At 39.9% G+C, this 57,671-nt stretch carries 28 protein-coding genes (1 of these 28 running past the window's edge); 12 read left to right on the forward strand and 16 right to left on the reverse strand.

Going from position 1 to position 57,671, the window contains the following annotated elements; translation table 11 throughout:
* The 5 genes from ACN1CN_RS20850 to ACN1CN_RS20870 form a co-directional block, all read right to left on the reverse strand.
* Positions 1 to 6,382, reverse strand: a 6,382-nt coding sequence (locus ACN1CN_RS20850; RefSeq protein ID WP_419137358.1) for an HYR domain-containing protein, incomplete at its 3' end; no start/stop codon positions are given.
* Between the two features lie 45 nt (positions 6,383 to 6,427).
* Positions 6,428 to 6,745, reverse strand: a complete 318-nt coding sequence (locus tag ACN1CN_RS20855) for a hypothetical protein (RefSeq protein WP_419137360.1) — start codon at positions 6,743 to 6,745, stop codon at positions 6,428 to 6,430.
* A 900-nt stretch (positions 6,746 to 7,645) separates the two neighbouring features.
* Positions 7,646 to 12,607, reverse strand: coding sequence for an HYR domain-containing protein (locus ACN1CN_RS20860; RefSeq protein ID WP_419137362.1), 4,962 nt, complete (start codon positions 12,605 to 12,607; stop codon positions 7,646 to 7,648).
* A 148-nt stretch (positions 12,608 to 12,755) separates the two neighbouring features.
* A complete protein-coding gene (locus tag ACN1CN_RS20865; protein WP_419137364.1) occupies positions 12,756 to 12,983 on the reverse strand; it encodes a hypothetical protein in 228 nt (75 codons plus the stop codon).
* 11 nt (positions 12,984 to 12,994) lie between these two features.
* Positions 12,995 to 15,361 carry an HYR domain-containing protein gene (locus ACN1CN_RS20870; RefSeq protein WP_419137366.1) on the reverse strand — a complete coding sequence of 789 codons (2,367 nt, stop codon included), beginning with the start codon at positions 15,359 to 15,361 and terminating at the stop codon, positions 12,995 to 12,997.
* 646 nt (positions 15,362 to 16,007) lie between these two features.
* Between ACN1CN_RS20870 and ACN1CN_RS20875 the strand changes: the two genes are divergently transcribed.
* Complete coding sequence (locus ACN1CN_RS20875) at positions 16,008 to 18,029, forward strand: DUF3857 domain-containing protein (RefSeq protein ID WP_419137368.1); 2,022 nt, start codon at positions 16,008 to 16,010, stop codon at positions 18,027 to 18,029.
* Positions 18,030 to 18,568: 539 nt separating this feature from the next.
* Here the strand turns inward: ACN1CN_RS20875 and ACN1CN_RS20880 are convergent.
* From ACN1CN_RS20880 to ACN1CN_RS20915, 8 genes are all read right to left on the reverse strand, one after another.
* Positions 18,569 to 20,794 carry a glycoside hydrolase family 3 N-terminal domain-containing protein gene (locus ACN1CN_RS20880; protein WP_419137369.1) on the reverse strand — a complete coding sequence of 742 codons (2,226 nt, stop codon included), beginning with the start codon at positions 20,792 to 20,794 and terminating at the stop codon, positions 18,569 to 18,571.
* Positions 20,795 to 20,807: 13 nt separating this feature from the next.
* Positions 20,808 to 22,232, reverse strand: a complete 1,425-nt coding sequence (locus ACN1CN_RS20885) for a glycoside hydrolase family 30 protein (protein WP_419137371.1) — start codon at positions 22,230 to 22,232, stop codon at positions 20,808 to 20,810.
* A 1-nt stretch (position 22,233) separates the two neighbouring features.
* A complete protein-coding gene (locus ACN1CN_RS20890; protein WP_419137373.1) occupies positions 22,234 to 23,073 on the reverse strand; it encodes an endonuclease/exonuclease/phosphatase family protein in 840 nt (279 codons plus the stop codon).
* A gap of 243 nt (positions 23,074 to 23,316) precedes the next feature.
* Positions 23,317 to 25,059: a cellulase family glycosylhydrolase gene (locus ACN1CN_RS20895; protein WP_419137375.1), complete on the reverse strand. Its 1,743-nt coding sequence runs from the start codon at positions 25,057 to 25,059 to the stop codon at positions 23,317 to 23,319.
* A gap of 35 nt (positions 25,060 to 25,094) precedes the next feature.
* Positions 25,095 to 26,549 carry a glycoside hydrolase family 30 protein gene (locus tag ACN1CN_RS20900; RefSeq protein ID WP_419137377.1) on the reverse strand — a complete coding sequence of 485 codons (1,455 nt, stop codon included), beginning with the start codon at positions 26,547 to 26,549 and terminating at the stop codon, positions 25,095 to 25,097.
* 78 nt (positions 26,550 to 26,627) lie between these two features.
* Positions 26,628 to 28,082, reverse strand: a complete 1,455-nt coding sequence (locus ACN1CN_RS20905; protein WP_419137379.1) for a glycoside hydrolase family 30 protein — start codon at positions 28,080 to 28,082, stop codon at positions 26,628 to 26,630.
* Between the two features lie 312 nt (positions 28,083 to 28,394).
* Positions 28,395 to 29,903, reverse strand: coding sequence for a RagB/SusD family nutrient uptake outer membrane protein (locus ACN1CN_RS20910; RefSeq protein WP_291286841.1), 1,509 nt, complete (start codon positions 29,901 to 29,903; stop codon positions 28,395 to 28,397).
* Positions 29,904 to 29,918: 15 nt separating this feature from the next.
* Positions 29,919 to 33,029: a SusC/RagA family TonB-linked outer membrane protein gene (locus ACN1CN_RS20915; protein WP_264526246.1), complete on the reverse strand. Its 3,111-nt coding sequence runs from the start codon at positions 33,027 to 33,029 to the stop codon at positions 29,919 to 29,921.
* Positions 33,030 to 33,374: 345 nt separating this feature from the next.
* Between ACN1CN_RS20915 and ACN1CN_RS20920 the strand changes: the two genes are divergently transcribed.
* A complete protein-coding gene (locus tag ACN1CN_RS20920; protein ID WP_419137381.1) occupies positions 33,375 to 36,245 on the forward strand; it encodes a triple tyrosine motif-containing protein in 2,871 nt (956 codons plus the stop codon).
* A gap of 601 nt (positions 36,246 to 36,846) precedes the next feature.
* Here the strand turns inward: ACN1CN_RS20920 and ACN1CN_RS20925 are convergent.
* Together ACN1CN_RS20925 and gldJ are read right to left on the reverse strand one after the other, a co-directional pair.
* A complete protein-coding gene (locus tag ACN1CN_RS20925; RefSeq protein ID WP_419137382.1) occupies positions 36,847 to 38,133 on the reverse strand; it encodes a UDP-N-acetylmuramoyl-tripeptide--D-alanyl-D-alanine ligase in 1,287 nt (428 codons plus the stop codon).
* Positions 38,134 to 38,240: 107 nt separating this feature from the next.
* Positions 38,241 to 39,926 (reverse strand): gliding motility lipoprotein GldJ, encoded by a 1,686-nt coding sequence (gene gldJ, locus ACN1CN_RS20930; protein WP_291286845.1) that lies wholly within the window; start codon positions 39,924 to 39,926, stop codon positions 38,241 to 38,243.
* Between the two features lie 214 nt (positions 39,927 to 40,140).
* On the opposite strand from gldJ, the gene porU reads away from it, so the two are divergent.
* The 6 genes from porU (at position 40,141) to ACN1CN_RS20960 (ending at position 50,607) form a co-directional block, all read left to right on the forward strand.
* The gene (gene porU, locus ACN1CN_RS20935) at positions 40,141 to 43,980 is read left to right on the forward strand and encodes a type IX secretion system sortase PorU (protein WP_419137383.1); all 3,840 of its coding nucleotides are present in this window, start codon (positions 40,141 to 40,143) and stop codon (positions 43,978 to 43,980) included.
* Between the two features lie 40 nt (positions 43,981 to 44,020).
* On the forward strand, positions 44,021 to 45,229 hold the full coding sequence (porV, locus tag ACN1CN_RS20940) for a type IX secretion system outer membrane channel protein PorV (RefSeq protein ID WP_264526241.1): 1,209 nt from the start codon (positions 44,021 to 44,023) through the stop codon (positions 45,227 to 45,229).
* A gap of 79 nt (positions 45,230 to 45,308) precedes the next feature.
* Positions 45,309 to 45,791, forward strand: a complete 483-nt coding sequence (cdd, locus tag ACN1CN_RS20945) for a cytidine deaminase (protein WP_291286848.1) — start codon at positions 45,309 to 45,311, stop codon at positions 45,789 to 45,791.
* A gap of 158 nt (positions 45,792 to 45,949) precedes the next feature.
* Positions 45,950 to 46,948 carry a pyruvate dehydrogenase (acetyl-transferring) E1 component subunit alpha gene (gene pdhA / locus ACN1CN_RS20950; RefSeq protein ID WP_017497233.1) on the forward strand — a complete coding sequence of 333 codons (999 nt, stop codon included), beginning with the start codon at positions 45,950 to 45,952 and terminating at the stop codon, positions 46,946 to 46,948.
* Between the two features lie 4 nt (positions 46,949 to 46,952).
* Positions 46,953 to 48,602, forward strand: a complete 1,650-nt coding sequence (locus ACN1CN_RS20955) for a 2-oxo acid dehydrogenase subunit E2 (RefSeq protein ID WP_419137386.1) — start codon at positions 46,953 to 46,955, stop codon at positions 48,600 to 48,602.
* Between the two features lie 157 nt (positions 48,603 to 48,759).
* Entirely contained in the window at positions 48,760 to 50,607 is a 1,848-nt protein-coding gene (locus tag ACN1CN_RS20960; protein ID WP_419137388.1) for a leukotriene A4 hydrolase C-terminal domain-containing protein, read from the forward strand.
* 161 nt (positions 50,608 to 50,768) lie between these two features.
* Here the strand turns inward: ACN1CN_RS20960 and ACN1CN_RS20965 are convergent, their stop codons facing one another.
* A complete protein-coding gene (locus ACN1CN_RS20965) occupies positions 50,769 to 52,013 on the reverse strand; it encodes a glycosyltransferase family 4 protein (protein ID WP_419137389.1) in 1,245 nt (414 codons plus the stop codon).
* A gap of 113 nt (positions 52,014 to 52,126) precedes the next feature.
* Here ACN1CN_RS20965 and ACN1CN_RS20970 point away from each other — a divergent pair, with 113 nt between their 5' ends.
* From ACN1CN_RS20970 to ACN1CN_RS20985, 4 genes are all read left to right on the forward strand, one after another.
* The gene (locus ACN1CN_RS20970) at positions 52,127 to 52,708 is read left to right on the forward strand and encodes a tRNA-(ms[2]io[6]A)-hydroxylase (protein WP_419137390.1); all 582 of its coding nucleotides are present in this window, start codon (positions 52,127 to 52,129) and stop codon (positions 52,706 to 52,708) included.
* A 51-nt stretch (positions 52,709 to 52,759) separates the two neighbouring features.
* Positions 52,760 to 55,516 (forward strand): AsmA-like C-terminal region-containing protein, encoded by a 2,757-nt coding sequence (locus tag ACN1CN_RS20975; protein ID WP_419137392.1) that lies wholly within the window; start codon positions 52,760 to 52,762, stop codon positions 55,514 to 55,516.
* A gap of 85 nt (positions 55,517 to 55,601) precedes the next feature.
* Complete coding sequence (locus ACN1CN_RS20980) at positions 55,602 to 56,414, forward strand: helix-turn-helix domain-containing protein (protein ID WP_419137393.1); 813 nt, start codon at positions 55,602 to 55,604, stop codon at positions 56,412 to 56,414.
* A 76-nt stretch (positions 56,415 to 56,490) separates the two neighbouring features.
* Positions 56,491 to 57,671: the 5' portion of a serine hydrolase domain-containing protein gene (locus ACN1CN_RS20985; protein WP_419137395.1), read on the forward strand. The gene runs 481 nt beyond the window's last position; 1,181 of the gene's 1,662 nt are visible here — the first part of the coding sequence; it begins with the start codon at positions 56,491 to 56,493; its stop codon lies off the right edge, out of view.

Consider the following 57,671-nt stretch of genomic DNA (forward strand, 5'->3'; position numbering starts at 1 on the left):
CCGGGGTTTCTATTTTTGGTGCATCCACGGTTACTTTAACCGAACCTGTAACACAATTGGCAGGGTTGCTCACTTGGCATACCTTATAGTCTATCGTATACGTTCCTCCCGGTGTGTTTGGCGGAACTGTAACGGTACCGTCCGGGTTCAAAATAAACCCTGGAGGCGCTTTTATAATGGTAACGGTTACATCGCCCGGTTTTGTTCCGATGGTTACGGGTTGATCGTTTATTTTAATATCGGATGTTATCGGAGGAGTGGTACCCGTTTTAGGGTCCACCACAAGGGTTGGCGTTTGAGCCGGAGTTTCTATTTTTGGTGCTACCACGTCTATTTTAACGGTAGCTGTACCACAAATTGAACTGTTCAAAAGGTTGCAAATCGTATAATCAAAGGTATAGGTTCCTGCTGGTGTATTTGGTTTTACACTTACTGCACCGGTAGCGGTGTCAAAATCTATTCCTGATGGCAACGCTTTACCTGCCAAAGCAATTTTTAACTCATTGGCTTTTGCCACACCACAATTTAGTACATCATTGTCTAAAACATTTACAACCATACCTCCTACTGCACCATTTACGGAAGCTACTGCATCATCGGTCGCTTTTATCAAACTATATACAGTAACTTTCTGCTCGCAAGTAGCCTTATTACCGCTATTATCCGTAGCGGTCCAGACTACTGTCGTAACCCCCACCGGAAATGCAGCCGGTGCATTATTGGTTACTAATGTAGTTCCGGAATTATCGCTAACAGTTGGTGCAATTAGGGCAATTGTTGCCGTACACAAACCGTCGTCTGCCTTCGTTGCAACATCTGCCGGACAAGTGATAACCGGTTTTTCGGTATCGGTAATGGTAATGGTCTGATCACAAGAGGCTGAAACATTTCCAGCATCGTCCTTCGCGGTCCAACTAATGGTGGTTTTCCCCAAAGGATAAGCAACCGTTAGAGCCAAAGCATCCGAACGTACTCCCGTGAAAGTAACCGCAGTTGAACAGTTGTCAGTCGCAGTTGGGTTGGTGATCGTAACGTTTGCATTGTTTTTGCCTGCATCAGCCGTTTGTGTAATATTGGCCGCACAAGTGATAACCGGTTTTTCGCTATCGCTAATAGTAATAGTCTGATCGCAAGAGGCTGAAACATTTCCAGCATCGTCTTTAGCAGTCCAACTAATCGTGGTTTTTCCCACAGGATAAGCAGCCGTTAGAGCCAAAGCATCCGAACGAACTCCCGTGAAAGTAACCGCAGTCGAACAATTGTCAGTCGCAGTTGGATTGGTGATCGTAACGTTTGCAGTACATTTTCCTGCATCGGCCGTTTGACTAATGTTGGCCGCACAAGTGATAACCGGTTTTTCGGTATCGGTAATCGTAATGGTCTGATCGCAAGATGTCGAAACATTTCCAGAATCGTCTTTAGCAGTCCAACTAATCGTGGTTTTCCCCAAAGGATAAGCAGCCGTTAAAGCCAAAGCATCCGAACGAACTCCCGTGAAAGTAACCGCAGTTGAACAGTTGTCAGTCGCAGTTGGATTGGTGATCGTAACGTTTGCCGTGCATTTTCCGGCATCGGCCGTTTGGCTAATGTTGGCCGCACAAGTTATCACCGGTTTTTCTGTATCGGTAATAGTAATAGTCTGATCGCAAGAGTCTGAAACATTTCCAGAATCGTCTTTAGCAGTCCAACTAATCGTGGTTTTTCCCACAGGATAAGCAGCCGTTAGAGCCAAAGCATCCGAACGAACTCCCGTGAAAGTAACCGCAGTTGAACAGTTGTCAGTCGCAGTTGGGTTGGTGATCGTAACGTTTACAGTACATTTTCCTGCATCGGCCGTTTGGCTAATGTTGGCCGCACAAGTGATGACCGGTTTTTCGGTATCGCTAATAGTAATAGTCTGATCGCAAGATGTCGAAACATTTCCAGCATCGTCTTTAGCAGTCCAACTAATCGTGGTTTTTCCCACAGGATAAGCAGCCGTTAAAGCCAAAGCATCCGAACGAACTCCTGTGAAAGTAACCGCAGTTGAACAGTTGTCAGTTGCAGTTGGGTTGGTGATCGTAACGTTTGCATTGTTTTTGCCTGTATCAGCCGTTTGTATAATATTGGCTGCACAAGTGATAACCGGTTTTTCGGTATCGCTAATCGTAATAGTCTGATCGCAAGATGTCGAAACATTTCCAGAATCGTCTTTAGCAGTCCAACTAATGGTGGTTTTCCCCAAAGGATAAGCATCCGTTAAAGCCAAAGCATCCGAACGAACTCCCGTGAAAGTAACCGCAGTCAAACAGTTGTCTGTCGCAGTTGGGTTGGTGATCGTAACGTTTGCCGTGCATTTTCCTGCATCGGTCGTTTGTGTAATGTTGGCCGGACAAGTAATAACCGGTTTTTTGATATCGGTAATCGTAATGGTCTGATCGCAAGGTGCCGAAACATTTCCGGCATCGTCCTTCGCCGTCCAACTAATGGTGGTTGTGCCCAAAGGATAAGCATCCGTTACAGCCAAAGCATCTGAACGGATTCCCGTGAAAGTAAAGACTGTCGAACAGTTGTCAGTCGCAGTTGGTTTTGTGGGGATAACATTTGAAGTGCATTTTCCGTAATCGGCCCCCTGGTTCATGTTGTCTGCACAAGTAATGACCGGTTTTTCGGTATCACCAATTACCACCTCTATAGGATCAGAAGTCTGATCGCAACCCGTTAAACTACTTGTAGCTTTTACTTTATATTTTCCACTGGCTGTTACCACAAGTGTTTCTTTAGTTTCCCCATTGATAACAGCATCGTCTTTATACCAAACAAAACTAGGATCATTTACAGTAACACTATTATTAGTAACACTAGCTTTAATATTGGTAGTTGCTGTTAAGGTGGTGGTTGAACAAGCTTTTGAAGCTCCCGACAGACTAACCGTGATTTTATCGAATACGGCAACCTTTATATCAGATTTGGCGCTTTTGCAGCCCGAACTTGTAACCTGTTCTACTTTATAAGTGGTTTCACTCGATAAAGCCGGAGTGGTGTAGTTGGGTCCTGTATACAGTAAAGTGGTCCCGGCTGCATCATACCAATTAACGGTTGCGCCAGACACAGCAGAGGCATTAAGCGTTGCCGAACTCCCTTCACAAACCGTTTTATCGGCGCCTGTAACAGGCGGCACAGTTAATTTAGCCGTAAAATGTACCGCATCTAAAAGATTTCCTTTCGCTGGATCACCTCCTACGGATGAAACAGACTCGAAAATAAACCTTGTACTTTTTTGGGAAGCCGGTATAGTATACGTTCCGGTATAGACCTTCCAGGCCGTATTATCTGTTGAAGCTCTGGTTACTTCGGTATAAGGGCCTCCCGGAGGACCGGCTTTTAACACCATAGTATCGGTACCATCTCTTCCCCTATGGGAAAGCGAATAAGAAAAGCTAGAGACTTCTGAAGTATCAAAATCCTGATACAATCCCGCTGCAACATAAGCATTAAGTTCAACAAACTGGTCTCCCTCATAGGGTGAAAAATTATATCTGGCCTCTGTTATTGTTTGTGCGTTCCAAAATTCTATCTTTCCATCGGGAGCCGTCGTTTTCCATCCCGGAACTTGGTTTTGATCAATAATTGAGGTTTCAAGCTTTGTTCCGTCGGTAATCACAGGAGACTCAAAACTCGGGTTTATAGTATTTACGGCTTCACAGTCCTTGGTAACGGTAATGGTTTGATCACAAGATGTCGAAACATTTCCGGCGTCGTCCTTCGCTGTCCAACTAATAGTGGTTTTCCCCACAGGAAAATCAGCCGTTAAAGCCAAACCATCCGAACGAACTCCTGTAAAAGTAACCGCAGTTAAACAGTTGTCAGTCGCAATTGGGTCGGTGATCGTAACCGTTGTATTGTTTGTGCGTGCACTGACCGTTTGGTTAATGTTGGCCGGACAAGTGATAACCGGTTTTTCGGTATCACCAATTACCACCTCTATAGGATCAGAAGTCTGATCGCAACCCGTTAAACTACTTGTAGCATTTACTTTATATTTTCCACTGGCTGTTACCACAAGTGTTTCTTTGGTTTCCCCATTGATAACAGCATCGTCTTTATACCAAACAAAGCTGGGTCTATTTATAGTAATACCATTACTAGTAACAGATCTAATATTGGTAGTTGCTGTTAAGGTGGTGGTTGAACAAGCTTTTGAAGCTCCCGACAGGCTAACCGTGATTTTATCGAATACGGCAACCTTTATATCAGATTTGGCGCTTTTACAGCCCGAACTTGTAACCTGTTCTACTTTATAAGTTGTATTAGCAGATAAAGCCGGAGTGGTGTAGTTGGGTCCTGTATACAGTAAAGTGGTCCCGGTTGCATCGTACCAATTAACGGTTGCGCCAGACACAGCCGAGGCATTAAGCGTTGCCGAACTCCCTTCACAAACAGTTTTATCGGCACCTGTAACAGGCGGCACAGTTAAATTAGCCGTAAAATATATCGCATCTAAAAGATTTCCTTTCGCTGGATCACCTCCTGCGTATGAAACAGACTCGAAAATAAACCTTGTACTTTTTTGGGAAGCCGGTATAGTATACGTTCCGGTATAGACCTTCCAGGCCGTATTATCTGTTGAAGCTCTGGTTACTTCGGTATAAGGGCCTCCTGGAGGACCGGCTTTTAACACCATAGTATCGGTACCATCTCTTCCCCTATGGGAAAGCGAATAAGAAAAGCTAGAGACTTCTGAAGTATCAAAATCCTGATACAATCCCGCGGCATAATAAGCATTCAATTCAACAAACTGCTTTCCCTCATAGGGTGAAAAATTATATCTGGCGTTTGTTATTGTTTGTGCGTTCCAAAATTCTATCTTTCCATCGGGAGCCGTCGTTTTCCATCCCGGAACTTGGTTTTGATCAATAATTGAGGTTTCAAGCTTTGTTCCGTCAGTAATCACAGGAGACTCAAAACTCGCATTTATAGTCTTTACGACACAGGCGCTGTTATCGGTAATAGTAATGATTTGATCGCAAGGTGCCGAAACATAAGCTTCGGAACCTCCCTTATATTCGGTAGCGGTCCACGAAATGGTAGTTTTTCCAATAGGGTAATCAGCCGTTAAAGCCAAACCATCCGAACGAGTTCCTTTAAAGATAAAAGAACCATAACAATTATCGGTAGCCGTTGGGTCTACAATCGCGATACTTGCAGTATTTTTTCCGGGATCGGTCGTTTTTGTAATGTTGGCCGGACAGCTTATAACGGGTGCTTTTTCATCGGCAACCACAGTTATGGGAGCTGAAGTTTGCTCGCAACCCGATTTAATATCGGTAACTTTTACTTTATAAGTTCCACTTCTCTCCACATAAAATTGTTTCCGATTAACGTCAGGACTAGTGGAAATGACGTCGTTTTTGTACCAAACATATGTATAATCAGATACATCGGTAAACTTCGCTACTAATCGTGACATACATTCATTTCCAGATTGGTTCTCTATACTAACCTCGCCCAATACATTAACCTGAATTTCGGAGAAATCGCTTTTGCAGCCCGACTTCGAAACCTGCTGCATTTTATAAAAGGTAGTACTCGATAAAGCCGGAGTGGTGAAGCTTTCTCCTGTATACAGTAAAGTCGTACCGGTTGAATCGTACCAATTAATGGTTCCGCCAGGAATAGCAGAGGCACTAAGCGTTGCCGTATTCCCTTTACAAACACCTCCTGCGGGGGCCATAACGGGCGGTGCCTCTACAACACCCTTAAAATCTACCAGATGTATAAAATTATTTGCATCTCGCATTAAAAACTTCCCGTCCTCGTCGTAATAGTCATATCGATTAGCTTCGAAAAGAAACCTTGTCTTGGTTTGATTGGCCGGTATTTGATAACTTCCTGTATAATTCCTCCAAGCCCCAGTTCCTTGTGCTCTGACTACTTCGGTATAAGGACCTCCCGGAGGACCGGCTTTTAATACTACATCAAACGCTTGATATGCTGAACCATAGCCTCGATATCTACCATAATGTTGAAACGAATAACTAAAGCTACCACCGGCGTACCCTGAAGTATCAAAATCCTGATATACTCCCGAGGCAGCACTCCCGACACTATTATATGCAACTTCAACATACGGGGGGCTGCCATCATAATTGTTCCTAATCAATATGTATCCATTCGGAGCTGTGGAATTCCATCCCGGAACATCATTTGGAGAAAAATTTATTGATTTACTTCCGTTGAGCGGAGTAGCTCTAAAATCTCCATTTATAGTTGCGGCACATTGGCTGTGCACCATATAAGGAAGCAATAGCATCCCTATTATTTGGAGCAAAAAAGAATACCTGATGTGTTTTTTAGACAGCACATCAGGAAAAGCATGGGTTTTAAAACTAATATTTTGCATAGGTAATTTTGTTATTCATTAAAAAATCAGGTCTTTAAGATTGTTTTAGGCTAAACCATAAACGGTTTCCACTTTCTGTAAAAAAATAAGGTTGGAGCTGAGGTCATTAAATAAACGGGCCGGGCAGCTTATGGGTTTGTTTGAGTGGTAACGGTACCCGCAGGAACGACTGACCGCAGTTGCTGTTAAAGGCCTATAGCCCTCGCCAATCGGCAGTAGTGGTTTACGGTTTAAAGAAACTTCGGGAATGTAATTTACTCCGTCTGTTCGCAGTCGCTCGAGTCTCCCTTCGGTCGAAATGACAACTTTGTGATGGGGCACTGTATCTAAGCCTGTAGATCGGTCCGGTTTTGCTTGCCCCATACTGCTTGCGTATAAGTAGTTTTTTTTCATAATCCTTACATTTTGAGACAAATATCTAATAACAGTAAGAATTTTACGAGCAAAATCAACATACCCGAGTAAGGACGTAATAAGTGCGTCTGTATGGGTAATAAGCGGTAGTATAAGGTAGTTGGAGTATGTTTTTTTGTGTTTTTTTGTGAAATGTGAGATGTTTTTTGTGAAATGTTAGATGTGGGATTTGGAATTTGGGATTTGGGATTTGGGATTTGGAATTTGGGATTTGGAATTTGGAATTTGGAATTTGGAACGGGGGGCTTCGACTTCGCTCAGCCTGACGAAGGGTTGTCGCAAAGGTTTATCGCAAAGTTGTCCTTTCGACCGGAGGGAGAAATCTTCGCAAGTAGCTCCGCAACGAGTTTATTTATCAGCTGAAAAGTAGGTGTGGTTTGTTGATTTTAGAATGATGATTAACGATTTTTGATTTTTGATCTCATCTTACTCAATACTCCAATTGTTGATTTTAGAATGATGATTAACGATTGTCGCCCTGAGCGAAGTCGAAGGAGGCAATTGTAGCGGGGGCTTCGACTTCGCTCAGCAGGACAAAGGCTTGTCGCAAAGGTTTGTCGTAAAGGCTTGTCGCAAAGTTGTCATTTCGACCGGAGGGAGAAATCACATGCTGAATTCGACAAAGGTTGACAATATTCTATACAGAATTTCTGTTGTGATTTGCTTCGCCTGTTCGCTATCGCTCGGGTTTGCTAATCCTTTTAATCTTTATAATCTGTGGCTTAATACCTCAACACATAGATACATAGGTACTGCACCTACAAAAAGGCGTTTCACTTCATTTAAATGCACATAACTTCTTGATTTTAGAATGAAGATTAACGATTGTTGATCTCATCAACCAATAGGCTATTTACTGATAAATACGTATCCTGCTTTTTCATGAGTTTGAGCGTTACTATCCCTGTATTTTAAGACATAATAATAGGTTCCGGCCACTTCGCCGTTTCCTCCAGTGAAAACACGATCTTCATTGTTGTAGCGCTCACATTTGTATATCAGCTTGCCCCAGCGATTGTAGATTTCTACGGTATTATCCGGATAACATTCGAGCCCCTGGATATAGAAACGATTGTTCAGGGAATCTCCATTTGGAGAAAAGGCATTGGATACCTTAATCTCACAGTTGTTTGCTGGTCCTTTAATTTCTATAGTAACGGAACCTGTACTGCAATTGGCAGGGTTACTCACTTCGCACATCTGATATTCGACCGTATAACTCCCTCCTGCAGTGTTTGGCGGAACAGTAACCGTACCGTCGGGGTTTAGCGTAAATCCTGCTGGCACTTTTGTACCGGTAAGGGTTACCTCTCCCGGTTTGGTTCCGATGACTACCGGCTGACCGTTTATTTTAACATCGGATACTATCGAAGGCGTAGTGCCTCCTGTAGCCCCAATAACAAAGGATGGCGTTTGAGCGGGGGTTTCTATTTTGGAGGCTTCAATTTCTATTTTAGCTTTACATGAAGTACAATTGGCAGGAATGATCACTTCACACAACTGATATTCGACCGTATAACTTCCTCCAGGTGTATTTGGCGGAACGGTAACTGTTCCGTCGGGGTTTAGCGTAAAGCCTGCCGGCACTTGTGTAGCGGTAAGGGTTACTTCGCCCGGTTTGGTACCAATGACTACCGGCAACCCGTTTATGGTATTGCTGGATACTATCGAAGGCGTAGTACCTCCTGTAGCCCCAATAGTAAAGGATGGCGTTTGAGCAGGGGTTTCTATTTTTGAACCTTCGATCTCTATTTTAACTGAACCTGTACTGCAATTGGCAGGGTTACTCACTTCGCACAGCTGATATTCTACCGTATAACTTCCTCCAGGTGTATTTGGTGGAACGGTTACTGTTCCGTCGGGGTTTAGCGTAAATCCTGCTGGCACTTTGGTACCGCTAAGGATTACTTCACCCGGTTTGGTACCGATGACTACCGGCTGACCGTTTAGGGTATTGCCGGATACTATCGAAGGTGTAGTACCTCCTGTAGTGCCAATCGTAAAGGATGGTGTTTGAGCAGGGGTTTCTATTTTTGAACCTTCAATTTCTATTTTAGCTTTACATGAAGTACAATTGGCAGGAATGATCACTTCACACAGCTGATATTCGACCGTATAACTTCCTCCAGGTGTATTTGGCGGAACGGTAACAGTTCCGTCGGGGTTTAGCGTAAATCCTGCTGGTACCTGTGTAGCGGTAAGAGTTACTTCGCCCGGTTTGGTACCGATGACTACCGGCAACCCGTTTAGGGTATTGCCGGATACTATCGAAGGTGTAGTACCTCCTGTAGTGCCAATCGTAAAGGATGGCGTTTGAGCAGGGGTTTCTATTTTGGAAGCTTCTACCTCTATTGTAACTGAACCTGTACTGCAATTGGCAGGATTGCTTACTTCGCACAGCTGGTATTCAACCGTATAACTCCCTCCTGCTGTGTTTGGCGGAACGGTAACTGTTCCGTCAGGGTTTAATGTAAAGCCTGACGGCACTTTTGTACCGGTAAGGGTTACTTCGCCCGGTTTGGTACCGATGACTACCGGCTGACCGTTTAGGGTATTGCCGGATACTATCGAAGGCGTAGTACCTCCTGTAGCGCCAATCGTAAAGGATGGCGTTTGAGTTGGGGTTTCTATTTTTGAAGCTTCGATCTCTATTTTAACTGAACCTGTACTGCAATTTGAAGGATTCAAAAGATCACAAATCGTATAATCAAATGTATAGGTTCCTGCCGGGGTATATGCATTTACACTTACTTTACCCGTAGCAGTATCAAAATTTATTCCTGCGGGTAAGGTACCTGCCAAAGCAATCTTCACCTTAGCTACTGTCGCTGTTGTGCAATTCAGCAAGTCATTGTCTAAAACATTTACAACCATACCCCCTACAGTACTATTTACAGGAGCTCCCGAATCATTGGTCGCTTTTATCGAACCCAATACCGTAACCTGCTGTTCGCAGGTTGCTACATTACCATTATTATCAATGGCGGTCCAGCTAATGGTGGTTGTACCTATAGGATAAGCGGCAGTTAAAGCCAAAGCATCTGAACGCACTGCCGTGAAAGTAAAGGCAGTTGAACAGTTATCAGTAGCAGTTGGGTTTGTGATCGTAAGGTTTGCACTGCATGTTGCGGCATCAACCGTTTGTGTAATGTTTGCCGGACAAGTGATAACCGGTTTTTCGGTATCGGTAATTTTAATGGTTTGTACGCAAGATGACGAGATATTTCCCGAAGCATCGGTAGCCGTCCAGCTAATGGTGGTTATACCTATAGGATAAACAGCGGTTAATGCCAAAGCATCCGAACGCACTCCTGTGAAAGTAAAGGCAGTCGAACAGTTGTCAGTCGCAGTTGGATTTACAATAGTAACTTTTGCACCACATTTTCCTGCATCGGCAGTTTGTTCAATATTGGATGGAATGATTAGGATTGGTTTTTCTTTATCGGTAATGGTAATGGTTTGTGTACAAGGTGTCGAAACATTTCCCGAAGCATCTGTCACAGTCCATGTAATTGTCGTGATCCCGGTTGGATAAGCAGCCGTTAAAGCCAAAGCATCCGAACGCACTCCTGCGAAAGTAAAGGCAGTCGAACAGTTGTCGGTAGCCGTTGGGTTTGTGATCGTAAGGTTTGCACCGCATGCTCCTGCATCAGTAGTTTGTGTAAGGTTTGCAGGACAAGTGATAACCGGTTTTTCGGTATCGGTAATTTTAATGGTTTGTACGCAAGATGACGAGATATTTCCCGAAGCATCGGTAGCCGTCCAGCTAATGGTGGTTGTACCTATAGGATAAACAGCGGTTAATGCCAGAGCATCCGAACGCACTCCTGTGAAAGTAAAGGCAGTCGAACAGTTGTCAGTCGCAGTTGGATTTACAATAGTAACTTTTGCAGTGCATTTTCCGGCGTCGGTAGTTTGTGTAATACTTACCGGACAGCTGATGATTGGTTTTTCGCCATCGGTAATGGTAATGGTCTGTGTACAAGGTGTCGAAACATTTCCTGAAGCATCTGTGGCAGTCCATGTAATAGTGGTTACGCCAGTAGGATAAGCCGCGGATAAAGCCAAAGCATCCGAACGCACTCCTGTGAAAGTAAAAGCAGTGGAACAGTTGTCAGTCGCAGTCGGGTTTGTGATCGTAACGCTTGCACTGCATTTTCCTGTATCGGTCGTTTGTGTAAGGTTTGCCGGATATTTTAGAACCGGTTTTACAGTATCGGTAATGGTAATGGTCTGTGCGCAGGGAGTCGAAACATTTCCCGAAGCATCTGTCGCAGTCCATGTAATAGTGGTTACGCCAGTAGGATAAGCAGCCGTTAATGGCAAAGCATCCGAACGCACTCCTGTAAAAGTAAAAGCAGTCGAACAGTTGTCAGTCGCGGTTGGGTTTGTGATCGTAACGCTTGCGTTGCAAGTTCCCGGATCTGTAACCTGAGTGATGTTTGCCAGACAGTTTATGATTGGTTTTTCGCTATCGATAATCGTAATCGTCTGTGTACAGGCTGCCGAAACATTTCCCGAAGCATCGGTAGCGGTCCATAAAATGGTGGTTATGCCAGTAGGATAAGCCGCGTTTAAAGCCAAAGCATCCGAACGGACTCCTGTGAAAGTAAAAGCAGTCGAACAGTTGTCGGTAGCCGTTGGGCTTGTAATCGAAATGTTTGCGCCGCATTTTCCTGCTTCAGCAGTTTGTGTAATGTTTGCCGGACAGGTTATAACGGGACTTGTGGTATCAGCAACTTCCACAGTTGCTACGTCAGAAGTCTGATCACAAGAAGTCACACCATTTATAGCTCTTACTTTATAATTTCCATTGGCTGTTACAACCAGTGTCGATGAAACCTGCCCATTGATAATTGCATCGTCTTTATACCAAACAAATTTTGGAGAAGCAGCATTGGTAACTGCCGTTAAGGTGGTGGTTAAACAGGCTTTTGCCGCTCCGGATAACGTGATCACAGGTTTGGGAGTTACTGTAACATTTATATCGGATAAACCGCTTTTGCACCCTGAACTACTAACCTGTTCTATTTGATATTTTGTATTACTAAATAAAGCCGGTGTGGTGTAACTTAGTCCGGTGTGAAGTAAAATCCCGCTTGAATTATACCAATTAACAGTAGAGCCCGGTTTGGCAGAGGCCGTAAGTGTTACCGAATTTCCTTCGCAAGCAGCACTGCCGGCACCTGTAACTGGTGGCGTACCCAAAGTTGCGGTAAAATTTATTGCATCTAATAAATTCCCCATAGCTACATTACCTGTCGAGGTTAAAACAGCCTCGAAAATAAACCTTGTCGTATTTTGGTAAACCGGTATCTGATACGTTCCGGTATATGCTTTCCAGGCCGTATTTCCTGTTGCCACTCTGGTTACTTCGATATATGGCCCTCCCGGAGGACCTGCTTTTAACACCATAACATCGATACCCTTTCTTCCTCTGTGGGCAAACGAATAATTAAACGTAGTAGCTTCTCTAGTATCAAAATCCTGATACAATCCCGCTGCAACGTAAGCATTAAGTTCGACAAACTGATTTCCTTCAAAGGGTAGAAAATTCTCTGCGTTTACTCTGGCCCAAATTTCTATAGATCCATCCGAAGCTGTCGTTTTCCATCCCGGAACCTGACTTTGATTCACTATCCCGCCCCCCACTGGCAGCTCAAAACCTGGATTTACAGTATTTACCGTACATTGACTGTGTGCGATATAAGGAAGCACGAACAGTGCTATTCTCAACAAACAAGAATAACCTCTGTATTCTTTATAAAGTAAATTGAGAAAATCGAGTTTTTTAAAACTAGTATTTTGCATATGTTGCTATTTTTTTAATTTAAGAACCTGAATTTGGAGTAGGATCAAAACTGTTTTGAAGTCACAATCCTCGCCCAGAGGAATAGATACTGTTTTGAATGAAATTATGGTGTGATTTTGAGCTAAAAATGATTCCTGTTATTTGTATTTAATAGGCATCGCAATATCCCGACATTTTGCTAAATGTTCTTTTTGCATCATCTAAATGACTTAGAAAATTCCGTGCTGTTTTGCTAATTGTAATTTTATTTAATCGGATAAAAGCGGCAATCATTAGTTGGTTTTCTTCCCTGACGGTAAGGCTTCCGACATAATTATTGGCTATCTCCGGATTTACAATAGAGCACCAGAACAGCCCGGTTGCTTTTTTCTGCATTCCCCAACTGCTTACTCTTCTGGGCAGATTGAGACCGGTTTTGCAGGATTGGTTATTTTAATCTTTTGCACACAGAATGCCGAGATATTTCCTGAAGCATCTGTGGCAGTCCATACAATTCTGGTAATGCCTTCCGGGTAAGCGGCGGTTAGTGCCAAAGCATCGGAGCGGACCCCAACAAAAGTGAAAGCAGTCGAACAGTTGTCAGTCGCAGTTGGATTTATGATCGTAACGTTTGCACTATTTTGCCCTGCATCGACCGTCTGATTAATGTTTGCCGGACAAGTTAGCATTGGTCTTTCAGCGTCGATAATGGTAATGGTTTGTGTACAAGCTACCGAAACATTTCCAGCAACATCTGTGGCAGTCCATGAAATGGTGGTTACGCCAGTAGGATAAGCAGCCGTTAAAGGCAAAGCATCCGAACGAACTCCTGTGAAAGTAAAGGCAGTCGAACAGTTGTCGGTCGCCGTTGGGCTAGTGATCGTAACATTTGCGTTGCAGGTTCCCAAATCTGTAACCTGAGTGATGTTTGCCGGACAGTTTAGGATTGGTTTTTCGCTATCGGTAATCGTAATAGTTTGTGTACAGGCTGCCGAAACATTTCCCGAAGCATCGGTAGCAGTCCATGAAATGGTGGTTACGCCAGTAGGATAAGTAGCCGTTAAAGCCAAAGCATCCGAACGAACTCCTGTAAAAGTAAAAGCAGTCGAACAGTTGTCAGTTGCAGTTGGGCTAGTGATCGTAACGCTTGCGTTGCATGTTCCCAAATCTGTAACCTGAGTGATGTTTGCCGGACAGTTTAGGATTGGTTTTTCGATATCGGTAATGGTAATCGTCTGTACACAGGATACCGAAATATTTCCAGCGGTATCTTTGGTTGTCCATGTAATAGTTGTTGTCCCGGTCGGATAAGGATCGGTTAATGCCAAAGCATCCGAACGAACGCCTGTGAAAATAAAGGCAGCTGAACAATTATCAGTAGCCGTTGGGTTTGTAATCGTAAGGTTTGCGCCGCATGTTCCGGCATCAGCCGTTTGTGTAATATTGGGCGGACAGCTGATGATTGGTTTTTCGCTATCGGTAATCGTAATGGTTTGTGTACAGGCTGTCGAAACATTGCCCGAAACATCGGTAGCGGTCCATAAAATGGTGGTTGCCCCTACCGGGTAAGCCGCGGTTAAATCCAAAGCATCCGAACGAACCCCTTTAAAGGTAAAGGTTGTCGAACAGTTGTCTGTCGCCGTTGGGTTTGTGATCGTAACGTTGGTAGTGCATTTTCCTTTATCGGCAGACTGGTTAATGTTTGCCGGACAGCTTATCAGGGGACTAGTGGTATCCGTAACGACCACCGTTTTTGCATCCGAAGTCTGCCTGCAGGAAGTACTACCATTTACAACGCTTACTTTATAACTCCCATTGGCTGATACAACAAGTGTTGCTGCTGTTTGTCCATTGATAATTGAACCGTCTTTATACCACACATAACTTGGCACAGGGACATTGGTAACTGCTGTTAGGGTTGTTGTTAAACAAGCTTTTAGCGCTCCCGATATAGTGATAACAGGTGCGGGATTTACGGTTACATTTATATCCGATAAACCACTTTTGCACCCTGAACTACTAACCTGTTCTATTTGAAATTTTGTATTACTAAATAAAGCTGAAGTGGTGTAACTTGATCCTGTATGAATAAAACTCCCCGCCGAATCGTACCAATTAACAGTAGAGCCAGGTTTGGCAGTAGCTGTTAGTGTTACCGAATTTCCTTCACAAACAGCAGTACTGGTGCCTGTAACTGGTGGTGTACCTACAGTAGCGGTAAAATTTATTGCATCTAACAAATTACCCATAGCTGCATTACCCGTTGAGGAGGAAACAGCCTCGAAAATAAACCTTGTCGTATTTTGAGAAGCAGGTATTTGATACGTTCCGGTATATACTTTCCAGGCCGTATTTCCTGTTGTCGCTCTGGTTACTTCGGTATAAGGACCTCCCGGAGGACCTGCTTTTAGCACCATAACATCGGTCCCCTTTCTTCCTCTATGGGCAAACGAATAATTAAACGTGGTCGCTTCTCCAGTATTATAATCCTGATACAATCCCGCTGCAACGTAAGCATTAAGTTCGGCAAACTGATCTCCTTCAAACGGGGGAAAATTCTCTGCGTTTACTCTGGTCCAAATTTCTATAGATTCATCCGGAGCTGTCGTTTTCCATCCCGGAACCTGACTTTGATTCACTATCCCGCCCCCCAAAGGATACTCAAAACCCGGATTATTAGTGATTACCGTGCATTGACTATAGGAAAGATAAGGTAGAAGAATGAGTGCTGCTTTCATAAAAAAAGCAAACACTTTAAACTGGGGGTTTTTCATGTTTTAATTTGTTATTCGTTAAGAAAATCAGGAATCCGAAAATGTTTTCATCTCCATGAATAGTAAGGCGGCTTTACATTTGTAACTGTTGGTGCAGTAAAAACGAACAGACCTGACGGGTTACCATTCGTAATTATTATCCAGTCACTTAATCTTTTAAAGCAACTCCGGCCTTATTATTCTTTGGTTATTTGGTACAGGATCTAAGACTGTAGATCCCCTGAATTTGCTGCCTCCATAGCAATTTGCGTAGAAGTATTTTTTTTTCATATCCTTCCTTTTTTTCGCAAATATCCGACAAGATGTACGTTTTTTACGTCAAAATAAACCCCCTTCCAAAAGGACGTAATAAGTGCATCTGTACAAGTAATAAGCGGTATAATAAGCAGTTATAGAATTATTCTGTTTGGAGTATTAAACAAAAATGCATCCCTTCAAAAACGGTGCTATTTCTTGCAATTTACCCCCATTTTTCAGCTGTTTGTTACAGTATTGGAGGTAAAATTTCGTCAAAATCAAATAATATTTTATTTATGCTGCGAAAACTGAACTTCTCTTAATAATACATCCGCCCCATTCGGATGTTGGTAAAAATCTATATTTTTGTTAGAAATAGAAGATTTTACCTACTTCAACTCAAATTATTATGGAACAAGCCATTCAATCAGAAATTTACAAGATTCAAAAGCCGGAACACTGGGCCACTGTTGTTACCGATAATCAACTTATTGACTACATAAAAGAATCGGACTTCTCTCAAAAACAAGCCGACGAGGGACGTGATTATTGTTATTTTTTAGATAAAATTTATTACACCAACGATAACGAAAACAGTGAATATGCCTGCCTGGCCTATACGCTGAATGAGCCTTCTAATTTAGAAAGAGCCTCGGTTGTCGATGTAGTACTCGAAGAAAATGAGACCTATGTGATACACCGAATCAGTGTGTTGCGGGATGGTGTTTTGGTAGACAAAATTGCCGATACTAAAGTTAAAATACTCGACAGCGAAAACCAAAGCGGCGGCGGTGTTTTGAGCAGTAATAAAAAGATCAATATTACCATAAAAGACCTGCGTCTGTATGATATTCTGATCATGGAAGATTCGAGAATTAAAATATTTACCGAACGTGATTTTCTGCGTAAAGAGTTCTCCAAATATGTGTGGGTAGGCCCTGACAGTTACTGGGCTTACGGAAAGTACAAGTTTACTTTTAAAAATGATCGCGAGAAAACGATTGCCTACAAAAAAACGTTTTTTAGAGACGAAGACGGAAATGTACTGGCTCCGGAGGTCAACTATTTGAAAAAAGGAGAAGCCTATGTTCGCGAAGAAGAAAACTACATCAATTTTGTAGATTCGAACCGCGAGGTTTCTTCTTATATCGATTTTGCTACCGCAGCCGACTGGAAGGAGTTGTCTAATTACATCTCTCCTATTTATGAGACGATTTTCGACCAATCTTCCCTGGTGGATTTTGCTCCGGATTTAGTGGAAAAACTGGACAAGATTGATTCTAAAGACGATCAGTTGCAATTTGCCATAGAATATGTTCAAAACCACATCAATTATATTTACAATGCCGACGAGATGAACGGCCATAAACCGCAGGAACCTGCCGTAACCTTTGCCAACAAACAAGGAGACTGCAAGGCAAAGTCGGTTTTGCTAAAAGTAATTTTAGATTATATCGGAATTGATTCTTCGATTATTCTGGTCAATTTCGGTACTGACTTTTATATCAAGTACTACTTACCATCGCTACTGACTTTTAATCACGTCATTGTTAAAATCAATTACAAGGACGAAAGTTACTTTGTAGATGCGACCCTACGCGATGAATTTGGATTAATCGAAAACCGCGGTTTTATTTTCTTCCTGCATTATCTTGAAGTAAAACCAAATTTGGAATTACAACACAAACCACCTCATCGTTTTTCGTATTATGCCGTAGACGAAAAATCGGAATTTGTGGCACAGCAAAATGTGGGTAAACTAAAGGTAACAACGGTGTACAAAGGTAATCGCGCCAACAGCATGCGCCGATATTTTAAAAATACCAATAAAAGAGAGATTATTGACAGCTGGAATAATTTCTTCTTTTATACCTTAAATTATACGAATGACCGAAACGGAACGGATCTGAGAAAGATTTTTAAAGATGCCGCAATTGAAATTGTCAGCGATGATAAAAAAAGTAACGAGTTTACAGTGGAGTATCAAACCACTATTGACAATCCTTATTTTTCAGACGGTCAAAAAAATCGCTTCTTGATGTATTTTGATGCTAATATCGTTAAAAACAGGGTAAGGGATTTTATACACCAAGACATTTCTTTCTGGCACAATTTTGACAATGAAAGATATGAAATCACTCTGGTAACCGATCAGAAAATCGATGTTACCGAGAAGTTCACCATACAGGAAAGCACGATCAACAATCCGTATTTTGATTATGTGAGCCGCAAAAAAATCAACAAAAACGGAGGAACTGTTACGATCGATTATAAACCTTTAATCAACTTAGAAATTCCCGAAAACGACTTTGAAGCTTTCAGGGAAGCGCATAACGAAGTCGCAGACAGCAATTATGGAATTGGGGTTGATATTATCGAAGAAGGTTTGCTGAACAAGCTGAAATTCAATTTCAAAAAATTAGTGAAATAATCATATCAAAAGAGCTATTATTTAAACACGAATTACACGAATTGTCACCAATTTTAATCCGCTAAGCTTGTGGTGTTTGAATACAAGTGCTGCTGATTGGAACGCTAAATTTTTAACACATAGAAACATAGATTTTGGATTGCTAAAGGAGGATACAAAAAGAAATAAATTTCTTTCGCATAGCTGAATATGTGCTTTATTTGAAGTGAAACGCCTTGCCCTGCATTTTTAACTATGTATCTATGTGTTTAAATAATATTTACACCAATTTTAATCCGTTAACCTTGTGGCGTTTGAATACAAGTGCTGCTGATTGGAACGCTAAATTTTTAACACATAGAAACATAGATTTTAATTCTTAAAAAGAGGATACAAAAAGAAATAAATTTCTTTCGCATAGCGATATGCGTTTTATTTGAAATGAAACGTCTTTTTATGGGTGCAGCACCTATATCTATGTGTTTAAATAAGAATACCAAAAAAGGGGCTACAATTGGCCCCTTTTTTATATATGTAATCTATCTTTTTGTGTTTAAAACTTAAAGCAATTCAAAATTTGCTTTTAGTTTAAGGTCAGCTGATGAGGTGCCAATCAGTACTTCAAAATCTCCGGGTTCTGCGGTCCACTCTAATTTGCTAGTGTAGAAAGACAGTTTCTCTTTGTCGATTGTAAATTCGATTGTTTTAGATTCTCCGGCATTTAGTTTTACTTTTTGAAAATCTCTCAATTCCAGAACCGGACGAACTACCGATCCAAATTTATCTTTTAAGTACAATTGCACGACTTCTTCTCCGGCTACTTTTCCAACATTGGACAATTGAAAAGAAACTTTGATGGTTTCGTTGCTGGTCATTTTAGTCGAAGACAATTTCAGATCGGTATAATTGAATTTTGTATAACTCAACCCGTATCCAAAAGGAAATTTAGGAGAGTTTTTCAGATCGATATAAGCCGATACATAGTTTTTGGCATCTTCGTCTTTAGCGGGTCTTCCGGTACTGAAATGATTGTAGTAAATAGGAATCTGCCCTACTTCTCTCGGAAAAGTCATAGGCAATTTTCCGGACGGATTGTAGTCTCCAAATAACACATTGGCGATGGCGTTTCCGGCTTCGGTTCCCAACCACCAGGTGTACACAATGGCCGGAACATTATCGGCTGTCCAGTTAAAAATAAGAGGACGCCCTGCATTTACCAAAACAACGACCGGTTTTCCGGTTGCCTGAATGGCTTTTACTAAATCTTCCTGTACCCCCGGCAAATGAAGATCGCTTCGGCTTTTGGCCTCACCGCTCATATCACGTCGTTCTCCGATACTCAAAATAACAACATCGGCTTGTTTAGCTGTTGCCACTGCTTCGGCAAAACCGTCTTTGTTGTCTCCGTCTACTTCACATCCTTTGGCATAGAGCAATTTGGTGTTTTTGCCTACTTTCTTTTGCAAACCGTCCCATTGCGAAACCACCCATTTGTCATAATCTACCTCCGGCAATTCAACCGACCAAAATCCCATATTGGCTTTGTATTCTTTAACCATCGGACCTATGAAGGCGATTGTTTTTACGTTTTTTGAAAGGGGTAATGTTTCGTTGTCGTTCTTTAATAATACTATACTTTTTTGAGCTACTTCCAGCGCTGCTTTTCTGTTTTCAGGATTGCTTAAAGCTTTTTCTGCTCTTTTTGGATCGGAATAACGGTACGGATCCTCAAATAATCCCAATTCGAATTTCTTGCGTAAAATACGTCTTACGGCATCATCAATCAAATCGACAGACACTTTACCTTCTTTAACCAATTCTGCCAGATGATAGCGGTACGCATTACTTTCCATATCCATATCGCTTCCTGCTGTAATCGCAGCAAGTGCAGCAGCTTTCAGATCTTTGGAGTAGCCGTGTGCGACCATTTCGCCTATCGATCCCCAGTCGGATACTACGAATCCCTGAAAGTTCCATTTTCCTTTTAAGAGGTCACGCTGTAAATGCACATTTGCTGTGGCCGGAATTCCGTTTAAGTCGTTAAAGGAGTTCATAAAAGTGGCTGCCCCGGCATCAAGAGCGGCTTTGAAAGGAGGCAAATAGGTTTCCAGAAGCATTCGTTCGCTCATGTCTACCGAGTTGTAATCTCTTCCGCCCACCGCTGCACCGTAAGCGGCAAAGTGTTTTACGCAAGCCATAACCGAGTTGAGATCTCCCAGTTTATTGCCCTGAAAACCTTTTACTCTGGCATAGGCTATTTTAGATCCGAGATAGGTATCTTCTCCGGCGCCTTCCATTACGCGTCCCCAACGCGGGTCACGGGCAATGTCGACCATTGGTGCAAAGGTCCAGTGAATACCGCTTGCTGAAGCTTCTGTCGCTGCCACTCTGGCCGCCAGTTCGATTGCTGGTAAATCCCAGCTGGCTGCTTCGGCTAACGGAATTGGAAAGGTGGTTTTGTAACCGTGAATGACGTCCTGACCAAATAACAATGGAATTTTTAAACGAGACTGCATCGCCAATTCCTGATACTGTCTGGTATAGGTTGTTCCCACCACGTTTAACATCGAACCGATAAGTCCTGCCTTTATTTCGGCCTGTTTGTTTGCGTTTATGGTAATGGGCCCCGTTGCTGCGTTGTCGCCAGTGTATTGATTGAGCTGACCCATTTTTTCCTCAAGGGTCATTTTTTTCAATAGCGCATTTACCTTTTGATCTACTGTTTCTTGTTGGGCTGCCGCAACAAACGACAGCAGCAGTAAAGTGAATGTGGTTATTTTTTTCATACTTAATTTAGATTTACCATACGTAAGTCGCTACCGAACCCGCGTCCAAGGATGTTGTAACTTGTTTTTGATTCTCTTTTATATTGAAGGTCTCTGTGTTTGCACCATCGTTTTCAACAATTAAAACGGTTTTTCCGTCTGGTGTTTTAAAGGCAACATTATACAAATTTCCGCTAAGGTTGCTGGCAATCCTCACAGAACCTTCGGGAACAAATTTTGAAGCGTGCCCAATAATATAATAACCTACTTCTCTTTTAATGTTCTGATTTTTATCAATCATCAAAGCTCCTTTACAGGTCGAACATCCACCCGGAGTAAAGGGTTCATATTTTTCGTTATTGGCTAGTCCCCACGAAAGTGCGTTGACGCTCCAATTGCGCATAGAACCAATGACCACATTTTTCACACTCCATTTTAAATCAGACTCAAAGCTGCTGCCCGATCCGGTATATTGTTCTGTAAAATACAACTCTTTTTTGGGATAGGCGTTATGAACGGTGGTTAAAGCGCTAATGTCTCCTTCATACAAATGAAAGGCTGAACCTGCCACAAAAGGCAATGCTTTTGGATCATTCAGAATGGTTAAAGGATATTCGGGTTTGTTGCAATTGTGGTCGTAAACTACAATTTTGGTTTTGATTTTAGCTTTTGCAAAAGCGGGACCTAAATTGGTTTTAATAAATTCTGCCTGCTGCAATGCCGTCATGTACATGCTTGGGTTGTTTCCCGGATGCAGTGGTTCGTTTTGTGGTGTTATCGCATCAATAACGATTCCGTGCGCTTGCATTGCCTGTATGTATTTTACAAAATAATCGGCATAAACCTGATAGTATTTGGGCTGTAAACTTCCGCCTTTCGAGCTTCCGTTGTCTTTCATCCAAACGGGCGGCGACCATGGCGAACCCATAATTTTGAGCTTTGGGTTTATGGCCAAAATCTCTTTTAAAAGTGGCACCACATCCTTTAAATCAGGTCCCAGATCAAAGTGCTCTAATTTTAAATCGGTTTGCCCTTCGGGCAGATCATCATACGAAAAAACTCTTTCATTCAAATCAGAAGCGCCAATACTAATTCGCAGATAACTCAAGCCAATAGCGTCCTTTTTTCGGGAAAACAATTCCTGAAGCAGTGCTTCTTTTTTGGCTTTATCGAGTTTTAGAATGTTTTGGGCACTTCCCCCCGTTAGCGAAAATCCAAAACCTTCGATCGTCTGAAACTTTTGGGAAGCGTCTACCAAAATGGTCGAATTCGAATTGGTTTCAGCCTTAAAAACCAAATCACTTTGCTTTTGAAGTTTTGAAGCTTCATTAGTAGTGGTGATCCAGGCTTCGGCTTTTCCGGACCGGGCAACGGCGTTGTTTGAAGTTCCACATTTTATCTGAACTGCGATGAGCGGCAGCAAGAGTAAAATCTGAAGTTTTTTGTTGATGTTTTTCATTTTAATCTATTTCTATTAAGACAGGCAAGTGATCCGACGGATATTTTAAATCCCTGGAGTCACTTAAGACTGCGTGTTTTTGAATTTTTAATCCGCTGTTTTTAGAGATAAAAATATAATCCAGTAATAAGGTTACCGCTTCATTGTGTTTGAAATTATTAAAGGTACCGGAAGGGCCAAAAGGTTTTTCTTTCGAAACCTCTTGCGTATCCTCCATCACTTTTTTGATCTCTTTAATTTGTTTGGTATCCGGTTCTGAATTAAAATCTCCCATTAAAAACACCGGGTAATTTTTAGTATTGATTTCTTTTATTTTAGACAGCACCAGCTCTACTCCTTTTACACGGGCCACCTCGCCCATATGATCAAGATGCAGGTTGAAAACCCAAAACTCTTTTTTCGTTTTTAAATCTTTAAACAATCCATAGGTGCAAACTCTGTTACAGGCAGCGTCCCAGCCTCTTGAAACCACAGTTGGTGTTTCCGACAACCAGAAGGTGTTGCTGTGCTGTACCTGAAAACGATCTTTTTTATAGTAAATCGTGCAGGCTTCTCCTGTTCCTTTCTCCTCTCTTCCTATTCCAAATTGGTTGTAATCCTTAAAAGCAGAGGTTATATCGGCCACCTGATTGGGCAATGCTTCCTGAATTCCAAAAATATCCGGACTGTAAAATCTGATTTGAGAATTAAAATAATCTTTCCGGTTGGGCCAGGCGTTTTCTCCGTCAGAAGCCACATCCAAACGAATATTATAGGTCATCAATTTTACATTCTGGCCATAAAATGAGCCACTAACTAAAAGCAGAAGCAGTACGAGAGCAATTGTGTTTGTCTTTTTCATCTTAAAAAAATTTGATTCGTAAAGCTAACATTTCATTGGTCTCAAAGAAAAATATAAACTTCAAAATAATGTTAATTTAACCCGTTGGATGTATTTAAACACATAGAAAGTTTGCAGTCACAGTATACAGTCACAGTCACAGTTTACATCTAACATTTCACATCCCACATATTTTTTTAATCCTTTTAATCTGTGGCGGTTATTTAAACATACCTACTCTCTTATTAATACCTCTTTATGCCTCTATTTTTTCTGTTCTGAAAAATCTAAGTAATTCAGGTTGAAACCTCCTTTTTCGAAAACAACTTTAATTTTTTGTGTTCCGGCGTTTAGAGCTACTCCCGATAAAACAACCGTTTTCCATTTGTCTTTTCCTCCTGTGGCCGGCAGCGTAAGGACTTCAGATTTCTTTCCATCTTGTGTTTCGAGATACAGTTTCCCCTCTGCATTTTCACCCGAATAGCGAATCGCTACTTTGTATGTTTTTGGTTTCGCTACCTGCGCAGTAAACTGTAACCACTCTCCGTCTTCGATAAAGGAAACCTGATATCCGTTTGATCCGGCATCTTTGCAGGGCAGAATGTCTACGCCATCATTTCGCATGGTATTTCCTTTGTTCCACTCCTCAAATTTTCCGGTTTCAACTCTGTAGTTTATAAAATCTGTATCGGAATAGGCATATCCATTGGTTCCTAAATCGTATTGCGTTGCTGCAATTTTCCCCGGAATGAAGTGTTTTTTATAGGGTTTGGTGTCGTTGGTTTGTACCTGTCTGAACATGGCATCAATTACATCCGGTTTTACGGTTACCCTTTCCATTTTATAATTATCGGCCATTTTCATTAAAGTCTTTTTCGCAAAATCGGCAGCTGGTTTTGGACCGCCTTCTTTCCAATATTTTAATAAAACATCGTATTCCGGAATCTTAGTTACAGAAGTAACTCCTGCTATATTTTCGATCTTTTTCATAGGCCAGAACGCCCATCCGATATTGTTGCTTTCTACCAATGTCAAGACATCCTTGAACCAGACATTCGAGTTTTCGCCGCTTTCTCCAAGCCAGATCGGCACATTGTATTGCGTTCGGTAATCGAGCATTTTCTGAATCGACGCTTTGGTATTGTAGTTCCAGTATTTATGAAAACTCAATGCCATATTCTCATCCCATAAAGGAAAAATTCCGTTGTAATTATTCCCCCAACAATTTCCTTCGATAAAAATTAAATGGTTGGTATCGACTTCCCGAATGGCTTTTGTAACCCGAACCATCAAATCTCTTAAAGGGCCGTTGGAGTTTTCGTCACAGCCGTTTTTGTTTGTTCCGGTAAAATTCCAATTGGGTTCATTGATAATGTCGTAAGCCCCTATCCACGGGTTGTCTCTGTAGCGCGATGCCAGTTTTTTCCAGAGGGCAATCATTTTTTTCTGATTGGCTTCACTCTCCCATAAGGAGGGTTTGGTAGTATCATAATCTGAAATTGCAGCATCATTCCCCTGACCTCCGGGAGCAGCGTGCAGATCGAGAATAAGGTATATTTTATTTTCGGCACACCATTTTAATAAATTGTCGGTCATGGTAAATCCCTCTTCGATCCAGGTAATTTCTCCATTTTTTTCTTCCTGAATGGATGGGGTATACAAATTATAGTGCATCGGCAAACGAATCGAATTGAAGCCCCAGGCCGCTAAAGAATCGATATCGCGTTTTGTGATTCCGTTTGCTTTATAGGCTGCATAAAACTCTTTTGTGCCCTGTTCTCCAATGACCTCCTGAATTTTTTGTTTGATGACATATTGAGGACTTGCGAAGGGCTGCGTTTGTAACATATAGCCTTCCTGTACCATCCAGCCGCCCAAACCTAATCCTCTTAAGACGATGTTTTTTCCATTTCCATCCACAATTTTCTGCCCGTCTCTGTGCAAAAATCCCTGTCCAAAAACAGTAGCCGAAAGCAGCAACTGTACTGCTATAATTATTTTTTTCATCTGAAAACTATTTATTTTTTTCATCAATTATTCGATTATTTCCATGTGTAAGTCCCTACCGCTCCTGCGTCTAAGGATGTTGTAATCCACTTACCGTCAAACTTAATATTGAAATTTACACTGCCCGATCCGTCATTTTCCACAAGGAGAACCTTTGAACCTGAGGGCGTAAGAAAAGCTACATTTTGAAGACTCCCGTTTATATTGCTGCCAATTCTGACTGAACCTGCCGGAACAAATTTAGACGCATGCGCAATAATGTAATAAGCTACATTACGCTGAAAACTTTCGGCCGAATTAATGGTTAGTGCGCCTTTACAAGTAGTACAACCGCCTGCCGTGTGAGGTTCAAAAGCCGCATTGTTGGCTAAATTCCATTCCAATGCATTTTTGCTCCAGTTGCGCATCGAACCGATGATTACATTTTTAAGATGCCATTTTAAATCTCCTCCAAAATCACCTGTTGAAGCTGTAAATTGTTCTGTGAAATAAATATTCCTGGCCGGATAAGCCGTATAGACTTCCGAAAGTGCCGAAATGTCGCCGGCATATAAGTGAAAAGCCGAACCGTCGACAAAAGCATATGCAGCAGCATCGGCCAATATGGTTTTGGGGTAATTGGGATTGTCACAATTGTGATCGTATGCAATAATTTTGGCCGTAATATTGGCCGTTTTAAAGGCAGGTCCTAAATGGTTTTTAATGAAATCTGTTTGTTCTAAAGCCGACATTTCCATACTTGGATTATTGCCGCCATGCAAGGGTTCGTTCTGAGGCGTTATGGCATCAATGGTGATTCCTTCAGCTTTCATTTGCTGAATGTATTTTACAAAATACTTCGCGTAGACTTCGTAATATTTGGTTTGTAACTTCCCTCCAACAAAGCTGTTTTTGTCTTTCATCCAAAGAGGCGCAGACCAGGGTGTTGCCAAAATTAAAATCTTGGGATTAATTGCCAGAATCTGTTTCAAAAGCGCAAGGACTCCGTTTCGGTCTTTGTCTAAGCTGAACTTTGCCAGATCTAAATCAGTGTCTCCAACAGCGATATCATCATAGGTAAAGGGTTCCGAATTTAAATCGGAGGCTCCAATACTGATTCTGATGTAACTCACTCCGATGGCTGTTTCTGAGGTACCAAACAGTTCCTGTAAAAGTGCTGCTTTTTTTGTCGCATTTAATTGATTGATGACGCTCGCACTTCCACCGGTCAGGGTATAGCCAAAACCATCGATGGTCTGGTATTTTTGATCTGCATTTACTTCAATGTTTGGATAACTATTAGGGATGGTGTTAAATCCTAAGTTTCCGGGTTGCTTTGCCAGTAAAACACTCTGATCTCCTTTTGTCAGCCAAAAATCGACATCATTCGCCACTGTAACTGGCGGTACGACCGGAGGAACAACGGCATCATTGGATGACGAACAACTCAATTCTAAAACGAATACAAGCGCAATTAAAATTTTATTTCGGTTTTTCATTGTTACTGTCAAAAGGGATTTGATTTAAGTTTGAAATCAATTGAGGGTTAATCCGGAAGACCCGATTTATCCCTCAATTGTAAAAGCACACTAGTACACCAGTGTTTGTATCGCATGTGCCGGAATTTTTATTGCAGCCTGTTCAGCCCCTATGATTAAATTGTAGGTCACTTCTTTGTCGGTCTGATTCATGACCACTGTTGCCATTGTGCCATCCGTATTTAAAAATGACGTACTTAACAAAGCGCTTCTGCTTACGGCTGAACTTACTCTTACAGCATTTAAGTGAATGAATTTTGAAAAATGCCCGATGTAATAATAAGATGGGGTGTAGATTAATTCTCCGGTTGTAGTATCGGCATGAATAGGTGAAAAACAGAAATTCCCCACATGATTAGGTCCTCCATTTTGATCCAAAAGAATGTTCCAGTCGGTCCATCCGGCCGTTCCATTGTTAAAATCATTAATCATCGAAATACCATATCGTTCGCCATTACCCCAAAATTGATACTTTTTGGCATCAAATTTTTCGACACAACCTTCTGTAAACAACAATCCTTTGTCAGGATAGGCTTCATTTACTTTGGCTACGTTGTCAAACATGGATGCTCCTCCTGACCAGTTTTCGTACCAGTGAAACCCCATTCCCCATACATATTTTGATGCTTCGGGATCGGTATAAATCACATTTGCTCTGTAATTCATTAAATCGCGATTGTGGTCCCAGGCAATAATTTTAACCTTACTTAATTGCTCCTTTTTTAAAGTTGGTCCAAGGAAATTTTTAATAAAGTCTCTTTCTTCCTCAGCAGTATAAATACACGATTCCCATTTCTGAACCGCCATAGGCTCATTTTGAGTAGAAGTTCCCCAAATTGGGATTCCTTCTTTTTCATAAGCTTTTATAAATTTGACATAAAAGTTGGCCCAGGTCTGATAATATTCCGGCAGTAAGGTTCCGCCTTTTAAAACGTCTTTATTGCTTTTCATAAAAGCATTTGGCGACCAGGGAGCTGCATAAGTGGTTAGTTTTCCACCGGCAGTTTTTATAGCCTGTTTGATCAGCGGAATGCGATATTGCTTGTCGTGATCAATCGAAAACGTTTTTAAATCTTTATCACCTTCTTTGATATAAGAGTAGCTTCCACTGCTAAAATCAGAACTTTGGATTGTGGTTCTTAGCAATGAATAGCCTATCCCTTTTTGTTTGTCGTAGTAGGCATTTAAAAATTCGGTTTGTTTTTCTTTTGGCAGTTTAGCAAAAACTTCGGCACTTGCATCGGTAATGGCTCCTCCGATTCCCATGAAAGTCTGAAATTTTTTAGACGGTTCTACAAAAACAGAAGCCTCGATTTCAAGGGGCTGTTTGGCCGATGAAAAAGTCAGATTAGCGGTTGAAGCCAATCTTAAATTTGAATTTTCGGCAGTGGTATAAACCGTTATCTTTTTTCCGTTGGTTATAAATTCTTTTTTTGTTTTAGACTGCTGTGCGAAAGCCGACAACGAAAACAAAAAACATAGTATTTTAAAACTATTCTTTCTCATTCTTACAGTATTATTTTTAATTCTAAAATTGATTTTTTACTGAGCTCTTTTCAATAAAAATGGTTCGAGACCGCTCAAGAGATTTAAAAAATAGCCCATACTCATACTGATTATGGGCTATTGCCAACCAAACTTAAACTTAACTCAAAACTTCCTTTTCAGCGTCCTTCAACGCTTGTTATCGTAGTGTTGCAATCAGCGAAGAAATTGCTGTTGCTTTAGTATCGCAACTATCCGGTATTCCTAATGCAAAAACGACATTAGGAATACTTTATAGCTGGATTTTTTTGTGTTTTTGAACTTGTTAACCCTCTATTGGTAATTCGGATTTTGTTTCAGCTTCGTACCATTAAGTTCTGTATAAGGTATCGGGAAAATTTCGTCTGTACCAGCGTTAAACCCTCTATCTGCTAGTGCAGAGGCTGCATCTCCCCAACGTACTAAATCAAAAAATCGATGTCCTTCACCGGCTAATTCCATTCTTCTCTCGGTTTTAATAGCCGCTAAGGTTACGGGAATTGAAGGCAAATGCACTCTTTTTCTAACCTCGTCAAGCAATGCCTGCGCTCTGGCTCCTGATCCTAAAGCCTCAGCCTCCATTAAATAGGTATCAGCAAGACGGATGATATACGAATTTTGTTTGTAGTTCAACTCGGCATTACCTCCACCGGTACGAACGTCTGACTGTCTCGGAAGGTATTTGTTCAGGAAGTAACCGGTATCCTGATAAGCCGGAATGTAGTTTGCCTTACCTGCTGCTTTTAATGCTTTTAAATCTAAAATAGTCGCTCCAAATCTTGGATCGTCTTTCATTACATCGTACAGTTTTTGAGTGGCCACATTAAAAGCCCATCCTGAAGGAAGATCAGGTGCAGTAGAACCTGTTGGTCTTGAATATCCTCTTGGTCCAACCATAATGTTTAGCGTATTTCCTTCGTCTCTACCCGTTCCCCAAAAGGTCCAGTCAGAATTTCCTGCGCTGGTATGGGATACTTCTAATAATGACTCTGCATTAAATTTATTGGTAGTCACCCACAGGTCACTAAATTCAGGCAATAATTTATTTCCGTATTGATTTACCTGACCCGGTGTACCATTTACTTGTGCTAAAACAGCCGCTGCCTGAGGATTTTTACCTTCAAACAAATATACTTTTCCTAGTATCGCCTGTGCTGCCCCTTTGTTCAGTCTTCCGGCTTCAGTTTCGGCAACCACAGTATTAGGCAAAGCAGCAATCGCTTCTAATAAATCTTTTTCGATTTGTGCATAAATTACAGTTGGTGCAACCTGCTCCGGATCGTAAATCGTTTGTGTATTTAAAGGCACCAAAACCAACGGAATGTTTTTAAACAATCTCACTAAATTGAAATAATAAAGGGCACGTAAAGTTTTAGCTTCTGCAGCAAATCTGGCTCTTACCGTTTCGCTCATAGTAGCGCCCGGAAGTTTATCCAATAAAATGTTTGCTCTGGAAACTCCCTGGTAATGATCGTTCCAGTAACTTCCCGGAATACTGATAGAAGTAAGAGAGTGCGTAGAGAAATTCTGGATTCCATTTCCGTCTGTCGCACTTCCGCCTCCGGCATAAAAATCGTCTGATCCGGCATTTAACATGGCCAGAAGGTTTTCAAAACCACCGGTGTTTTTTCGTAATGGATCGTACACACCCATTAATGCGGCGTAACATTGTTGTTCGTTAGAAAAATACGTACTGGTATCAAATTTTCCCTGCGGGTCAATGGTTACAAAATCTTCAGAGCAAGATCCAAGAACAGCCATTGCAGCAGCAATATATAGGTATTTAAATTTTATAGTTTTCATAATAGCTTTTAATTTTTAGAATTGAACGTTAGCTCCTAACAGTATAGATCTGGCTTGTGGATAAACTCCTTTATCTACACCATAAACCTGTCCTCCAATTTCCGGATCAAATCCACTGTATTTGGTAAAAGTGATTAGGTTTTCTCCAGTCAAGTAAAAACGAACTTTGTCTGAACCAATTTTTGACGATAGGTTCGTTGGTAACGTGTATCCAAGCTGAACGATTTTCAAACGCAGGTAGTTTCCGTTTTCAAGATAAAAATCAGACATATTACTAAAGTTTTTGTTGGGGTCATTGTTTGATAATCTAGGATAATCGTTTGAAGTTCCTTCTCCTGACCAGTGTCCTAAAGCGCTTGTCTGATAGTTTGCATTCAGGATATCCAGTCTTCGTAATCCCTGGAAAATTTTACTTCCTGCAGCTCCCTGAGCGAATGCCATGAAATCAAAGTTTTTATAATCCAGATTTACTGTAAATCCAAAACTATATTTAGGAATATTAGTCCCTAAAAATTGTTTATCATCATCGGTAATCGCACCATCGCCATTGGTATCTGTCCAACGGAAATCTCCCGGTTTTGCATTTGGCTGAATTAACCCTCCCGCAGCATTTTTGTAAGCAGCAACTTCGGCATCATTCTGAAAAATACCCGCTGTTTTAAAACCATAAAACTCGTTGAAGGAATGACCAACCTGTGTTCTTGTTACCGGCCCCATAGACTGGAAAGTAGCGTCTCCAACAATGTAGTTGGTAGAAGATCCCACATACGTAATCTCATTTTTTAAATAGGCAAAATTGGCATTAACCCCCAAATTGAAATCCCCAAGTTTTTTTCTGTAACCCAATTCAACTTCAAAACCACTGTTGTTCATATCGGCGATATTAGCCGAAGGAGCATCAACAACTCCAACATATCCCGGGATAACCACATTTCTTAAAATTCCTTTGGTCGTCTTTTTAAAGTAATCGAGAGTAAGAGAAAAATCGCTAAAAATCTTTGCATCAAGACCTACCGTAGTCTGAGAAGTTTCTTCCCATCCTAAATCGGCATTAGGCAAAGTAGAGTTTCCGTAACCGGTTGTGATTGAACCTGTGGTTCCAACAGAATAATTGTATCCTCCAACAACCAAACCTCTGTATTTGAAATCCTCTATATTATCATTCCCTACAACTCCATATCCTCCACGCAGTTTTAAACTGTTGAATACATTATTCTCTTTCCAGAAACCTTCTTTAGAAACCACCCATCCTAAAGAGAAGGAAGGGAAAACACCCCATTTTTTATTTTCACCAAAACGGGTTGATCCGTCACGACGAATGATTCCTGTGAAAAGATATTTTTCTAAATAATCATAATTGGCACGTAAAAACAAGGACGCCAGTTTGTGTTCTACAAGATCACTTGCTCTGTTTACACGATCCGTTTGCGGAATATCAAAATTGAAAGACGCATCTTTGTAGCTTGTAATTGGCAAACCAAACATCGTTACCCCAATTGTACCTCCAATATTCTCCACATAAGCACCTTGCCCTGCCAAAACATTTACGCTATGATTCCCAAATTTATTAGAGTAAGCCAAAGTGTTTTCCACAGTCCAGGAAAATGATTTGTTATTGTCCTGACTGTAATTGTTTCGGTCCTCTTTCATGTTTGGATTTAAGAAGAAGATCGGAGTAAAACCTTGTTTGCCCCAATAAGCGATCTTACCACCAAGTGTAGTTCTAAATTTTAAATGTTTTGTGATGTTGGCCTCTAAATAAGCGTTTCCAACAAAATCATCCGACCAGTCAAAACCTCCCAGTCTTGTCTGCGTATAAGCCAAAGGATTGGTCATCTCTTGTTGTACCAATGAAGAAATTCCATAAAGATTTCCGTTTGCATCTCTAACCGCATTTGGATTGGTGTAAAAACCAGTCCCTGTAACAGCAGGATCTGTCACGGTTAACGGAGTAAGCGGATCTAGGTTAATTGCTGAACTTAAAGGACCTCCAAACTCACTGTTGGTATTTCCGATACCTTTGGTTTTTTGGTGCGTGTAACCAAAAGTTTGTCCAAACGTAAAGTAGTCTGAAATTTTATGGGTAGAGTTTAAACGGAAGTTTTTCTTTGTATAGTTCGAAATGTCTGTTGCAACAATCCCTTCCTGATCCTGTATTCCGAAGGAAACATAAAAAGTAGATTTTTCACTACCACCGCTAATGCTCAACTCATGTGTATATCTAAAAGCAGAATCATTAAAAATCGCATCCTGCCAGTCTGTACCTTTTCCTAAGGATGCCGGATTAGGATACTTGATAGCACCACCGTCGGCAATAGACTTATCATTCATTATTCTTCCGTATTGCTCTGCATTTAACAGATCCAATCTTTTAGCCGGAGCTGAAGTCCCAGCAAAACCATTATAGTTCACCGAAATTTTTCCTGATTTTCCTTTTTTAGTGGTTACCAAAATAACCCCGGTTGCCGCACGAGTACCATAGATTGCGGCAGAAGCAGCATCTTTAAGAACTTCGATAGACTCGATATCACTCTGATTGATAAAACCAATTGCGTTGGCATCTACTGCAATACCGTCAACCACCCATAAAGGATCGTTTCCGCCTTCTCTGAAAGTAGTTACACCTCTGACACGAACTTTTGAAGCAGAGCCTGGTTGTCCTGATGTAGCAGCTACTGATACACCGGCGACTCTACCTTGTAAAGATTGTTCTACACGGCCATTTGGTACTTTTTCCAAATCGGCAGCTTTTACACTGGAGATGGCTCCTGTAACTACTGATTTCTTTTGAGTACCATATCCTACTACCACAACCTCATTTAACGACTGTGATTCCGGTAGTAACTTTATTGTCATTTTTGTTCTTCCATTTACAGCTTCATTAACCGGAGCATATCCAATAAAAGTGATCGTCAATACTCCATTTGAAGGAACTTGTATTTGGAATTTTCCATCAAAATCAGATGCAGTTGCCTTGGTTGTACCTTTTACTAAAATAGATGCACCCGGAACTGGCATTCCACTTTCATCATTTATGATTCCGTTTACCGTAACATCTTGTGCCATTGCGATAACTGAAAACAATAGAGACGAAATACAAAAAGTAAGTAATTTTGTTAATTTCATTTTTCTAAAAATTTTGGTTAATTAATTAGTAATTTGATGCAATACTAAACCTAAATTTCTACTATCAGCAATTAAACTTCACTACAAAAACACATCAAAGTAAATTTAAATGCCATACAAAAACACATCATTTTTTTTATAAAACACTAATTTACAGATAAATAAATTCTTATTTTAAGATGTTATCGAAATGTTAATTTCAAAAACAAACACTACACTTACCCTTTAATGCTTATTTTTATGATAAAAACAAGCTCCTACATCGTGATAGTAGCGAAAAACAAGACCTAAATAGTTCAAAATAAAAGACTTAACCACCAAAAACCAAAACAACCCTAAAAAACCATGAAATTGATAAAATCTTATTTTATTATTACTTTTTTTACTTTATTCGCAATTCCGTTTTTCGGGCAGGTTAAAAACATTGGATTACCTGATGTAAGAAATTACAAGCGTAATGAATACAAGGGAGGAACACAAAACTGGAATATTGGTCAGGATAAAAACGGTAATCTCTATTTCGCAAACAATAATGGTCTCTTACAATTCGACGGAGCTTCATGGCGAAAATACCCTCTTCCCAATGAAACCTCCGTTCGTTGTTTGAAGATTGATGCTTCGGGCAAAATTTTTGTTGGAGGCTATAATGAATTTGGCTACTTTCAACCCAATGCTAAAGGCAGACTTAAATATACCTCACTGGCTCAAAAAGTAGACAAAAACAAAATCAAGATCATTGACTTTATATGGAAGATTCATGCTGTAAACAATGAAATCATCTTTCAATCTTTTGCACGGGCCTATATCTACAAAAACGGGAAGCTTTCGATCCTGAAAGCTCCGGGACGTTTCCAATTTTCATTCGTGGTAAACGGCAAGCTTTATTTTCAGGATGTAGAACACGGTATTTTAGAGTACCGTAATAATCGACTCTATGTTTTACCCAACACCAAAGTCTTAAACAATACCGAGATTTGGGGTATGTATACGTTAGAGAAAAACAAAATACTCATCATTACTCTTGAGAGAGGCTTATTTATCTACGAAAACGGCACTGTAAAACCATGGAATACGGAAGCCAATGATTTTGTAAAAAAGAACAATTCTCTTGGCGGATCTATTATAAAGAACAACTTTATTGTTTTAAATTCAGTCTTAGACGGCGTGATTATTTGCGATTTTAACGGTAAAATCATTCAGCATGTTAACCGAAAAAAAGGACTTCAAAACAATACCATTCTGACTTCTTTTGTAGACAACAAGAACAACCTCTGGCTTGGCCTCGACAACGGTATTGCCTACATTAACGAAAACTCCCCCTTTACCTATTTTGGATTTAGCTACGACATCAGTACCGTTTATGCTTCTGTAATTGATCAGGGTAATTTGTATGTGGCGACCAATCAGGGCGTTTTTTATCACGCCTGGAATACGACTTTTAAAGAAGGCGTTTTTAAACTTGTAGAAGGAACAACCGCGCAATCCTGGAATGTACAGGTGATCGAAAACGAACTTATCTGTGCAAACAACAGAGGGGCACTCGTCATAAATGGAGGAAAAGTAACCCGTACGATCGATTCAAAAGGCTACTATGGTTTTAAGAGAATCCCAAATCGTCCTAATTTTTTCATTGGTTCTAATTACGATGGATTTGCCATTTTTGAAAAAACAGCTGGCGGTCTAGTTTTCAAAAACCAAATCGACGGATTTGACAAATCATCCAACAGCTTTGAGGTTGACGATTCTTATTTGTGGCTTAAAAGAGATGCGTCTATTTACAGGATGACGCTAAACGACGAGCTAACCCGTTTTTCGTACATAAAAAAAATAGATCAATTGACTCCTGCCTACAAAAACATTGGAAGCCTTCAGAAAATTGATCACAAAATATACTTTCAATCCAACAATCATTTTTATCTGTACTCCAAAGAGCAAAACTTGTTTATTGAAGATAAGACGTTATCCAGGCTTTTCAAAAACATCCCTGTTATCAATGCCTTAAGCGAAGATTCACAATCCAATTTATGGTATGCTTTTGATGAATCACTGGGAGTTTTAATGAAAGAAAACAATACCTATAAAAATGTTGTTGCGCCGTTCTCCAATCTAACAGGTAATCTGGTAAGCAACTATTTATCAATAAACACCATTGACCCTCAGAATATCTTTATAGGACTAACAGACGGTCTGGCACATTACAATTCTAAATTATTAACTCATTTTGTAACCAAACCCAAGGCTTTCATCCGAAGTTTTTCATTTCCCGGCGACACGATCGTACTGGGGAACAATCCAAATAAAATAGGCAACATCCGCATTCCCTATTCCTCCAATCATGTACGATTTACGTTCTCCTCTCCTACCTATGAAAATCTGGAAAACGTGCAGTTCTCCTATCAGTTAGAGCCTTTTGATGACAAATGGAGCAATTGGTCCACCATTTCAATAAAAGAATACACCAACCTTCGGGAAGGAGAATATACGATGAATGTAAAGGTCCGAAATAGTTACGGAATACAATCTGAACCCTCAACGCTTTCTTTTACGGTTTCACCACCCTGGTACAGGCACTTTTTAGCCTTTATGCTCTATTTCTTATTGCTTATCATCCTGATTTATATTGTTTCGAATCGAATAAAAGTAAAAATCCGAAAAAATAAATACTACGAAACCATCGAACAAAGAAAACTGTACCTCGAAAGAGATGCAAAAACAAGACAGGAGCAATACGAACTGGCAAAGGAAATTGAAAAGCTAAAAAACGACAAACTGCAAATCAAAATTCTGGCAAAAGACAAAGAACTCGTGAACAATTCTTTACAAGTGGTAAAGAAAAATAAGATCCTGAACGGAATCATCCACAAACTGAAAGAAATTGATATTGAGGCTCTCGATGAATCGACAAAATTTCAGGTGAGCAAATTAAACAAAAGCATTGTCAAGGAGGTTAACACAGACAAAAGCTGGAAAGACCTTGAAAAACACATCAAAAACGTACATTTTGAGTTCTTAAAACGCTTAAAAGAAAAGTATCCGACGATATCGCCACGCGAGTTGGATTTGTCCACTTATTTACTGATGAATATGTCGACGAAAGAAATAGCCGAAATTATGAATATTTCGACAGGAGGCGTCGAACTGGCCCGTTACCGACTGAGAAAAAAGCTGGGGCTGAATAAAAAAGAAAACCTGATTGGTTTTCTCATGAGCATTTAAAAGCAAAAAGAGGCTGTCCTTACTTTTCGGACAGCCTTGTTTTTATAAATAATTTCAGATTGAATTATAATCCAAAAGCAGTTTATTGGTCGGCAAAAATTATACGTCTTAATTCAACGCTGATTTGACGGATTCGCTATCGCGAAGACGCTGATAAAAACGGATTCTAAAAATTAAAAAAACTTTTAACTGAGGAAAAAAAATCTGTTTTTATTCGCGTTTTTACGAAGTAAATCTGTTTTATCCGCGTCGAACTAAAGTAGAGACTTAAACCAATAACATAATAAGAGAAACTTCATACTTTTCGGACAGCCTTGTTTTTATAAATAATTTTAGATTAAATTATAATCCAAAAGCAGTTTATTGGTCGGCAAAAATTATACGCCCTAATTCAACCCTGATTTGACGGATTCGCTATCGCGAAGACGCTGATAAAAACGGATTCTAAAAATTAAAAAAACTTTTAAATGAGGAAAAAAAAATCTGTTTTTATTCGCGTTTTTACGAAGTAAATCTGTTTTATCCGCGTCGAACTAAAGTAGAGACTTAAACCAATAACATAATAAGAGAAAGTTCATACTTTTCGGACAGTCCCCTTTTGTTAGTTGATAAATTCTAAGGTTCGTTCCAAAGCCATTCCTCTGGAGCCTTTTATCAGAATCGTATTTTCTGCAAAATGTGTGGTCTTTAAGAACGCTGCAAAAGTATCGAAACTCTCAAAAAAATGAAGTTTATCGCTGCTTACTTTTGTTTCGTAAAAGGATTTTCCAATCAGATAACAAATCGATTTATCCTGATCTGCTAACGAATCGACAATCAGTTGATGCTCCTGTCTGCTTTCATCACCCAACTCAAACATATCTCCTAAAATCATCACCTTATTCGCGTTTTCCAATTGCAGGAAATTAGCAATAGCCACCGCCATACTGCTCGGATTGGCATTGTAAGCGTCCAGAATAATCTCATTTGATCCTTTCTTTAGCAACTGCGATCTGTTATTCTCCGGTATATAGTTTTCGATAGCGTGTTTTACGGCGGTATCTTCCACTTTGAAGTAAGCCCCCATCGCTACAGCCGCATTAATATTATTGGCATTGTAAAGCCCTATTAAATGCGATTCTACATTAAAATTATCGTATTCAATCACCACAAAAGGATTGGCCTTAATACTCTTGATTTCTAAGTTGGCCTGAGCCTTGTTCACTCCGAAAGTAAAAGACTCAATTCCCTCCGATTTCTCGATCTGAATTGGGTCTTCCAGATTTACAAAAGCGATCTTATTCTCTTTTGCCAGATACTGGTACATTTCGCTTTTCCCAATAATTACTCCTTCAACACCGCCAAAACCTTCGAGGTGTGCTTTTCCGAAGTTAGTGATATAACCAAAATCCGGTTGTGCAAGATCACATAAAAAAGCGATTTCTTTCTTGTGATTTGCACCCATTTCGACAATTCCAATTTCGGTATCTTTTGTAAAAGACAACAAGGTTAATGGAACACCAATATGGTTGTTTAAATTCCCAACGGTTGCTTTGGTTTTATATTTTTGAGACAAAACCACGTTGATAAGCTCTTTGGTCGTTGTTTTTCCGTTACTGCCGGTCAGGCCAATAATAGGAAGTTTTAAGTATGCTCTGTGGTACTTTGCCAATTCCTGCAACGTTTCCAGGCTGTTTTCAACGAGAATTGTTCTGTCGTCAATAGCATAAGCCGCATTGTCAATAACAACAAATAAAGCGCCTAATTCTATTGCCTGTGCAGCAAATGTATTGGCATCGAAATTTTCACCTTTAATAGCAAAAAACATAGAATCCTTCTCAATTTTTCGGGTATCAATTGAAACTGATTTACATTTTAAAAACAAGCTATGAATGTCCTGGATATTCATTTATAAAAATATTTACATATTAAAATTAAGCAATAAAAAAATTCCAAATTCCAAAAGCTGAGTAAATCAGTTGGAATTTGGAATTTTTTTATTGAATTTGCCAGAATTTAGTTTCTTGGCGATTTTCTTTTTTCAGATTTAGCTCCTACTCTAGACATTGCACATCTAAATCCGATATAATCAGTTGCCATATCCTGAGGGAAATATCTTCTTTGACCCGGATCCAACCAATAAGCTCTGTCTCTCCAAGAACCACCTTTGTAAACTCTTACATTATCATCGATTAATGTGGTACGTTTACTAGAGTTGTCATATTTTTTAACCATCTGACCTAAACTATCAGTAGTGATGTTGTGTTTAGGTGAGTTGTACATCGTTTGATCTGCTTTAGTTCCTGATTCAGAATCTCCAAAATCAAAATACTTAGAAGATTGTTTGTCACCGTCTCTGTAGTTGATGTTGTTACTTGTATCAAAGTTTGTTCTTAAATAAGTTTCGTTTTCATCAACCGGAACCTGAGCAATTTCTCCTGGTAAGTTAGTTGCTACTTTTTTACCGTTACTTAATGTTTTGTACTGAATATTATCTTTAGTGATAATTTCAATTTTACCATCTTTCCCGATTTTGTTTTTAGCGTATTGGTTTCCTCTAAAGTAGTTGAAATCATTTGCTTCGTTATCAATAATAGGTCTGTAAACATCGGCAACCCATTCGGCTACGTTTCCAGCCATATCATACAATCCGAAATCATTAGGAGCGTAGCTTTTTACAGAATTTGTAATATCAGCACCATCATCAGACCAACCTGCAATTCCACCGTAATCACCGTTTCCTTGTTTGAAGTTCGCCAATTGATCTCCTTTGTTTTTACGTTTTGAAGAACGTGTATAATCTCCGGACCAAGGATATTTCTTTTGTCCTTTATAGATATTGTATTCTCTTTGTCCAACATCAGCAGCAGCAGCATACTCCCATTCTGCTTCAGTAGGAAGTCTGTATTCTGGAAGGATAATCCCTGAAGAACGTTGTGCGTACACATTTTTTTCTTCCGGAACTACTCCGTCTTTACCTGCTTTAGGTTTTCTTCCGTTAGGATTTTTCTTTAATACAAGTTCTTCATTACCTCCGTAAGTTGTACTTGGAGAGGCCACATAACCTTCTGTATTAAATAAACTTTCAGCGCTAACATCCTGAGTTTTTGCTCCTTTTTTAAGGTAACCGTTTTTCTCTAAAACTGCTTCGTTCACACGGTCAGTTCTCCATTTAGCGAATTCAACAGCCTGAATCCAGTTTACACCTACTACTGGGTAGTTTGCGTAAGATGGGTGTCTTAAGTAGTTGTTGGTCATCGTTTCGTTATATCCTAAACGATTTCTCCATACAAGCGTATCAGGAGATGCTCCTTCGTAAATATTCTTGTAATTTTCTTCTGTTGGTGGGAAAACTTTCTTTAACCACTCCAGGTATTCTAAGTACATACCGTTGGTAACTTCAGTTTCATCCATATAGAATGACTGAACGTGTTGTTGAGTTGGTGTGTTATTCCAATCGTGCATAACATCATCCTGTACTTTACCCATAGTAAATGTACCTCCTTCAACAAAAACTAAACCAGGACCAGCCTGTTGTTTTTTTCCTGCATTTCTGGCAGCAGTTCCATTTTGACTGTCTACGTCCCAACCAGTTGCCCTGGACGCATGACTGGAACTCGATTTTTTGCTACAACTAGCCGTGCCTAACATCAATACCATTGACATCATTAATTGCAAGACTACAATTTTGTTTACTTTCATACTCATTCTGTAGGTGATAAATTTAGGTGCTGCAATATAATAATTAACATTTAATTAGCAACATCCGGTCTAATAATTTTATTTAGCTGTTTTTTACCAGAAAATAACCTATTGTTACGAACGCAAAAATATACTTTTTATTATTTACTATAACATGAAATACTATATTTTTACCTACTAAAATATTTTTAATTAAAAACCGTTTTATCCACTAATGAAACAAGCCCTGATTTTATACCTTTTTCTGATTCCTTTTATCTCATTTTCCCAGATAAATGGAGGCTTTACGTTAGATTGGCAAAACAAAAAAGAGATGAGTTTTGGTGACTCTAAATTAAAAATACCCTATTTTTCAGGAAACGGTTTCCGGTATGATACTACTAAAAAAAGCATAATTTTATTATTGAATCTGACGGAAGCAGGTTCTGCGAACTACAATTCGATTCAAATTTCCAACATTATTTACGAGTCTGTTTCGATTGCTGATCTTGGCGACCTTTCAATCGAAAACATCCCCGAAAAACCAAATGAAACCTTAAAAACAACCCTTTCAAGAGACCTGACGCAGGTGTTTTTATCTTTGTCGCCTATCATAAAAGAAGGAAACAGCTTTAAAAGAATACGATCTTTTTCCTACAATACGACCACCAGTACAACAGCAAAAAACAATAACTCTTCTTCTTTTCAAAAAACAGCTGCCGTTTACAATTCCGTATTATCTTCGGGAGACTGGTACCGTTTTTACGTCGAAAAATCGGGTGTTTATAAACTCTCCAGAGCCTTTTTGCAAAGTATTGGTTTTGACCCGGGAAAAACAGACCCGAGAAGAATCAAAATCTATGGAAACGGAGGAAAAATGCTTCCTTTGGCCAACAACGTTTATTATCCGGAAGATCTGACAGAAAATGCTATTCAGATTGTTGGGGAAGCAGATGGTGTTTTTAACAATGAGGACTATATTCTTTTTTATGGTGAAGGAGTTGAAAACTGGAGTACCGAAAGCCAGACCAACTTAAACCTGTACGATACCAAGTCTTACTATTACATTACCATTACGGGCGGTGACGGAAAACGAATCTCTCCGCTCAATCAGCCAACCGGAAGCAGCACTTTAGAACTCAATACTTTTGACGACTACCAGTTTCACGAAATCGACAAAACAAATATCGCTCACTTAGGCCGCGAATGGTACGGCGAATCTTTCGACATTACTCAGGAGCAGGAGTTCAACTTCAACTTCCCGAATATCGACCCTTCGACTCCTGTAAAAATAGAAGTTAAAGCAGCTTCGGCAGCCTACACTCCTACTTCGTTTGCCATTTCTGCTAACGGGCAAAATGTTGGCAATCTCAATTTTCAGGCATTAGTTCTCAATGGCGATATAAAATTTTACGCTCAGAAACTACCCTCCAACGCAACTTTTACCGGAGCCGAAAATGTAAAAATAAAACTTACCTATAATAACAATGGAGTTCCGGGATCAAAAGGATACCTTGATTTCATTAATCTGATTGCCAAAAGAAAACTTCTGGGCACCGGAAAACAATTTAAATTTCAATACGATTTAGCAGGCGCAACCCCCGGAATAGTCAATTACACAATAGGCAACGCCGCCGGTATTGCTCAAATTTGGGACGTCACAGATCCAACCAATACCTTAAAAATAGAAAACACCGGCCAAGCCAACTTTAGTTTTAAGGCCTCTTTAGGAGAAATCAGAAAATACATAGCAATTGACCCCGCCGATTATTACGCTCCTTTAAAAGAGAACCAGTCTAAAGTGGTTAATCAGAATTTAAAAGGAACGCTTTTCAGGAATGCTCAAAACAGCTTTCAGGATATCGACTATATTATTGTAGCTCCAAAATCTCTGACTTCCCAAGCCGAAAAACTAGCCACTTTTCACCGGGTGAATTCCAATTTAAACGTAAAAGTAGTTGCATTAGAAAACATCTATCAGGAGTTCTCTTCCGGAAAGCAAGATGTGGCCGCTATCCGAAATTGCATTCGATACCTTTATAATAACGCTTCTTCTCCCGACAAAAGACTTAAATATGTAAACTTATTTGGAGACGCCTCGTTTGATTATAAGGACCGAATCTCAAACAACACCAATATTGTACCTATATATCAATCTGCAACCAGCAACTCTACCGGAGAAGCCTCATTTGCATCGGATGATTTTTACGGTCTAATGGATGCCAATGAAGGAGTTGTTGTTTTCCCTTTTGGCGGAATTGATATCGCAGTAGGCAGAATGTTAATTTCCGACAATGCACAGGCAGCTGAAATGGTCAATAAAGTTCTCGAATATCACGATCAGAAATCTTTTGGAAACTGGCGCAACAACATTGTTATGATAAGCGACGACTCTGACAGAGCCTCCGATGCGAGTCTGCAAGCCCGCCAGAACAGCCTTGCCGATGCAATCTCTACCCAAAAACCATTCCTTAATATCGACAAAATTCTTCTCGACTCTTATACACAGGAAGCTTCGGCAGGAGGAGCCAGATACCCTAAAGCCCGAACCGATATGTTTAATGCGTTCGAAAAAGGCGCTTTAGTTTTCAACTATCTTGGACATGGCGGTGAAGATGGACTGGCAGGCGAACGACTCTGGGAAAAATCAGACGGACAAAACCTGAGCAACCAATACAAATACCCGTTATTTATCACCATCACCTGTGAGTTTTCAAGATTTGACGACCCTACGAGACCAACCGCAGGAGAATATACTTTTTGGAACCCAAAAGGCGGCGCTATTTCCATGTTAACCACCGTTCGTGCGATCGGACAATACAATGCCGAAAACTTTAACGACAGCCTGAACAAAAACCTGTTTTCTTACGGATCCAGTCAATACACCACCATCGCAGAGGCACTCCGAATTTCTAAAAATGAAAACCCAAGTTCTGCCAGTAATGTTATTTTTTATATTGGAGATCCCGCTTTGATGCTGGCCATTCCGAAACCAAAAATCAATCTGACAAAAATCAATGATATTGCAGTTTCTCAGGCGATTCCGGATTTCAAATCCTTATCCAAAATTAAAATCACAGGAGAAATTACCGATGAGAACAACAATCTTTTAAGCAATTACAATGGTGAATTAGCAACAGCTATTTTCGACAAACTAATCACCACCACCACTCTGAACAACGATGGATATAGCCCTGCAATGTCATTCAAAATATTAGGTGAAACTATTTTCAGAGGAAATGCATCGGTAACCAACGGTCAGTTCGAATTTAGCTTTGTCGTACCCAGAGACATCCGCGTCCCTGTTGATTACGGCCGAATCAGCTTTTACTCCAAGAAAACACAAACACTTGAAAATCAAGCCGGTTACAACACTACCATAAAAATTGGAGGAATAAATGAAAATGCTCCACAGGACAATATAAGTCCAAAAGTGAAGTTATATATGAACGATGAAACTTTTGTATCGGGAGGAATTACAAACGAATCGCCCTTTTTACTGGCGTTTCTTGAAGATGAAAACGGAATCAATACAGCAAGCGGAATCGGGCATGATATTATAGCAGTGCTGGATGGCGATGTAAGCAACCCTTTTGTTCTCAATGATTATTATCAGACAAAACTAGACGATTATACCAATGGAAATTTACGTTTTCCATTGCGAAATCTTGCCGCCGGAATGCACACTATAACTTTTACGGCATGGGATGTGTACAACAATCCTGTAACCAGTGAAATACAATTTATAGTTGTTGGAGATGAATCGCTAACCCTAACTCACGTTCTTAATTATCCTAACCCTTTTTCAACCTATACCCAATTTTGGTTTTCACACAACAGACCTTACGAACCCCTTGATGTTCAGGTTCAGGTCATGACCATAACCGGTAAAGTAGTCTGGACAAAAAACCAGATCATCACCACAGAAGGCTTCCTGTCGAGAGAAATAACCTGGGACGGAAAGGATGATTTTGGCGATCGAATCGGGAAAGGCGTTTATATTTACAAACTCACTGTCAAATCAAATTTGACAAATAAAAAGGCAGAAAAATACGAAAAGCTTGTCATCTTATAATAATCTATATATTTGTATCACCAACTCCATAATTACGTAAATGAAAAAAATATCGCTATTATTAATTTGTTTTTTAATTATTCCGTACGCAAAAGCTCAAAACATTGAACGCCCTATTACTACCGGAGTACCTTTTTTACTAGTCGCAGCCGACGCAAGAGCCGCCGGTTTAGCCGATCAGGGTGTTGCTACATCAGCCGACGCCTATTCGCAACAATGGAATCCTGCAAAATATGCTTTCTCCGTAGACAAGCAGGGATTTTCTATCAGTTACACTCCTTATCTGACTGACTTAGCCAATGACATTTCGTTAGGCCAGGTAACCTACTACAACAAAATCAACGACCGAAGCGCCTTTGCGGGAAGTTTCCGTTATTTTGGTTTTGGAGATATTGAGTTACGTACAACGGGGGATCCAAATGAAGCGGCAAGAATCGTTTCACCGAATGAATTTGCTTTCGACGGATCTTACTCTCTTAAATTAAGCGAAACATTCTCTATGGCTGTAGCCGCAAGATACATTCGTTCTAACCTGAAAATTGCTTCGGAAGATATCGATGCATCAGCAGCAAGTTCTTTCGCTGTAGACGTTGCCGGATTCTACCAATCAGAAGAGATTGCTTATTCTGACTTCAACGGAAGATGGAGAGGTGGTTTCAACCTGCAAAATCTTGGACCAAAAATAAGTTATGACAACGACGATATCAGTTCTAACTTTTTACCAGCTAATCTTAGATTAGGAGGAGGTTTCGACTTCATCTTAGACGATTACAATAAAGTAGGCCTTAGTGTCGAAGTCAGCAAACTTTTAGTTCCAACTCCTCCGGGACCAGGAACTCCTGTAGATGCAAATGGCGACGGCGATTTTACAGATCCGGGAGACATTTCTCAGGAACAAGCTAACGCAGCAAACTACAAAAACTACAAAGACATTGGCTGGGTATCGGGAATCTTTAAATCATTTGGAGATGCGCCGGGTGGTTTTAGCGAAGAACTAAAAGAAATCACTTATAGTGTAGGTGCCGAATATATGTATCAGGATGCTTTTGCCTTACGAGCAGGATATTTTCATGAAAGTCCGGTAAAAGGAGCAAGACAATTCTTCTCTTTAGGAGCCGGATTCAAATATAATGTTGTAAAAGTTGACGTTTCATATTTATTTTCGACTTCAAAAGTTAAAAATCCGTTAGAAAATACACTTCGTTTTTCTTTAACCTTTAACTTTGGCGACAAATACGAAGTATACTAAAACCAGAAAACAAAAAAATTAATAACAATCCAAATTTCTATTAAGTTAGAGATTTGGATTTTTTTTCCCTTAAAAACAAATGAAAGAAATAAGCATTACATCATCCTTTAACGTTTACAACAACCTTGAAGAACTTTCAAACGACATTCAGGACTTAATGCGTCAGGCAGTCGAAGTCCGCAAAAACGCTTACGCTCCCTATTCTCAGTTTCGGGTTGGAGCCGCTTTACTTTTAGACAACGGAAAAATAGTCGTAGGATCTAATCAGGAAAATGCAGCTTATCCTTCAGGATTATGTGCAGAGCGTGTTGCTATTTATCATGCCGGAAGTGTGTATCCGGGAGCCAAAATTTTAAAAATGGCCATTACAGCAGCTTCAGACACCAACCAGACGACAGCACCGATTCCACCATGTGGTTCTTGCCGACAATCTATTGCAGAATACGAGATCAGACAGGATACCCCTATCGAAATCTATTTTATGGGTGAAATAGGTGAAGTTTATAAATCGGCATCCCTAAAAAATTTACTTCCTTTTATGTTTGATAAAAAGTTCTTGTAAAAAAAAGCCAAAAAGTGGCTTTTAAATTTTACTTCTTAATAGGAATGTCTTATTTTTGCATCCCGACCTTTCGGGCGCAAATTTGTGGGAGGAAACTATTTTGCGTTATAGGCAACAATTGATAACACAAACAAACTTTAGCAAAAGAAAGAATTCAGATGAAAGAAGTTACAAAAGAAGTATATTTAAAGTGGTACGAAGACATGCTACTTTGGAGAAAGTTTGAAGACAAACTTGCAGCATTATACATTCAACAAAAAGTTAGAGGTTTTTTACACCTATATAATGGTCAGGAAGCTGTATTAGCAGGTGCATTGCACGCTATGGACCTGACTAAAGACAAAATGATTACTGCATACAGAAACCACGTTCAGCCAATTGGTATGGGAGTTGATCCTAGAAACGTAATGGCAGAACTTTTAGGAAAAGCAACCGGAACCTCAAAAGGTATGGGAGGTTCTATGCACATTTTCTCTAAAGAACACCGTTTTTACGGAGGACACGGAATTGTTGGTGGACAAATTCCGGTAGGAGCTGGTTTGGCTTTTGCCGATAAATATTTCAACACTGGCGGAGTTACTATGACTTACTTTGGTGATGGTGCTGCCAGACAAGGTTCATTACACGAAGCTTTCAACATGGCTATGTTATGGAAATTACCGGTTGTATTTATCGTTGAAAACAACGGTTATGCGATGGGAACTTCTGTTGAAAGAACTGCAAATCACACCGACATCTGGAAACTTGGTTTAGGATACGAAATGCCTTGCGGACCAGTTGACGGAATGAATCCGGTAAAAGTTGCAGAAGCAATGACAGAAGCTATTGACAGAGCACGTCGTGGTGACGGACCTACTTTCCTTGAAATGAAAACGTACCGTTACAGAGGACACTCAATGTCGGATGCACAATTGTACCGTTCTAAAGAAGAAGTAGAAGAATACAAAAAAATTGACCCTATTACTCAGGTTTTAGATGTAATTATGGATCAAAAATATGCTACGGAAGAAGAAATTGAAGTAATCGACCAAAGAGTAAAAGATTTAGTAGAAGAATGTGTGAAATTTGCTGAAGAATCTCCATATCCTGAATTACAACAATTGTATGATGTAGTATACGCACAAGAAGACTATCCATTTACACCTCATAAACTATAAATCAATGGCAACAATTATTACAATGCCTCGTTTGAGCGATACTATGACGGAAGGAACGGTAGCGACTTGGCTTAAAAAAGTAGGCGACAAAATTAGCGAAGGAGATATCTTAGCTGAAATTGAAACAGACAAAGCAACAATGGAATTTGAGTCTTTCAACGAAGGAACTCTTTTACATATCGGAATACCAGCGGGAGAAACTGCTCCTGTTGACTCTTTATTAGCTATCATTGGTAACGAAGGAGAAGACATCTCTGCTCTTTTAGCCGGTGGTGCTGCCCCTGCTGCTGCAGAAGCTCCAAAAGCGGAAGCTGCCCCTGCTGCAGAAACAAAAACAGAAACTGCTGCTCCTGCAAAAGCTGCAACTGAATTACCAAAAGGTGTTGTAGTGGTTACTATGCCACGTTTGAGCGATACCATGACTGAAGGAACTGTAGCTTCCTGGTTGAAAAAAGTAGGTGATACTGTTGCCGAAGGAGACATCTTAGCCGAAATTGAAACAGACAAAGCGACTATGGAGTTTGAGTCTTTCAATGCCGGAACTTTATTGTACATTGGAATTCAGGAAGGAAATACAGCTCCTGTTGACAGCTTATTAGCTATCATTGGACCTGCCGGAACTGATGTTTCGGGAATTTCTGCAAACTATACTGCCGGAGGTGCTGCAAGCGCTCCTGCAACTGAAGAAGTAAAAGCTGCTCCTGCTGCTGAAAAAGCAACAGAAACTGTAGCCGAAACTTCAAACGGAGGAAGAATCTTAGCTTCACCATTAGCAAAGAAAATCGCTTCTGACAAAGGAATCCAATTGACTCAGGTTAAAGGTTCAGGAGAAAACGGACGTATCGTAAAAAGCGATATCGAAAACTTTACTCCAGCTGCTGCTCAGGCAACTGCTGCAACTGCAACTCCTGCTACTAAAACGCCAGAAGCTGCTCCTGCTGCTGCACCAAAAGTTTTTGTTCCTGCCGGAGAAGTTTTCACCGAAGAGATCAAAAACTCTCAAATGCGTAAAATTATCGCAAAACGTTTGGCAGAATCTTTATTTACAGCTCCTCACTACAACTTAGTGATCGAAGTAAGCATGGACGAAGCTATGGGCGCAAGAGCAACAATCAATACCGTTCCGGATACAAAAGTATCTTTTAACGATATGGTAATCAAAGCTTGTGCATTAGCCTTGAAAAAACATCCAAAAATCAACTCTCAGTGGAAAGAAGATGCTATCATCATCAACCACCACGTAAACATTGGTGTTGCTGTAGCGGTTGAAGACGGATTAGTAGTTCCAGTATTGAAATTTACAGATGCCATGAGCTTATCTCAAATTGGTGCTTCAGTAAGAGATCTTGCCGGAAGAGCTAAAAACAAAAAACTAGGACCACAGGAAATGGAAGGAAGCACTTTTACAGTTTCTAACCTTGGAATGTTTGGTATCACTGAATTCAATTCAATCATCAATCAGCCAAACTCTGCTATCCTTTCTGTAGGAGCAATTGTAGAGAAACCAGTAGTGAAAAACGGTCAGATTGTAGTTGGAAACACCATGATGTTATCATTGGCTTGTGACCACAGAACGATTGACGGTGCAACCGGAGCTCAGTTTTTACAAACACTAAAACAATACATCGAAAGCCCGGTGACCATGTTAGCATAATTTTTATGCCATGTTCATCTGAGCAAAGTCGAATGTCTGAGCGAAGTCGAATGTCCGTCTGAGCGAAGTCGAAGACCCCTATAATAAAATCCCGTTTTGTTCATTCAAAACGGGATTTTTTGTTTAATTTTCATCCGCAAATCCAAAATACATAAAAATGAAGAAAATAATCCTTGTAGCTTTATTCTTAACGGCTTTCGCCTGCCAGAAAAAAGAACAAACCGAAAAAAACACAGCCGTCATTGACAAACACAGCTATTCTAAACCGGAATTGGCTGTTGTGAAACACCTCGATCTTGACATTAAAGTCGATTTCAATACCCAAACCATCACCGGAAAAGCTTCCTGGCAAATTGACAACATCAGCAAAGGAAACGAAATTATCTTCGACGAAAACACCCTTAACATTACCAAAGTAACTTTAGGAGACGAAGAAAAAGAAACCAAATTCGAGCTTGGTGCGGACACCGAATTTCACGGAAAACCGCTTCATATTGCTATTGAGCCCAACACCACCAAAGTAAATATTTACTACAACACCACCAAAGAGGCTGTAGCATTGCAATGGTTGAAACCGGAACAGACCGCAGACAAAAAGAAGCCATTCTTATTCTCTCAGGGCGAAAGCGTTTGGTCGCGTACCTGGATTCCGTGTCAGGATTCACCGGGAATTCGCTTTACTTACAATGCAAAAGTTACCGTTCCTAAAGATTTATTAGCCGTTATGAGCGCTGTGAATCCACAAAAGAAAAACGATACCGGAGTTTATACTTTTAAGCAGGATAAAGCAATTCCGTCTTATTTAATGGCAATTGCCGTTGGAGATATTGAATTCCAGGCAATCGACAACAGAACCGGAGTTTATGCAGAACCTTCCATGCTGAAAAAATCGGCTTGGGAATTTGCTGAACTTGGAAAAATGGTCGTTGCTGCCGAAAAACTATACGGTCCATATCGTTGGGGACGTTATGATGTATTGGTTTTACCTCCAAGCTTCCCTTATGGCGGAATGGAAAACCCGAACCTAACTTTCTTAACTCCGGGCGTAATTGCAGGAGATCGTTCGCTAACAAGTCTTTTAGCACATGAATTAGGACACAGCTGGAGCGGAAACTTAGTGACCAATGCAACCTGGGATGACATTTGGTTAAACGAAGGTTTTACCACTTATGTAGAACACAGAATTGGAGAAGCCATCTTTGGAAAGAAAGAATTTGAGATGCAAAACGTTATCACCAACAAAGAATTAGTGGATAATGTAGCAGAATATGGAGCAGATAGTCCGGATACCCGATTAAAAGTAAGCCTTACAGGAAGAAATCCTGACGATGGTATCAGTATGATTCCTTACGTAAAAGGATATGCTTTTTTAAGAGTTATTGAGAATGCAGTTGGACGTGAGAAATTCGATCCGTTTATTAAGAACTATTTCGATTCTCATGCGTTCCAATCCATCACAACAGAAGATTTTGTAAAATACATCAATGAAAACCTGATTAAAGGCGACAAAGCTTTAGCGGATAAAATCAAATTAGAAGACTGGATTTACAAACCGGGAATTCCGTCAAACATCCTTCCGGTAAGTTCTCCTGATTTTGATGCAATTGATCAAATCCAAAAAACCTGGAGAGAAACGGGCGTGACAGGTCTAAGCAAAAAAATTACGACAACTGCCGAAAAACAGCATTTTATAGATCATCTTCCGGCTGACATTACAGCAACAGAAATGGAAGCGATTGACAAAGAATTCAACTTTACAAAAGGCGGTAATTTCATCATCAAACGCCAATGGTTTGTTCAGGCCATTGAACATCAATACAAAGCAGCCAATCCTGCAATTGAGCAATTCCTAATCGGAATAAGCCGAACAGGATCGGTAATGATGCTTTACAAAGAAATGGTTAAAACTCCGGACGGAAAAGTTTGGGCAAAACAGATTTTCGAAAAAGCAAAATCAGGTTATCATGCTACAACGATTCAGGCTGTTGAAGGGGTTTTGAAATAGAGTTTTTTTAGTCTCAGTAGGCAGTCGCAGCGAACAGTTGTAGTAGGCAGTGCTGCTTGAAAACTGAGACTGAGACTGCGTACTGAGACTGAGACTGAAAACTGAGACTGAGACTGAGACTGAAAAAAAACCAGATTACGCAAAGTGTAATCTGGTTTTTTTTAGTTCTTATTCTTAGCTTCGATCCATTTTGACATGTACATCGTACTTCGATACGCGTGATGCTGCAATAAATTACCCATAAAATTATGCAGACGATGGCTTTTAGAATCCATCAGCAATGAATTGACTACAGCTACTAATCCAGCCGAAAATTTATCTTTCAGATAACATTCGTTAATAATAGTGACACCTTTTTTCTGAGCTTCTTTCCAAAGACTTCCATCCTGATAAAGTGCAATTGCATTTTTAACAAACTCGGATACATCATCGGTTATAAATCCATTCCAGGGCAAGTTGGCATGCATGGCTTCAGCACCAATTGTTGTGGTTACACTAGGCGTTCCGCATTGCATTGCCTCGAGCAATTTGCCTTTTAAACCGGCTCCAAACCGAATAGGCGCCAGAACAACCCTCGCATTTTTTACCACTTCATTAGCATCTTCTGCCCTGCCCATTATATAAAACCCGTTTTTTGGCTGATGCAGCTGTACTACTTTTTGCGACGGATAAGCACCGTAAACCTCTAAAACAGCTTCCGGAAAATCCGTTTTTATCAAAGGCCAGATGGTTTCTTTTAAATACTGAACGGTGTTCCAATTGGGTTCATGAAAGAAATTCCCAATAAAAACAAACTTTTTCCTTTCTTCAAAGGAAGGTAATTCCAAAAGAGCATCATCCGACATTGCCTCTACTAAAAAAGGAAGATACAAAAGCAGCTCTTCATTGATTCTGAACATCTCTTTCAAAACATTCATCTCAAATTCTGAAATAATCAAAGACAAATCACATCTTAAAATACTGGCAATTTCCCGCTTTGCTACTTCTTCAGAAAACAAATCTTCGAGTTCAAATTTCCGGCCCTTCTTAAAAGCATTTTGCCTTGCTGCTCGCAAACAATGTAAATCTTCGGTATCGAGAATCCGAATTGCTTCCGGACAATTTTCGGTTATACGCCATCCAAATTGTTCCTCGATCATAAAACGATCAAACAACACAACATTTGGATCTAATTCCAACACAAAGGCGTCAAAACTGGCCGAATTGAGTTCGATGCTTTTTTTATCAACTCCAAACGCAGACAAGTCCACCATAAAATCGCTGTCTAAGGCTGCACTGACGAATGTAATCTCAAATCCATTTTGCTTAAAAATGGAAATTAACTGCATCATTCTACCTCCGGCAGCAGACGAATTTGGCTCGGGCCAGACAGAACCGATAATTAAAAGTTTACGCACTGGATTCATTTATATTCATTTCAACCTGCAAAATAATGCTTTTTCGAGCGTATTCGCACGATATTTCCTGTTTTTGGTCGAAAAAAGACTAATTTTGCCAAATACAAATTTCGGAAGCAATTATGTTAGGATTAAAATTAGCCACAGACCCCCGCTGGGTCAATATCGTAGAATCAAATATCGAAGAAATTTTGACGGATCATGCCTGGTGCGAACAAAAAGCCGCTTCAAATGCCATCAGCTTAGTTACTTACAATTCTGAATTGGAAGAATTAGTAACCGAAATGCTTGTGATCGCAAGAGAAGAACTGGAGCATTTGCAAATGGTGCACGATATCATCAAAAAAAGAGGTTTGACTCTGGGGCGTGAAAGAAAAGATCATTATGTAAATGAACTTTTTAAATTCATGAAAAAAGACGGCAGCCGCAGAGATGCTCTTTGCGATCGTCTGTTGTTTTCGGCTATGATTGAAGCCAGAAGCTGCGAGCGTTTTAAAGTACTTTCAGAAAACATAAAAGACGAAGAACTGGCTAAATTCTACCGTGATTTAATGATTTCTGAAGCCGGACATTACACTACATTTTTAGGTTTTGCAAGAAAATATACCGACAATATAGATATCGATAAACGCTGGAAAGAATGGATTGAATTTGAAGGTTCAATTATTACCAACTACGGAAAAAATGAGACCGTACACGGATAATAACTCTTAAAATTCGATTTTCATTTTTACCTATAAATACCACAATTTGTTATGTCTGCAAATAAAATAAAGACCATTTTACTAAAAACGGCCAAATACCTTGGGATTACTTTTGTTGTCATTATAGGATTACTGTTCCTTACGCCCATTATTTTTGAAGATACAATTAAGGAACAAATTAAAAAAACCGCCAACGAGAAACTAAGCGCAGAACTCAACTATTCTGATGTTTCGGTTTCGTTTTTTCAGCATTTCCCCTCTCTGACTCTAACCTTAAGCGACTTAAACCTTAACGGCTCAGCTCCTTATAAGAGCGAAAAATTCATTACCGCCAAGGAAGTTTCTTTTGGTATCAATGTAGCCAGTCTTGTTTTTAGCAAAGAGGTAAAAATCGATCAGATTTATTTGTCTGATTCTTTCATCAATGTAAAGGTAAACGAAGAAGGAGAAGCCAATTACAACATTTATAAAGGTTCTTCGCAGGATTCAAATCCCAAAGACAGCACCGAAACCGCCTTAAAACTGGAACGAATCGAGATTTTAAACAGTAAGATTGTTTACGACGACAAATCGACGAAAATACATTTTGATGCTTTCGGATTTGATTATTTAGGAAAAGGAGATTTAAACAAAGCCGTTTTCGATTTGTATTCGAAAGCAAAAATTGAAAAGTTAAATATCGTTTATGAAAATGAGCCTTATTTGATGAACAAAAAGGTAAATGCTGATCTGATCACAAAAGTCAACGTCAACTCCCTTTCTTTTTATTTCCAACAAAATAACCTTAAAATAAATGACCTTATTGTCGACTTTATTGGGAAATTCAACTTCCTGAAAGACGGATACAATATGGATTTTGTGATAAAATCAGACAACAGTGATTTACACGATGTTTTTACCGCCTTCCCTCCAAAATACATTACCTGGCTGTCGAAAACAGAATTGAAAGGAAATACCAATCTGCTTTTAACTTTAAAAGGAGACTATATTGCCGCACAAAATATTGCCCCGGATCTTAATATGGATGTGAAAATAGACAGCGGATTTGTTAATTACAACAAAAGCGCTTTCCCGGTTTCGAATCTGAATTTAGAGATCAAAACAAAAGTGCCGTCATTAAATCCGGATCTGCTTATGGTTGACGCCAAAAACCTGTCCTTAAACATCAAGCAGGATTATTTAAAAACGAAATTCAACGTTACAGGTGTAAAAACACCGGATATCAACGCCGATTTTAAAGCCAAAATTGACCTTGGAAAATTAATGCAGGCACTTGGGATTCCAAACATCGTACTAAAAGGAAACCTGGCAGGAGACGTAAAAGCAAATGGTAAATTTGATTTAAAAAACAAACTTCTTCCGGTTACCAATGGTGTCATTGATCTGGAAAACGGTTATTTAAAAACACCTTACTATCCAAATCCGATTACAGACATCACCATCAAATCTAAGGTTGAGAATCAAAAAGGAACTTTTGGCGACTTAAAAATAAAACTAAAACCTGCTCAATTCACCTTTGAAGGAAAGCCTGTTTTTGTAGAAGCTGATCTTAGTAATTTTAATGATTTAGCTTACGACATCAAAGCAAAAGGAGAACTGGATGTCAACAAGATCTATAAAGTTTTCTCTCAAAAAGGACTAGACTTAGACGGTTTCGTAAAAGCTGATTTGGTTTTAAAAGGCAAACAAAGCGATGCAGAAAAAGGAAATTACCGCAAGCTGCACAACAAAGGAACGCTTGAACTTAGAAATATTGGCATTACCTCTGAGTATCTTCCGAAGAAATTCATCATCAAAGAAGGTATTTTTAAGATCAATCAGGATAAAATGTCTTTCAATAACTTCTTGGCAGCCTATGGCCAATCTGACTTTAGGTTAAATGGTTATTTACAGAACGTTTTTAATTATGCAACTACCAATACCGGTGTCTTAAAAGGCTCTTTCAAATCGACATCGCGCTATATTAATGTGGATGAATTTATGTCGGCTACTCCGACAACTACTTCGGTTACAGAAGCCAAAACGGAAACTCAGCCTCAAAAGCAAACAGCACAAACAGGAGTTATTATTATTCCTGCCAATTTAAATCTGCAATTTACGGCGAATGCCCAAAAAGTAAATTTCGACAAATTGAATCTTTTAAATGCAGTTGGAAATTTAAGCATGAACAAAGGCAAGCTGAACATGCAGAATACCGGTTTTAATCTAATTGGATGCGACGTGAGCATGAACGCTAATTATCAGGCGATAACTCCTAAAAAAGCCAATTTTGATTACGCGATTAAAGCCTCTGATTTTGACATTAAAAGAGCCTATAACGAAATTGAAGTTTTTAGAAAAATGGCAAGCGCTGCCGAAAAAGCACAAGGAATTGTTTCTTTAGATTACCAGTTAAAAGGCCGTTTAAACAGCAATATGGAACCGGTTTATCCGTCGCTTGCCGGTGGAGGAACCCTTTCGATAAAAGATGTGAAAGTTAGGGGATTGAAAATGTTTAGTGCGGTAAGCAAACAAACCAATACGGAATCGATAAAAAACCCGGATCTTTCAAAAGTAGACATTAAAACTACGATTAAAAACAATATCATGACCGTAGAACGCTTTAAGTTTAAGTTTGCAGGCTTCCGACCAAGAATCGAAGGCACAACAAGTTTAGACGGAAAACTGAACTTAAAAATGCGTTTAGGCCTTCCTCCTTTAGGAATCTTTGGAATTCCGCTGACCATTACCGGAACTCAGGACAATCCAAAAATAAAAGTGGGAAGAAAATCTCAAAATTTAGAGGAAACAAAAGATACTGAGGAATAAATCCTGAAAACCTGTTCATTATGGACAGGTTTTTTTATTTAAATCAAATTATATTTATAGTTTTGAACAGCAATGCAACTTACTCATGAAACAATCAAAAAGAGGGGAGTTTTACGGCCAGACAAACAAAACGATTTCTCTCGAAGGAATAACGTTAACAGATACCGTATATACACATCCTAAAGTAGATTGGCATTATCACGAGCATGCTTACTTTACCTTTATCCTACAGGGAAATGTAATTGAAGGAAATAAAAAAGAAGTGTACAATTGCGCCCCGGGAAGCCTCCTTTTTCACAACTGGCAGGAACCACATTACAACATTAAACCGGAAGGTTTCACAAGAGGTTTTCATCTCGAAATCGAAAAGAAATGGTTTGACAGCCTCACCATGAACAGCGACAACCTACAAGGAAGCGCAACCATCCTGAACCCCGACATCAAACTTTTGATGTATAAAATTTTCAGAGCGACCAAGGTTGACGACTTTCATTTTGACCTGCCCACCCAAACGTTATTGATCGAGATTTTATCAAAACTAAATGGCGATTTTCAGTCTGTCTTACATAAAAATCCCAAATGGGTTACAATGATTGATGAAATTCTTCACGATCAGCTTACCGAAACCATGACACTCGATTATTTGTCGAAAACATTAGGCATACACCCTATTCACCTTTCAAGAGATTTTTCAAAGTATTTTCATTGCAACTTAGGAGAGTACATTCGAAAATTAAAAGTAGAAAAAGCACTATCGCTCATCGCATTACAAAACAAATCGCTAACCGAAATCGCCTACGAATGCGGTTTCTCCGACCAAAGTCATCTCACCCGGTCCTTCAGAGAAATAAACGGACTAAATCCGTCAGCGCACAAAAAGTTACTTTTCAAAAAATAAGTCAAATGTTAATCCTGTACAATTTTTAGAATTTGTTGCAGCGTAGATTTGCCTTTCAATCTTTATAATCAATCAAATGATAAAACACTTTTTTTTACTTGCCCTGCTATTTTGCAATGGTATGATTTCGGCACAAAACAGTGACCTGTTCCAAACGGACGGAATTACAACTGAACTGCACAAAAACAATGTGGGTAAAGTTACTTTTATGAAAGGCAACATTCCACTGGATCAGTATAAAGAAACTGATTTTCTGAAATCCTTTGAACTAACCTATAAATCCGATCTGAACATCAGGGTTTTCATGAACAACTCTGTTACAAATTACCTGCATCAATTGAATCCGGAATTACCCGCAGATCAACTTTTAACGACAGGAAACCTTCAATTTGCCTTTTACATCGACAATAAACTTCTTTATACCGAAAACCTTAATTACGGATGCAGTTTTGGATCGGCAGGTAGCAAAGACACTTCAACAACCTTCAGGGTTCCTTTAACGAGTTCCAAAAAAGAAGACTGGTGGTCCATTTACCTGTGGGAGCGATTTAAAGTGAATGGCGGAGAGAATGCACTAACCAATGGCAAGCATAAACTGAAAATCGAAATTCGTCCTTATCAAACGAATCAAAATGGATCAGTCAAAACAGGAGATTTAATTGCAAAAGGAGAAATTCAGCTGATCCTAAAAGCGCCCAAACTAACCGCCAAACAAATCGAAATTCAACCCATTCAACCCAACAGCGGCTGGGAAGTTTCAAACTTTGCTTTTGACAAAAAGAAAATTGAACAACTCAACACAGCTATTGCCAGCTACAATTTGAAAGAAATCACCAGTGTGGTTGTCATTTACGATAAAAAACTGCTGCTTGAAGAATATTTTAATGAAGCCGACAGAAACACTTTACACGATACCCGATCGGCAGGGAAATCTTTTGCCTCAACTCTAGCAGGAATTGCCATAAACGACGGTTATCTTAAAAATGAAAATCAAACGCTGAACCAATTCTACGATTTAAAGAACTATGCCAACTATGAGTCTAAAAAAGACAGCGTAAAAATAAAAGATTTACTCTCCATGAGCTCCGCCTTTGAGGGCTCTGATCAAAATAGCGATTCCCCAGGAAACGAAGAAAACATGTACCCTACAGACAATTGGGTAAAGTTTACTTTAGACTTACCGATGGACAAATCTAAAACCAATGGCGGTAAATGGGATTATTTTACGGCCGGTGTCGTTTTAATGGGTGACATCAT

The organism is Flavobacterium sp. T12S277 (assembly GCF_048514875.1).
Taxonomy (GTDB): domain Bacteria; phylum Bacteroidota; class Bacteroidia; order Flavobacteriales; family Flavobacteriaceae; genus Flavobacterium.

Excerpts from the sequence above, each read along its gene's own strand:
- ACN1CN_RS20895 (WP_419137375.1), bottom strand. The coding sequence starts at position 25,059 with ATGAAAAAAATAATTATAGCAGTACAGTTGCTGCTTTCGGCTACTGTT.
- cdd (WP_291286848.1), top strand. The coding sequence starts at position 45,309 with ATGAAAGAAATAAGCATTACATCATCCTTTAACGTTTACAACAACCTT.
- ACN1CN_RS20925 (WP_419137382.1), bottom strand. The coding sequence starts at position 38,133 with ATGAATATCCAGGACATTCATAGCTTGTTTTTAAAATGTAAATCAGTT.
- porV (WP_264526241.1), top strand. The coding sequence starts at position 44,021 with ATGAAAAAAATATCGCTATTATTAATTTGTTTTTTAATTATTCCGTAC.
- ACN1CN_RS20865 (WP_419137364.1), bottom strand. The coding sequence starts at position 12,983 with ATGCAGAAAAAAGCAACCGGGCTGTTCTGGTGCTCTATTGTAAATCCG.
- ACN1CN_RS20910 (WP_291286841.1), bottom strand. The coding sequence starts at position 29,903 with ATGAAAACTATAAAATTTAAATACCTATATATTGCTGCTGCAATGGCT.
- ACN1CN_RS20855 (WP_419137360.1), bottom strand. The coding sequence starts at position 6,745 with ATGGGGCAAGCAAAACCGGACCGATCTACAGGCTTAGATACAGTGCCC.
- ACN1CN_RS20860 (WP_419137362.1), bottom strand. The coding sequence starts at position 12,607 with ATGCAAAATACTAGTTTTAAAAAACTCGATTTTCTCAATTTACTTTAT.
- ACN1CN_RS20885 (WP_419137371.1), bottom strand. The coding sequence starts at position 22,232 with ATGAAAAACATCAACAAAAAACTTCAGATTTTACTCTTGCTGCCGCTC.
- ACN1CN_RS20975 (WP_419137392.1), top strand. The coding sequence starts at position 52,760 with ATGTCTGCAAATAAAATAAAGACCATTTTACTAAAAACGGCCAAATAC.
- ACN1CN_RS20870 (WP_419137366.1), bottom strand. The coding sequence starts at position 15,361 with ATGAAAAACCCCCAGTTTAAAGTGTTTGCTTTTTTTATGAAAGCAGCA.
- ACN1CN_RS20955 (WP_419137386.1), top strand. The coding sequence starts at position 46,953 with ATGGCAACAATTATTACAATGCCTCGTTTGAGCGATACTATGACGGAA.
- porU (WP_419137383.1), top strand. The coding sequence starts at position 40,141 with ATGAAACAAGCCCTGATTTTATACCTTTTTCTGATTCCTTTTATCTCA.
- pdhA (WP_017497233.1), top strand. The coding sequence starts at position 45,950 with ATGAAAGAAGTTACAAAAGAAGTATATTTAAAGTGGTACGAAGACATG.
- ACN1CN_RS20915 (WP_264526246.1), bottom strand. The coding sequence starts at position 33,029 with ATGAAATTAACAAAATTACTTACTTTTTGTATTTCGTCTCTATTGTTT.
- gldJ (WP_291286845.1), bottom strand. The coding sequence starts at position 39,926 with ATGAAAGTAAACAAAATTGTAGTCTTGCAATTAATGATGTCAATGGTA.
- ACN1CN_RS20960 (WP_419137388.1), top strand. The coding sequence starts at position 48,760 with ATGAAGAAAATAATCCTTGTAGCTTTATTCTTAACGGCTTTCGCCTGC.
- ACN1CN_RS20880 (WP_419137369.1), bottom strand. The coding sequence starts at position 20,794 with ATGAAAAAAATAACCACATTCACTTTACTGCTGCTGTCGTTTGTTGCG.
- ACN1CN_RS20965 (WP_419137389.1), bottom strand. The coding sequence starts at position 52,013 with ATGAATCCAGTGCGTAAACTTTTAATTATCGGTTCTGTCTGGCCCGAG.
- ACN1CN_RS20905 (WP_419137379.1), bottom strand. The coding sequence starts at position 28,082 with ATGAGAAAGAATAGTTTTAAAATACTATGTTTTTTGTTTTCGTTGTCG.
- ACN1CN_RS20980 (WP_419137393.1), top strand. The coding sequence starts at position 55,602 with ATGAAACAATCAAAAAGAGGGGAGTTTTACGGCCAGACAAACAAAACG.
- ACN1CN_RS20875 (WP_419137368.1), top strand. The coding sequence starts at position 16,008 with ATGGAACAAGCCATTCAATCAGAAATTTACAAGATTCAAAAGCCGGAA.
- ACN1CN_RS20970 (WP_419137390.1), top strand. The coding sequence starts at position 52,127 with ATGTTAGGATTAAAATTAGCCACAGACCCCCGCTGGGTCAATATCGTA.
- ACN1CN_RS20890 (WP_419137373.1), bottom strand. The coding sequence starts at position 23,073 with ATGAAAAAGACAAACACAATTGCTCTCGTACTGCTTCTGCTTTTAGTT.
- ACN1CN_RS20920 (WP_419137381.1), top strand. The coding sequence starts at position 33,375 with ATGAAATTGATAAAATCTTATTTTATTATTACTTTTTTTACTTTATTC.